Consider the following 57,671-nt stretch of genomic DNA (forward strand, 5'->3'; position numbering starts at 1 on the left):
TCGATCAAATAGAAATGCCCTTTAAAAACAACCGTTTATGGGGTTCCCCTTTCTTCATAAAAAATGAAGCTTTTTTCATTAATTCAATTGTCAGTCACAAATTCGACCGTAGATAAGATGATGTTCAAGTCGAGCATCAAAAATATGACGCTTTTTTCTGCGCATTTTTTTGACGCGGCATCATCATTTTATCCACCGTCATAAAATTGGCAGCCAGAATCCTGACACTCAGGGGCACCATCATTTAAATTGTAGTGACACGGTAATTAATGAATCACAACTTTTATCGTTAACTGTTTTCCTCTGTTGATTTATTGATACTGGTTAACCAGCTCAAAACAAACAGGGAAAAGATAAGAGAGGTAGAAAAGTATAAAAGAGCGTGACTTACTCTAATTGTAGGTGACGGTTACAGAAATAGTGTCGCTGTATGAGCCACTACTTTCAAAGCCGTTCACCTGTGGAATAATTGCGACATCGGTAGCTTCGCTGTCTCCGCCAGTACCAGTGCCATTAGCTTGCTGTACTGTTTGCGGTGAGCTTAGAGACAAACTGTTCGCCTGATCGCCAACATTAATGTTGTAGGCTATCTGATTTCCAGACTCATCAATTAAAAAACCGTTATTTGCTGATGAGTAGGTGGTGTCAGCGACGCTTTGCCCGGTATTACACCATACAGACAAAGTTCCGGCAGTTTGTGCCGAGGCGTTGCTCAGGTCAAGTGAGGTTGCATTATCAGATGTTGCATTGGATACCTTACACTCCGCTGCGATTTCTCCACCAATATCAAAAGACGTTTGTGCTGTATCTTCTAATGATATTTTGGCGTTCGCTTGCAGGGCGGCAATGGTAACAATAGCAACTAATGCGCTTCCACTTGCATATTTCATACTCGTTATCTCTGAATTATGTCCGTGTCGGAGCAATGCTCCACACAGATGCTGACAGGTGAATTAACATATGTTTAATCACCTAAAACCTTCACACTCAAAGACTATATCGGCAAAAATCTGGGTTCTCAAGCCACTAATTTACATTTTTTCCAACTTTTCTTCTGTCTTGCTTTTTCCTCTTTGTTTTCCAGGTTAAAAATTGTCATTTCATCAGCAACCACTGGTTGCAAATAGTCGCTGATGAAATGACAAAGATTGGTCAAAATCTTTGTCATTCAAACTTATTCGTAAGAAACCGTGATACTGATAGTATCTGAGTAGCTACCTTCGTATTCAAAGCCCGTTACCTGAGGTCTGATAGATACGGTACGAGCGATTGAAAGCCCTTCCGTGTCTGAACCAGCGCCTTGGGTAATTGTTTGAGCAGTGGACAGGTCAACGCCGGTTTGCGTATCAGAGATGTCTAGTAAGTAGGCGATATCTTCACCTGTGTGAGTATCGTTCTTTAATACACCACCATTAAGTGATTCATAAGTGGTGTTAGCTGTGCTTTGTCCGGTGTTACACCAGATTTCAACGGAAGCAACATTTTGTGCTTCAGTTGATGCCAGGTTCAAAGAAGTAGCGCCTGAAACAGTCGTGTTGTTAACCTTACACTCTGGCAGGATAGTGCCGCTGATCTCAAATGACGTTTCGTTAGTGTCATCAACCGAAATCGCTGCGCTAGCGTTTGCGTGAAAAGCTGCAGTCACTGAAAGTAAAGCAATGGTTTTGATGAATTTTTTCATTGTTGTATTCCCCAAAAGGTTGTTATTGCAGCCCGGCTGTCTCTTGCTCGTTCTCCTGAAAACTGAGAGACCCGTGGATTTCCGTCCTTATCTCGCGATAAGTTTGGCAGGTTATAAAGCGTTCGAGATTTACTAAGCATGCGCTATGCCAAAATGTGAATTTACTTTTGAAAGTTTTTGTTTTGAGCAGGGCGGGTGTTTTAAGTTGTTGAATATTAACAATAAAAAGTAGGCGTTAGACTTTAGTTGTAGGAGTTGTTGGTGGTCGTAAAAATTACCGCCTGAGCAAATGTGAATTTGGATTTTCAATTTTTTGACGGTGAAGGATTGCCGTTTTTTTATGAGGGTGTCAGTGGCAAAGAGGCAGAAATTGCCTCAGTTGGTTAAAAAAACAACTGAGTAAGAGGAGGGCTGTTACCTCAGCTGGTCAAAAAACCAACTGAGTAAGGGTGTGGCTGTTGCCGGGGGCAATGCTCAGGGGGGTAGTGATTGCCGCTTCTACGCAAACAAATTGTTTGAACTCGGCATCTGGAATGTTTGCAATCGAGCTAACGAGCTGCGCGCCGGGATTCCACACTACCAAACTGTCGTGACCGTCTGTTTTAATCAAGGTCTCAGCATCGGGTTCTACAATGGTCACTTCACCAGCTCGGGTTTCATGGATTCTATCGGTTTCACCCTCAAACACATAAACAGCCGGCGCTTCAAAGCGATCAAAATTGCGTGTCTTATCTCGGTATGCCCCGGAAATACCAGTTAATTGGGTGTTATCCAGATTTTCGATTTTAAAATAGGTGTGCAATGCCGCGCTGATATCGAAAGATTTGTTATCAATATTACTTGTAGTCAACGACATGGTCAGTTGTTGTCCAACGATGACCTTAAAGGACAATTGCGCTTTGAAGGGAAACCCCGGCAAGCCATCACACTCCATATTAAACAGCAGTTCAGTTTCATTGTTTTGGTTGTCTGAGATCTCCTCCAGGTTCCACAGTGTACTTCTGGCATAACCATGAGCTGGTAAGCCTTGTTCTTGTGATGGAAACTGGTTTGAAAACCACGGCCAACAGATGGGGGTGCCTCCCCGAATGGCGGTATCACCTTCGAGGCTTGCCATCGGGCTCATCCAGAGGCGCTCACGTGTATCCTGTTTAGGAACAAAGGAATATACATGGGCGCCAAATACCGAAATAGATGCGGTGGCCCATGGATTATCGATACGCACAATAACGTTGTTTGACAGATGAGTGATCTGACAGTGTTTGGATGTGTTTTGCATAAACTGTTAACTATAAACTATCTACGAATGAATAAAAAAAGGCGACCATCGTCGCCTTTTCAATCTGTTGTTGCTGATATGTGCCTCAGCGGAGTCTTCTTATTTGGCGATATGAGCAGCCAGGTCTAACACTTTGTTAGAATAGCCGATTTCATTATCGTACCAGGAAACTAACTTAACAAAGGTATCTGTTAGTGCAATGCCGGCTTTGGCATCAAAAATTGATGTACGAACATCACCAACGAAATCTTGAGAAACAACGGCATCTTCAGTGTAACCTAAGATACCAGCCAGCTCACCTTCAGAAGCTTCTTTTACGGCAGCACAAATTTCATCATAGCTGGCTGCTTTTGCCAGGTTAACCGTTAAATCAACCACAGAAACATCGGCAGTAGGCACGCGGAATGCCATACCCGTCAGTTTACCATTCAGCGCCGGAATAACTTTGCCCACCGCTTTGGCTGCTCCCGTAGAAGAAGGGATGATGTTTTGATAAGCACCACGACCACCGCGCCAGTCTTTCATGGAAGGACCGTCAACGGTTTTTTGTGTCGCAGTTGCAGCGTGAACTGTAGTCATCAGGCCATCAACAATACCGAATTTGTCATTGATAACTTTAGCAAGCGGTGCCAAACAGTTAGTGGTGCATGAAGCATTGGAAACAATATCTTGACCTGCGTATTCGTTGTGGTTAACACCCATAACGAACATTGGCGTGGCATCTTTAGAAGGAGCTGACAGAACCACTTTCTTTGCACCTGCTTTGATGTGCGCACGTGCTGTTTCATCCGTTAAGAACAAGCCAGTAGACTCAACAACGACGTCGGCGGAAATATCACCCCAAGCGAGGTTTGCCGGATCGCGCTCTGCTGTCACCCTGACGGTTTTGCCATTGACAACAAGGTTGCCTTCTACTACTTCAACTGAACCTTTAAAACGGCCATGGGTTGAATCGTACTTCAACATATATGCCATGTACTCGGCGTCGAGCAGGTCGTTTATACCAACTACTTCGATATCGTCTCTTTCACATGCCGCTCTGAATACAAATCTTCCGATTCGGCCAAAACCATTAATACCTATGTTAATTGCCATCAGTTTTCCTCGCGATCCTGTCTAAAATGAAAATAAATTACAGAAATTATGTCGTAATACCGACAATATAGCAAAATAATTTCAATAAATGTTGTTTAATTACGAATTTCTTGGGTGCAAAATAATGACGATTCATTTATTTTAGTACAGTTAAATGACAAAATAGGGTTATCGGTAAAGCAAAAAACCTGCTTTGAATACGTTTGCATCGGCTATCGGGGCTATTTCGGAACCCAATGAGATGTTGCTAAAATGTAAATCTTTAATGAACTAAGATTTGGTGTGTTTTAAGTGCAGGTGTCTGGATAATAGGATGGTTGCCTTTAGAGTTTTGATAAACACATCATTCATCTGTCACTTCAAAATAGGAAGCTAGACCAGCATGAGCTCATCAGTGCTTGAAAAATTAGTCGAAATTCGCGGAATCGAAACCAATTATGTAGATGCGTGGGGTAAACCTGCCACCGTCAGCGATGTCAGTAAGGCAAAATTACTTGAGACCCTGGGGTACTCAGTGAGTGACGAGCAAGCGCTGCAATCTGAGTTAAAGGATTTTGTCGCCAATAACTGGATGCAACCCTTGAATCCTGTGCAGGTAAACCGTATCGGTGAGCCGTTGGTGATCGCGCTGCGCTTGCCTATTGAATTGGTTAACGATGACTACACGCTGCAATTCACCCTGGAAGATGGCTCACAGCTTAAACAAAGCGTTGTTCCAGCTGATGGTGAGTTAATTAATGTTGTGCACATCGATGACGTGGAGTTTCAGGAATACATTATCGACGTAAAACACCAGTTACCTCTGGGTTATCACGATGTGCTGTTGTTAGGTGATGATGGCGATAAAATTGCAGACATGCGTCAAATCATCGCCCCAAAAGCTTGCTTTAAACCACAAAATATCGCCAATAACGAAAAAGTCTGGGGCTTAAGTGTTCAGCTTTATTGTGTGCGCAGTGAAACTAACTGGGGCGTTGGGGACTTCTCTGACTTAACCTATTTAATTGAACAAAGCGGGCGTCAAGGAGCACAGTTCGTTGGCTTAAATCCTATCCATGCTTTATATCCTGCTGATCCTGAGGCCTGCAGTCCCTATGGTCCGTCTTCTCGTCGCTGGTTGAATTTTATCTACATTGACGTTAGCAAGTTGGATGGGTATCAGGACCCATCGGTACAGGAAATTGTTACTGCGCCTGAATTCCAATCGGCCCTGCAGCATGTGCGCAACATTGATTATGTGGATTATGAAGCCGTAGTGCAGCTGAAACTCAAAGTGCTCAAAGCCATTTTTGAAGTGCAGTGGCAAAAGTCGTTAAGTAAAAACACCAAGCTCAATAAAGTGTTCAAAGCTTTTATTGAAGAAGGTGGAGAGAGCCTTGCAATGCTCGCCACTTATGATGCCATCCAGGAGAAACTGGCTAATGAAGGCAAGGCATCTTGGGGCTGGCCAGTATTTCCCTCTGAATTGAGTGAGTTCCACAAACCAGGCGTAGAGAAGTTTAAAAAAGCCAACAACAAAAACGTTAAATTCTACATGTTTTTGCAATGGCAAGCGGCACTGCAATTAGATGCGGCGCAATCTGCCGCTGTGCAGGCTGGAATGAGTATTGGTATTTACCGTGACCTGGCTGTTGGGGTTAGTGAGGGCAGCGCTGAAATCTGGGGTAACCGAGATCTATACGTTACTGATGCAAGTGTTGGGGCACCACCTGATGTGCTAGGGCCTTTAGGACAAAATTGGGGCTTGCCACCAATGGATCCTGAAACGCTATACCAACAAAAATATCAGCCAATTATCGATTTGTTTAGCTCTAACATGAAGTCTGCTGGTGCCTTGCGTATCGATCACGTTATGGCGCTATTGCGCTTGTGGTGGGTGCCTAAAGGTGAAAATGCCAAAGCGGGTGGGTATGTATATTATCCGGTTGATGATTTATTGGGGATTTTGGCGCTAGAAAGTTGCCGCAATGAAAACCTGGTAATTGGTGAAGATTTGGGCACGGTGCCTGATGAAATCCGCATTAAACTAGCGGAAAACGGTGTACATTCTTACCGTGTATTCTTCTTTGAACAGGCGAAAGATGGTGGCTTTTATTCGCCGCACCACTATCCTGTACAATCTATGTCTACCTTGACTACGCATGACATGCCCACTTTGACTGGATTCTGGCATTGTCTGGATCTGGAAAAGGGCAAAGAGCTAGGCTTGTATCCCAGTGAAGAAGTATTACAGGAATTGTATACCAGTCGTCACGATAACAAACAGCAAATATTAGATACGTTACATGGTCATTTCTCCATTCCCGATTGGATGGGACGTCACGTAGAACAGGTAGCCATGGTGAAAGAACTTAACCACGGCATGCAATACCACATGGCCAAAGGCAGCAGCGCATTGCTGAGCCTGCAATTAGAAGACTGGCTGGAGATGGACAAGCCGGTGAACATTCCGGGCACTTTTAAAGAGTATCCAAACTGGAAACGGAAATTAACCAGAAATCTCGAGCAGATATTTTCTGATCCGGTATTAAATAGTCTAGCCTTAGGGTTAACAGAAACCAGGAAAAAAGCATCTGACAATAATTAGAGATGCGGCTTGGCGAAGAGGCCAATAAATATCCACAATGAGCAAAGCGGGTAGATGAATGCAATCAGTACAAAAACTTGAAATAGCCAACTGCGGTTCTCCTTTTGAGGTTCTCGGTTTAAAGGAAGACGATAAAGGGCAAACTTTGACCGTTTGGAAGCCTGGTGCCAGTGCCGTCAGTGTGACTGATCTACGCACTGGAAAATCCTTAGGTAAAATGAAAGCGGAAGGTACTAAGGGATTATTCAAAGCTGAGTTAGAAAGTGCTGAAGCATTGGTTTACTCGCTGGAAATTACAACTGCTGAAGGGGATTATTCGCAGATAGACCCTTACCAATTTCAGGAACAAGCTTACCACGCAGTGCACTTCGTTGATCATCAACCGGAGAACGTCTACAACCAGTTGGGTGCGCAAGTTATTGAATTGGATGTGGGATTAGATAAACCGGTTTCAGGTACTCGATTTGCCGTTTATGCGCCTAACGCCTCATCCGTCGCCTTAGTCGGGGATTTTAACTGGTGGAATGGCTCTTCACACCCAATGCAACGCACCAGCATGGGCTACTGGGTCTTGTTTGTACCGGGAGTTGATGCGGGTGTTAAGTATAAGTTCCAGGTCAAAGACAGTCATGGCAATGATTTGCCACATAAAGCTGACCCGGTTGGCTTTCAGGCTGAACAATATCCTTCTCATGCATCCGTTGTTTATGATCACGATGCCTATCAATGGCAAGATGATGCCTGGATGAAGCGCGACATGGGCAATGTATACGAAAAGCCCATGAGTGTTTACGAAGTGCATTTAGGATCCTGGCGCAAGAACACCGATGAAAATGGCCAGCTGACTTATCTATCTTACAAGGAGCTTTCAGAAAAGCTGATCCCTTATGTCAAAGAGATGGGTTATACCCATTTGGAAGTGTTGCCTGTGCATGAGCATCCGTTTGATGGTTCCTGGGGGTATCAACCCGTTGGTATGTTCGCACCCACCAGTCGCTTTGGCGATCCGGATGATTTTAAGTATTTCGTGGATCAATGTCACCAAAATGATATTGCCATTATTATCGATTGGGTGCCTGCGCACTTTCCGGAAGACGGTCATGGCCTGGCCAGATTTGATGGTACCCATGTATACGAATACGAAGATCCACGCAAAGGCTGGCATCCGGATTGGAATTCTTGCATCTATGATTTTGGTAAGGATACGGTGCGTCAATTCCTGGTGGCAAATGCCTTGTACTGGGTAGATAAGTTTCATATCGATGGCTTACGCGTTGATGCGGTCGCGTCCATGTTGTATCTCGATTATTCGAGAAATGATGGTGAGTGGATACCGAATGTGGATGGTGGCAATAAAAATTATGAAGCCATCAGCTTGTTGCAATGGATGAACCGTGAAGTGTATCAAAAGCATCCTCATGCCATCACAATTGCTGAAGAGTCTACTTCCTTCCCCAAAGTATCACGACCTATCTATGACGGTGGTTTAGGCTTTGGTTTTAAGTGGAACATGGGCTGGATGCACGACACCTTACATTATATTGCTAAAGATCCTGCCTATCGCCGCTACCATCACAATGAAATCACTTTCAGTATGGTTTACGCCTTTGATGAAAACTTTGTCTTACCCATTTCTCATGATGAGGTAGTGCATGGCAAAGGTTCGTTATTGAGAAAAATGCCCGGTGATGAATGGCAACAGGCTGCGAATCTGCGCCTTTATGCTGCTTTTATGTATGCGCATCCGGGTAAGAAGCTCAATTTTATGGGCAACGAAATAGCTCAATCTGCTGAATGGAATCACGACTCTTCCATTAATTGGCACTTACTCGATTACGATAAGCACAAAGGTATTCAGAGCCTGTATCGGGATCTAAATCACCTCTACAAAGACGAACCTGCCTTACACGAGCAAGATTGTCATCATGAAGGCTTTGAGTGGATAGACCATCACAATTCTGAACAGAGCATTTTATCTTTCGTCAGAAAGTCAAAAGAAGGCAAAGAAAAAGTTTATGTTGTAAGTAATTTCACGCCGATTCCCAGAGAGCATTTCAGGCTGGGAGTGTTGGACGCAGGAGAGTATGAACTACTGTTATCTTCTGACGATGAAAGCTACTGGGGTAGCGGTTTTGACTGTGTCAAAAAGGTCAAATCCGAAGCGCAACCACACAACGATAGAGAATTTTCTATATCCTTGTCATTACCGCCGCTGGCAACCTTGTATGTCAGGTTTAAATCCTCCTGATGTCGGTAATTGAATGGCGAGTTGAAGAGGGTTGTCCTCTGCCCATGGGGGCGACACTTAAAGCTGGAGGTTGTAACTTCGCCTTGCACGCACCTGAAGCACAGGCAGTGCACTTGTGTTTATTCGATGCTGATGAAGTTCTGGTAGCCGAGATTGCACTGCCTAAAAAATCCGGTAAGGTATGGCATGGTTTTGTGCCGGGCATCAAAGAAGGGCAGCTTTACGGATATCGACTTCACGGTGAAGAGCAGCCCAAGTTAGGTTTGTGCTTCAACCCAGATAAGTTGCTAATAGATCCCTATGCCAGACGATTAAACCGCCCTTTGTTCTGGAATAAACAACAATATCAAGGCGACAGCCAGGCAATGATGCCTAAGTGCGTGGTTATCGAGGATGATTTTGATTGGCAAGGAGATGCTAAACCCGGTCATCAACTGGCAGACGTAGTATTATATGAAACTCATGTTAAAGGCTTAACTCAGCTACATCCTGGTGTACCTAAAGATTTGCGTGGCACTTATCTGGGCGCATGTAGTCGCCCTGTGATAAAGCACCTGAAAGAACTCGGCATAACAGCCGTGCAGTTTTTACCGGTTATGACCTCAATGCCCGAACCTTTTATCACAGAAAAAGGACTCACTAATTATTGGGGCTATAACACCATTAACTATTTTGCACCTGATGCAAGATATGCCATTGACGATCCTGTCTCAGAATTTAAAACCATGGTTAAAACCTTCCATCAGGCGGGCATCGAAGTCATCCTGGATGTGGTCTACAACCATACCGCCGAAAGTGGTGAGGGAGGGCCAACACTGTCGTTTAAAGGCATCGATAATTCAGCCTTTTATCTGTTTGATATTAACGAACACGGGGCAGTGGATTTTAGTCAATACAGCAATAATTCAGGATGCGGTAATAGTGTTGATGTTTCTCACCCTTATGCGATGCGTTTGGTCATGGACTCCTTGCGTTATTGGGTGGCTGAAATGGGAGTTGATGGCTTTCGTTTTGATTTAGCGGCAAGTCTTGGACGAGATCCCCATGAGTTTTCTGCTTCATCCGGTTTCTTCCGGGCTTTGCGCCAGGACCCCTTGTTACAGCATGTTAAGCTGATTGCTGAGCCATGGGATATTGGACACGGTGGTTACAGGCTCGGTCACTTTCCCAGTAACTGGCAAGAGTGCAATGACAAATATCGCGACAACGTCAGAGCGTTCTGGCGTGGTGATAAAGGCTTAACCAGTGAATTCGCTACGCGATTGTTGGGCTCTCGCGATATCTTCAAAAAGGGCCATCGCTCAATTCACTCTTCGGTGAACTTTGTCTCCTACCACGATGGCTTTACGTTGCACGATTTAGTGACTTATCGCGAAAAACACAATGAGGCAAATGGCGAACAGAATCGCGATGGTCACGGCCATAATGTTTCTGAAAATTATGGCGTAGAGGGGGAAACCCGAAAACCAGCCGTTGTGGAGTTACGAGAACGACAAAAGCGCAATATGTTTGCCACGCTACTGTTGTCTCAGGGCATTCCGCACTTGCTAGGTGGTGATGAACTGAGCCGCACGCAGCAGGGCAATAACAACGCTTATTGTCAGGACAATGAGATTAGCTGGTATAACTGGAAATTAAACGAGCGTAAAAAAGATTTCCTGGCCTTTTGTCAACACGTGGTGGCATTGCGTTCAAATAGCGTGTTATTGCGTAACCTCAATCTGGAAGATGATAGCTATTGCAACCGCCATAATGTGATCAGTGTTGGTTGGTATCGACCTGATGGCCGACGTAAAGTGGAAGATGATTGGCACGATGCCGACAATCAGGCTTTTGCTGTTGAGTTATTGGGGGACGATCAGTCAGATGAGCATTGGTTGTTGTTGTTCAATGCCAGTGATCATGATGTCAGCTATTGTCTGCCAGAAATTCCCACAAATACCGGCTGGCGACTGCAACTGGATACGCGCTACAGTAAACTCAAGGATATGCCGGAAATTTCGGTTACCGGACAATTTTTGCAGTCTGATAAGAGCATCAGTGTTTTCCGCAAGCGAAGAAAATAGCTCCAACCGGTTGTGTCACGTACCTGCCACTGAAACTTTACAGCACTTTATGTCAACCACTGGCTGCAAATGCAGCTAGTAATGGTTATAATGCAACGCCATACACCGCCTCTTTCAATAGCACCTTTTTAAGAACACGTTCATCATCGGGTGCATCTAATTATTAGGAATGTTCAGAATATGTCTGATTCGCTTTGTAATATTGGGTTTATTGGCTTGGGTGTCATGGGGAAAAACCTGACACTGAATCTCGCTGATCACGGTTTTAAAATCGCTTGTTTTGATTTAGACAGCAGCAAAATTGACGACCTTATCGCTACAGATAAGCAAGAAAATCCGGATGGTGAATCTCGCATTGTTGGTTGTTATTCCTATACTGAGTTATTACAAAAGCTGACCGCACCTCATCTTATTATTTTGTCAGTGCCCGCTGGCGAACCGGTTGACCATGTTTGCCATCATTTAATTGATGCTGGTATCGAGGCGGATGATATCGTCATCGATACAGGTAACAGTCTGTGGACAGATTCGGTTGCCAGAGAGCAAAAGTACAAAGGTAAATTTATCTTTTTCTCCACCGCAGTTTCTGGCGGTGAGGTGGGGGCCCGGTTTGGCCCGTCCTTGATGCCTTCAGGTGATCCCTACGCCTGGACCCGAATTGAGCCTGTGTTTACCGCGATTGCCGCTAAAGTTGATCCAAACACAGGTAAGCCCATCGAATCCAATATACCAGGCAAGCCGGTCAAAGGCGGCGAGTCCTGTGCTACCTACATTGGCCCAATTGGCGCAGGCCACTATGTGAAAATGGTACACAACGGCATTGAATATGCCGATATGCAATTAATTTGCGAAGCCTATGATCTAATGCGTACCGGTCTTGGGATGAGCACCGCCGAGATTGCAGATACCTTTCGCCAATGGAATGACGGCATACTCAATAGTTATCTGATTGAGATCAGCGCGGAAGTGCTTTCTAAAGTAGATGATGACACTCAAATGCCTCTTGTAGATTTGATCATGGACAAGGCCGGGCAAAAGGGTACAGGCCTTTGGACGGCAGTAAGCGCATTACAAGTAGGTGCACCTACACAAACCATCGCTCAAGCAGTATTTGCCAGAAGCCTTTCAAGCCTTAAAGCCGAGCGTGTGGCGGCGTCAAAAATTCTTTCCGGGCCACAGACTGTGACCGTCGCAGAATCGGACAAGCTGGAAGCCATTGATGCACTGAGAGATGCGCTGTATTGCTCCAAAATTTGTTCTTATGCACAGGGGTTCCAACTGATGGCAATGGCTGCTAAAGAGCACGGTTGGAAATTGGATTTTGCTGAGATAGCTAAAATTTGGCGAGCGGGTTGCATCATTCGCGCGGTCTTTTTGCAGTCTATTACTAATGCTTACGAACGTGATGATGAACTGGCAAACCTGTTGTTAGACCCGTTTTTTGCCGAGCAATTGACCAACCTGCAAGGTAGCTGGCGTAAAACCATCGCTGAGGCAACCTTGATGGGCATCCCTTGTGCAGCCATGTCTTCTGCTTTAAATTATTTTGATTCTTATCGACGAGAGACGTTGCCTGCCAACTTATTGCAAGGTCAAAGAGATTATTTCGGTGCTCATACCTATGAGCGCGTCGACAGTGTCCCAGGCAAGAAATTTCATACGGAATGGAGTATGCCTGGACAGCCCCAAATAAAAATTAAGCGTTAGGTTTTGAATTATGAAACTGACAGAACAACAATGGCGAGAAAAGCTTACTCCCGAGGAGTACCGGGTTTGTCGTGAAAAAGGTACAGAGAGACCTTTTACAGGGGAACTTTTGAGTGTCAACGATAAAGGTGAGTACCTTTGCAAGTGTTGTGGGAATTTGTTGTTTCTGTCAGATCATAAATTTGATGCTGGATGCGGTTGGCCATCGTTCTATGAAGAGGCCAAAGAGGGCAATGTTGGTTATCACGAAGACTTAAGTCATGGGATGCAGCGCATTGAGATTGTCTGTAACCATTGTGATGCTCACTTAGGGCATGTGTTCCCGGATGGTCCGGCACCAACAGGTAAAAGGTACTGTTTGAATTCGGTTTCGCTGTCGTTTAAGCCAGAAGATTCCTGATATTTTCTACTTGTACAGATATATATACATTCAAGTTATAATTTAGAAGAAAAATTATTTTTGTAATTCTCTTTCAATATCATTCCTCCATTTGCTGTCACTAACGAAAGTTTAGTAAACGAATGGTTTGTGCTCTGGCGCAACAAATTTCCCGGAACGAATGTCGCTGATATAGTCATCGGCAATGTCTTCAAGCTTGCCTGGGTTTTTACCAACTTGTCTCACCAGTGCTTCAATTTGAGCCAAATCCAGCTCTGTAACGTCATACCTTTTAGCGATGTACGCCCAAACATAAGCGCGAGGGAAGCGCTCTTGTTTCAGAAAAATCGTCGATAAACTATAGAAAATTTCCGGGTCAACCGTGTCACCAGATTCGTAAAGTTCCAAGGCGTGATACAGTAAATTTACGGTGCGGTCCAGATCCCTTTTTACATAGTACTCAGCTAATTTAACTTGTAAGTCGGGTTTCTCCAGTGCTCCCGTTGCCTCCAGTGCCAGAAAGTCCAGTAGTGACTCCTCGCGGCCAAATCTGGACCAATGGTAGTGCAGCAGGTAGGGATCTTTTGACTCTTCAGTGTCTCTCGCCAACTGAGCTAACTGGCGGCGCGCGGTGATCACGCCTTTCATTCTGTCGGTTTTCTTTTCTTTTTGTTTTATGTGCTCAATTTGCGCCGCCTTACTAATACAGACTTTGTAATCTTCAAACTGGAGCAGCAGCTTGTACTTAAGCTGATCGGAGGGTTGCTGTAGGTTGGCATAGCGTGAACGGATAATTTCCGCCTTTTCCTGGCGACAGTGGGCATCAGAATTGAGGTCGTTACACATTTGCGGGTAGTCACGGCATATTTGCGATATGGTTTTCTCGCCAAAAAACATGTCGCCACAACCAGAGAGGAACAAAACCGTTGAAACTAAGAAAAATAAACGCATTGAAGATGATACCTTTGGTGGAAAATTACCAACAAAAACCAGCAATTTCCGTTCTGAACCCTTATTCCTGAAAATTTAACACAATTTTGTGCAAAGCATACCTTCCCATAAAATAGCCGCCCTTCAAGTTATAAGCAATGTTAAACCGGAAGAAATCGGTTATAGCGATTTTTTCATGACCACGAGGTAAATGACTAAAATGAATCAACAGTTAGAGCAGGCGTTATTAGATAGTTGGCAGGAACGTCAGGAATACGCGGAACAAATGTTGCCTTTAATGGGCAAGTTGTATCGTGATTTTGCTGTTGAAATAACCGTTTTCGGAAAGCCGCTGATGGGCGCCAGTGTCATAGACATAATTAAGGCGCATCGCAGCGTTCGTTTACACAAAGAAGAAAAATTAAAAGTCAGATACAGTTTTGCTGTACTGGAAGCTTTGTCAGAAATGACGTTGGCGCCGGCAAAGATTGACATTGGCAAGCTTGCTTATGGTTTCTTCCACGAGGAAAGAGCGGCTGGTCTTGAAATGAAAGACTATCTGACTCGCGAGTTGGAAGGTGTTGCCGGTTGCGTAGACAATCACGCACCGCAAGACGTAGTGCTCTACGGTTTCGGTCGAATCGGTCGCATCATGGCCAGATTGCTAATCGAAAGACAAGGTAAGAATAATAAGTTGCGTTTGCGTGCTATTGTTGTGCGCGGCGGTAAAGACGGCGACCTCGAAAAGCGTGCCAGCTTATTGCGTCGTGATTCTGTGCACGGCCCATTCAATGGCAGCATTACCGTTGATCACGAGCGCAATGCGCTTAAAGCCAACGGTTCATTTATCCAGGTGATCTATGCCAATAGCCCGGAAGAAGTAGATTATGAGCAATACGGTATCAAAAACGCATTAGTGGTAGATAATACCGGTGTTTGGCGTGACAGAGACGGTTTGTCTAAGCATTTGGAATCTAAAGGGGTTGCTAAAGTACTGCTTACTGCTCCGGGTAAAGGTGATATTAAAAACATTGTTTACGGGGTAAACCACGACGATATCGAAGCCGCTGATCAAATCATGTCTGCCGCTTCATGCACTACCAATGCGATTACTCCGGTACTTAAAGCGTTGGACGAAAAATACGGAATTCGCAATGGTCATGTGGAAACTGTGCATTCTTACACTAATGACCAGAACTTGATTGATAACTTCCACAAAGCGGATCGCCGTGGTCGCAGTGCTTCTTTGAACATGGTTATCACCGAGACTGGCGCAGCCAAAGCCGTATCTAAAGCCTATCCTAAACTGGCAGGGAAACTAACGGGTAACGCTATTCGTGTGCCAACTCCCAACGTTTCATTGGCGATTTTGAATTTGAATCTGGAAAAACCAACCAGCAAAGAAGAAATCAATGAGTATCTGAAAGAAGCGGCTTTGCGCTCTGATCTGCAAGATCAAATTGACTACACAGCGTCCACTGAAATCGTATCCACGGATTTAGTGGGTTCGCGCGCTGCATCTGTTGTCGATTCACAAGCGACGATTACTTCTGATGATCGCGTAACCTTGTACGTTTGGTATGACAACGAGTTTGGTTACACTTGCCAGGTAGTGCGTGTTGCACAAAAAATGGCAGGTTTGTCTTTCGAGAACGTACCTAACTGGTAATCACAGAGCAAATTTACAGTGCTTGAAATAAAAACCCGGCTTGCCGGGTTTTTTGTTATTTATCATTCTAGATTTGGTACTTTACCTGGATGAAATTAAGCAAACCTTTACGTTGGGCGCTGGAAGCGCTGGTCTTTCTACTTGTCATCTATGGCATCTCGCGTTGGCAGTCGCGAGAAATGTTGCCCTCTGATGGCAGTGAAATGGCAACCCCCATGACACTCGTCACCCTTGAAGGTGATACGCAGTCTCTGTTTGACCCCGGCCAACGAACCCTTGTGTATTTCTGGGCACCCTGGTGCCGGGTTTGTGCTCTGAGTATCGGTAGTTTGCAAAATGTCGAAAATGACAAGTTACGAGTGGTTACGGTAGCGATGGATTTTGATTCAATAGAGGCTGTGACTGTGTTTGTCCAAAACCACCAGGTTACGGCTCCTGTAATGTTGGGTAATCGGCAACTCAGTAAAGAATTCCAGATACAAGGCTATCCTAGTTATTACCTGCTAGATGAGCAGGGCAGTATTGTGGCTAAGAGCATCGGGCTTAATACCTCCATTGGTATTAAGCTAAATGATTGGTTATCCCGGATATAAACTTTTGTGCTGCAGTTATAGCCCGGTTTTACTTGGGCTTGCAGGGGCTTTTGTGCTAGATTATTCCGCGTTTAAATTCCGGGAATAATTATAATGAGAATTAGTGCCAACTTTGACAGTGGCAACATCAAGGTGATTCGACAAAATGCACCTGATGATATCGAACTTCAGTTGAACAAAGACAATAATTCTGAATTCGCCCAGTGGTTTCATTTTTGTCTGGAAACCATGCCGTTTCAGGCCCACACACTTAAACTTACCGGGTTAAAAGACTCTGCTTACCCTGATGCTTGGGATGGTTATCAAGCGGTGGCTTCCTACGATAGAGAAACCTGGTTTCGAGTGGATTCCGAATTTGATGAAGGCACCCTTACCATTGAGTTTACTCCCGAAAATCAATTCACCTGGTTTGCCTACTTTGCTCCTTACAGCTACGACCGACACCTGGATTTGGTCGCCTGGGCACAAGCGCAATCCAGTTGCAGTGCGGCTTTTTTAGGCCATACCCTGGATGGTCGCGATATGACAATGCTGACCATTGGTGAGGAAGATGAAGGAAAACTCAAAGTCTGGATAACTGCGAGACAGCACCCCGGCGAAACCATGGCCGAATGGTTTGTGGAAGGTATGTTAGAGCGACTGCTCAACGAGGACGACGCAATGTGTCAGGCACTGTTAGAGCGCTGCGTATTTTACGTTATCCCCAATATGAACCCGGATGGTTCTGCGCGAGGACATCTGCGCACCAATGCCAATGGTGTTAATCTAAACCGCGTTTGGCACGACCCACAGGAAGACAATGAGCCAGAAGTGTTTTATGTGCTTAATAAAATGCGCGAAACGGGTGTCGATCTTTACCTTGATATTCACGGAGATGAAGCAATTCCCTATAACTTCATCGCAGGCTGTGAAGGCAACCCCGGATTTGACGAACGTATGGAACAACTGGAGGCGAAGTTTAGCGAAACTTTGCTGGCGGTAACGCCAGAGTTTCAGGTGGAGCAGGGCTATCCCAAAGATGCACCGGGTGAAGCCAACATGACAGTCGCATCCAATGCTGTGGGCAGTTACTTCGATTGCCTGGCATTGACTGTTGAAATGCCATTTAAAGACAATGATAAATTGCCCGATCCGCTATATGGCTGGAGCCCGGAACGCAGTAAGCGTTTTGGCGAAGACATGTTAACGGCGATTTTCAATATCAAACAACAATTAAGATAAATCTAATTACATAACTATAAAAACGGAACAATAAGTAAGAGGGCAAACCTTTGGAAGCATTTGGAAATTTTTTACTGCTGCTGGACAGCTATCTCGGGAGTTCATTCTGGTTCCCGTATGTATTACTAGGAACGGGTTTGTTTTTTACCCTCTATCTCAAGTTTCCTCAGATACGTTACTTTAAACATGCCATTAAAGTCGTTTCAGGTAAGTATGATCGAAAAGGAGATGAGGGGGATACCTCTCACTTTCAGGCGTTGACCACTGCCTTATCAGGTACAGTAGGCACCGGTAATATCAGTGGTGTTGCCCTGGCCATTTTCCTTGGGGGGCCTGCGGCACTATTGTGGATGTGGGTAACCGCATTTTTGGGTATGACCACTAAATTTGTTGAGGTCACTTTATCCCACAAGTATCGCGTCAAAACTGAAGATGGCACCATGGCGGGTGGTCCAATGTACTTTATGGACCGTCGTCTGAACATGAAGTGGCTGGCGGTGGGGTTTGCCATTGCTACGGTAATCAGCTCCTTTGGCACGGGTTCTTTGCCTCAGATCAATGGTATCTCCACCAGTATGGAAGCTACCTTTGGTATTGAGCCTATTTTAACGGGTGCTGTATTGGCAGTGTTGCTGGCGCTGGTTATCTTGGGCGGAATTAAACGTATCGCCGCTGTAACTTCAAAGATCGTGCCCTTCATGGCTGGCCTTTATATTGTGGGTGCTTTAGCCGTAATTTTTTACAACATCGAAAACATCGGTCCTTCATTTGTCTCTATTTTCGAATATGCCTTCACGGGCTCTGCTGCAGTGGGGGGGTTCTTGGGGGCGAGTTTCGCTTACGCCTTTAACCGTGGTGTGAACAGAGGTTTGTTCTCCAACGAAGCAGGTCAAGGTTCGGCTCCCATTGCTCACGCTTCTGCTAAAGCGCACGAGCCTGTATCCGAAGGTATGGTTTCCATTTTGGAACCTTTCATCGATACCATCATTATATGTACATTAACCGGTTTGGTAATTTTGTCTTCGGGTGTCTGGAACGAGAAGTTTGAGAACCAGTTTGACCGTACTGATATGGTGATTTTGTCGGGGCAATACGAGCAGAATAACGAGTCTAATAAACTCGAATTGTACAAGTATCTAAATCAAGACGGTGAACATTCTGTTGAATCATACACTGGTAAGATTGAAGTGGTGTCAGGCAAAGCGTTAGGTAAAGACTTTACCATCATAAACGCGCGCTCTATTGCCGAAGATGTCCGCTTTACGTTAAGTAGCAATGACGACCCCTTCACAGGCACATTGGAAGTGGTAGATGGTAAGTTTGTGAAAGAAAATATTGTGGTAACCGGTAAATCCTTGATCCACTCGGCAACCCTGACCACAAAAGCCTTTACACGCGGCTTTTTTGGGGAGTCTGGTCAGTACATTGTGTCTATTGGCTTATTGCTCTTTGCCTTCTCTACTGCAATTTCCTGGTCTTATTACGGTGACAGGGCGATGACCTATCTCTTAGGGCCGCGCTCTATCATGCCATATCGAGTATTTTACGTAGCGGGATTCTTCTGGGCTTCCTTCTCAGATACCACGCTGATTTGGTATCTGTCCTACGTGGCTATTGTCGTGATGACCTTGCCTAACCTGTTTGGTATTTTGATGTTGCGTAAAGAGATGCGCGAAACTGTTGATAAATATTGGCAGGACTTTGAAAAAGAACAGCAATCAAAATGATTCAAAGCGCGGCACCGACCGCGCCTTTTTATATCCCCGTTTTTGATAAACTTAAGCAAATCAATTTGGAGTAGTGTTAGTTAATGTCTATTGTGAATTGCATGTCATGCAACAAAAAGATATCCAGTCGTGCACAGTCTTGCCCTCACTGCGGCTTTTCTAAAAGTGGTATGTCTGAAGATGACACAGAACGCAAATTGCGTCACAAGCAGTATTTAAAAATTCAATCAATTAATACCCAGGCCGCGGCAGCGGTTATCCTTTTTGTTGCCGGTTTTGCCTACATGTATTGGGGGGGGATTGACCCTTCTGAAACAGAATGGTACATCGCCATGTCAATTTCGAGTGTTGGTTTTTTCTGGTATATCATCAATCGTATTCGTATGGTGATAGCCAAGCGCGCCAACCGTTAGAGTAAATAAATAGATGACACCAGAGAGCCTCTTACAGGCAATGACGCCTGAAATTTATGAGCGACTTCGTCAGTCAGTAGAGACAGGTAAGTGGCTCGACGGTGAGCCCTTGAGCGTGCAGCAGAAAGAAACCTGCATGCAAGCCATTATTATGTACCAGTCCAGAATACTGGCCAGTAAAGAGCACATGACAGTTAATGAGCACGGTGAAATCGTGCATTTATCGAAACGTGAATTAAAAGAACAATTCAATCCTCAGCAAGATATTGCCCGGTTCAGCCAAGATGATTTTTAGTAAACTTTTCCAACCTAAATACAAGCACAAAGACCCACTCATTCGCATTCAGGCCATAGATACGCTAAGTGCTGAAGAATCGCAACACAAGTCGGTACTACACGAGTTGGCCTTCAATGACAGCGATAGCCGAGTGAGTGTTGCTGCCCTAAACAAACTCAACAATTTTGATCTTTGGTGGAAGATGATGGAAATTGCCAAAGATGAACGCATTGCCAAACACGCGCGAAGGAAAGTTGAAGGGGCTTTGTTGGGCAGCAACGACGTGGCGATTTCACCGCAGGCCAGAACAGCGTTTATTAAAGAGTGCAAAAATAATTCTCTCCTTGAAGTGCTATTGCAAAAGCAGGCCATTGACGAATCTGATACGGCTTTGTATTTAGCTGTAATCAAGCGACTGAACAAGCCGCAATTGACCCTAAGAACAATGCTTAATACCGCTAATAAAGCGCTGCAACAATCGCTGTTTGAGGACGTTAAGGATGAAAGTGAGCTGTTGAGGATCGCTAAAAAGTCAAAAGACGAAGCGTTGACCAAACAGGCGCAACAGCGGATTGAGGCAATACAAGCAGAAAGAGAAAAACCAAAACAATTAGAAAAAGACAGTACCTTGGTGTTGTCAAAATTGTTGGCTCTGACAGAAGAGCAAGAATACGAAAAGTTTGCTCGGACGCGTGAGGAACTACAGCAAAAATTTGCAGTGCTAAAAGGGGATTTTGAAATACTCGATCCAGAGTTAGCAGAGTCGTTTATTCAAAAATACGCTGATATTGAACAAAAGCTCGAAAACAAAGCGCAACGTCTGCAAGGTGAATGGGACGAAGAGCAGGCGCTGGCTCGCACCAGTGCCGCGTTGAAAGAAGCAACAGAGCGTTGTGAGCAAGTCCTTTCCGTGGTAGAGCAGGCATTAAGTGGTCATGCTGCACAGATTACTCTCGGTGAGCTTGAGTCTTTCAACGAGAAAATCAGTCTGGCAGAACAAGACCTTGATAAGATGCTGGCGGCTAATTTAAGTGATGCTGAACGCCGCGGTATTGAAAAGCTGATCAATCAACTATTGAGCAGTCGCACCAGTCTGGATGCCTTGCCTGCTTTGCAACAGGCGTTAGTACAGGCCGAGGAGCTGTTAACCCAATTTCAGAAGCTCAATACACCCAATGACATCAGTCAAATCGACGCTGCTCAGGCTCACCTGGATGAAACAGCTTCCCGCTGGAAGGATTTATCTTCCGCTTACCCTTCTATCTGGCCCAAAGCGTTGCAAAATCGTTGGAAGGAAAGCGCTTCTCAATGGCGTAAAGCCATTAAAGAGTTGCGTAATACGCTGCATGACAAGGTGTCGCGTATACGCGGACGACTCAATGGCATTAGCCGCACAATAGAGCAGGGAAGGTTTAAACAGGCGCTGCGCCACTATGAGCAAGTAAAAGCTGAGTTTTTACTATTACCTGAAAATCAACAAGCGAAAATGTCGCGCCAGTTTGAAAAGGTTAAAGAGCAAATCGAAAACCTGAAGGATTGGCAGGCTTATGTTGCGACCCCTAAAAAGCCTGAACTGTTGAAAGAAATTGAGCAACTGGTACTAAACCCAATTGAGCCTGAAGACCAGGCTGAGCGAGTGAAAGCGCTGCGTAAAGAATGGAATTCTCTCGGGGTTGTTGATACTGAAACCGATGAATTGCTGAACAAAGCCTTTGATCTGGCTTGTGAGGAAGCTTTTAAGCCTTGTCGTGAATTTTATGCCGCTCAGGAACAAGAACGTTTGCAAAACCTCAATGCCAAAAAAGCGTTGCTACAGGCGTTAGCAGATGCACCTCAAGAAAATGTCCCGGAGTTAAGTAAAACTCTGAGAGAATTTCAGGCTGACTGGAAAAGCATTGGGGCGGTAGATTACAAAGAGCTAGATTCTTTAAACCAAGAGTACAAGCAAACCGTTGAGCCAATAAAACAGCGAGTAAACCAATTCTACCAGGATAACGCGGAAGTTAAACAAGGTCTGTTGCAAAAGGCCGAGGCTCTATTGCAGGTTGAGGACTGGAAAGAGGCTACTAATAGCGCCAAAAAGCTTCAGGAGCAGTGGAAGAAAATTGAATTTGCCGGGCAGCGACTGGAGAATAAATTGTGGGCTGATTTCCGCAGCATCAATGACAAGATTTTCGCTAAAAGAGAAACCGCAATCAACGCAGAAAATGATGCTGCGACCCAGCGGATAGCAGATTTACACGAGCAATTGAAAGCAACCGCAGGCGCGATTTTAGATAGCGCTAAAAAGTCAGAAATCACTGAATTCATTGAACTGCAACTGAGTCCGGCTTTACAAGAGCTGCAAGCCTTGCCACGTAAGCTTAACGCAGATGCTTTCCAATTTGCGCAACAATTAAAAGCAAAACTGGAAGAGAAGTTGTTGTATCTCGGTGATACTCAGCGCCATGAGCAATATCAGGCGGTGTTTGATGTAATGCAACAATGGCAACACTCAAACGCTCCCGACGTAGCTGCTGAACTACCTAATTATTGGCGTCAGGCGTTTCATACTGCGAACGTAACAGAGCACGATTTAGGGCATTTTGACCGCCATCAGCTGACCCTTTTATTGGAGTTGTTGTTGGATAAAAACTCACCTTCTGAGGACGCTGAGCAGCGCAAGCAAATGCAGTTGCAATTGATGACTCTGAAGCTCCAGGATGGTGTAAATCTCGATCCGGATGAGATCCTGCGCAGCTGGATCACTCTCGGAAGTCTTAGTAAAGCTGACGAGGTTTTATTAGAGCGTATTAAGGCTTTATTTTTAAATTAGCCAGGCTCTAACAAGATAGTTGCCCGGGATGCATCTGCAGTGAATACCGGGCAATAAACTATTGACTTAACTCACCTTTGATATCGCTACTCATAACTTTTCGAGCAATATCAAAATCCAGCCCCTGACTCAGTAGATAGTGTAATTTTGCTAATGCAGCCTCCGGTGTCATATCCATTCCAGAAACGACACCCACTTGCTGTAATGATTTCCCTGTTGCGTAACCTTCCATGTTCACTTTGCCATGCATGCATTGGGTGCAATTAACCACCATAATCTGTTGCTCACAGGCGTTTCTCAGTTCGTTTAAAATGCCTTCGCTTTGAGGAGCATTGCCAACTCCATAGCTCAACAATATCAGTGCTTTTACCGGCTGCATCAGCGTATTTCTGATGACCTTGTCACTAATGCCTGGATAGAGGGTAATTACGCCTACTGGCTGCGGTGCAACTTCGTTTATTTTTAAACAATTGCCTTTTGGCAAAGACACACTGCCTGCGACCAGCTCAATATTTATTCCCGCTTGCAACAATACAGGATAGTTAGGCGAGGTAAATGCATCAAAGCCATCGGCATCGGTTTTACGGCTGCGATTACCCCGCAATAGTTTATTGTTGAAGAACAGTGAGACTTCTGGAATGGGGTAGTTAGCGGCTATATACAGGGCATTCAACAGATTGGTTTGTCCGTCTGAGCGCAACTCTGCCAATGGGATCTGTGAGCCTGTAACAATAACGGGCTTGTCCAGCTCATCCATCATAAAAGACAGAGCTGAAGCCGTAAAAGCCATAGTGTCAGTGCCGTGCAGGATAATGAAACCATCAAACTGTTGGTAATTTGCCTCAATATCTTTGGCAATCTGCATCCAATGAGAGGGATCCATATCAGATGAGTCGATGAGGGAATCGTATTCGTGAATGACGAATTCGGGCATTTCTGGTCGATAGAATTCTGGCATTTTCTCCACAGTTGCGGCTAAAAAGCCTTTGACTGGAACATATCCCTTATCTGATGGGCGCATGCCAATCGTACCGCCTGTGTAGGCGACATATATTTTCTTCTTTTGCATTTTTGTGCGGTTTTATGGCCTTGTGAATTTGTGCACAGTATGACATTTAAAGAGGGGGAAAAAAAAGATTTATGCGGGCTCAGAAGTTATATTTCGCGGGATACAGACATAAAAAACCGGGCGTCACTGCCCGGTGAAAGAGAATTGATAATACGTTAACGCTGTCTATATTATCACCAGTTGGTGTATTTATTAAACATTTTTTACAGCATTAGCGTATTTTTTTCTTTTTGCTTGATTGTGAGTGCCTTTTGTCCTTTTTTAGACTTAAAAATCACACATCATGCACAATGCATAAATACCACGAGGATCGTTCAACTTGGCGATATCTTCGTAATCGGCAACCAGTTCTTGCACCATCTGCATCAATCGGTGATCGCTGTCTACCTGGATGGCTTTACCGATAATAGAGGAAGCGCCACCGAAGAATTCCTTCCAGAAAAGTTCTTCAGGTGAAAGTGTTCGCTCAACGTATTGAGTGTCGTAGCTGTCCATTTCTGCAAGCGCTGCCGCAGCTTTTACGGCATCGTTCAGGTAACCCAGTTTATCTACCAGACCGAGCTGCTGTGCAGTTTCACCTATCCAGACTCTGCCTTGTGCCACTTCATCCACCCGCTCAGGTGTCATGTTTCGGGCGTCAGCGACCAGCGTAATAAACTGATCATAGCCATGTTCAATACTGCGCTGGAAAATATTTCCGATTTGAGGGTTGAGGGTTCTGGCTGCGGAAAAAGCACCAGTGAATTCCGTGGTGCCAACCCCATCACTATTGATACCAAGCCAAGCAAGGGTGTCCTCATAGGTCATAAACATGCCGAAGATACCAATTGAACCTGTAATAGTGGAAGGAGCCGCCCAGATTTCGTCGGCATTGGCGGATATCCAATAGCCACCAGATGCCGCCATTGAACTCATCGATGCTACTACAGGTTTACCAGCCTCTTGCAGTAATTTGACTTCTTGGCGGATGATCTCAGAAGCAAACGCACTACCTCCCGGAGAATCTACCTGTAATACCACTGCTTTGATGTTGTCATCTTCCCTGGCTTTACGCAGCAATCTAGCGGTGCTGTCTCCACCAATGGTACCTGCTTTTTGTGAGCCGTCTAAGATTGTGCCTTTGGCCACCACGATACCCACTTTGTCGGTACCGTTATTCATCAGCATCGGATTGGGTTTAACCAGTTGCAGATAGTCACCAAAACTGATGTTGTTATAGCCTCTTTTCGATGCATCTTTATCAGCAACTTGAGTAATTTCCAGTAGTACTTCTTCGCGAGTTTTAAGTGCATCAACCCAATTATTGTCTAAAGCGTACTGAGCAAAGTTACCATTTGCCTGTTCAAACTTTTCCATAAAGGCGTCGATGCGCTCATCGAAGTTTTCAACACTAAAACCTCTGGCCTCGGCCACATCGGCTTTATACTGATCCCAAAGGCTTGTTAACCACGCCTGATTCGCTTCTTTTGCTTCTTCTGACATGTCATCACGTAGCACGGGTTCAACCGCTGACTTGAAGGTGCCCACTCTGAACACGTGAGTTTTTGCTTTAAGCTTTTCTAACGCTGACTTGAAATAGGTCTGATAGCGTCCGAAGCCATCCAGAAACATGAAGCCCATGGGGTTGAGATATACGTGATCTGCGTGGCTGGCCAGGTAATATTGGCCCTGTGAATAGTAATCGCCAACAGCATAAACAGGTTTACCTGAACCTTTAAAATCTTCAATAGCCAAAGCGATTTGTTTGAGCTTATCCATCCCTGCGCTACCAAGACCATGAAGATCCAGTACCATGGCACTAATACGGCTGTCTTCTCTGGCATTTTCGATGGTCAGCAAGACGTCTTGCAACAACACTTCGGGATTGTCATCCCGCTGGTCGAAAGCTTCACGCATAAACTCGTCGAATGGATCCACGCTTTGTTTTTGAATGACCACATCACCATACAGGTTTAAAACAAACGCGGAGTTCTTTGGTACGCTGATCTTGTCATCTTGGGACATTATTGCGGCAATGATAAATACCACGATCCCGATGAAAACAAGGTTAAACACCAAATTGCGTAGAAAATTTAATAGCGACCAAATCCCTTTGAAAAACGATTTTGTCCAACTCTTATCTGCAGACATAATTCTCTCATATTCTAACAACTGTCTATAATCGTACCTAAACTCAGGCCAATAACACAGCCAGAAATGTAATTTTTTATGTTGTGTACAGAAGCAAAATCGTTACACTGAGAATAAAAACAGGTAAGACCAGTTAGTTATGAATAAAAATCCTCATTACCCTCACTTATTTGAACCGCTTGATCTGGGGTTCACGACATTAAAAAATCGTACTTTAATGGGCTCAATGCACATTGGCCTCGAAGAAGAGAAAGGCGGCCATGAAAAAATGGCAGCTTTTTACGCAGAGAGAGCCGCGGGCGGTGTTGGCTTGATTGTGACTGGCGGTATCGCACCTAATTATCAAGGGTGGGTTATGCCCTTTGCCGCTCGCATGACCAAAAAGAGTCACGCTAAAAAGCACCAGCAAATTACCCAAGCGGTGCATGAGCAGGGCGGTAAAATATGCATGCAAATACTCCATACCGGACGTTACGCTTATCATCCTTTTGCCGTGGCGCCCTCAGCGCTGAAAGCGCCTATTAACCAGTTTAAGCCTAAAGCGTTGTCCGCACGCGGTGTTAGACAAACCATTAAAGATTATGGCAAAAGCGCCTTGATGGCTAAACATGCGGGCTATGATGGGGTAGAGGTCATGGGCTCTGAAGGGTATCTGATAAATCAGTTTCTGTGTCCCAGAACCAATCACAGAGATGATGAATGGGGTGGTTCTTTCGAGAATCGCGCACGCTTCGCAGTGGAGACAGTTAAATCCGTGCGTGAGCATGTGGGCACTGACTTTATCATTATTTTCAGATTGTCTATGTTAGATTTGGTGGAAGGCGGCAGTAATTGGCAGGAAGTGGTGGCCTTAGCCAAAATGATAGAGGAAGCGGGTGCTACTATTATCAATACTGGCATAGGTTGGCATGAAGCGCGTGTACCGACAATTTCCACGTCCGTGCCAAGAGCCGCGTTTACCTGGGTTACAGAACGTCTGAAAGGGGAAGTCTCTATTCCCTTGATCACCACTAACCGCATTAATACCCCTGAAGTGGCGGAAGAGATTCTGGCCAGCGGTCAGGCAGACATGGTGTCCATGGCGCGTCCATTTTTAGCTGATTCCGATTTTGTGAAAAAGGCACAAGAGGGCAAGGCGGATCGCATAAACACCTGTATTGCCTGTAATCAGGCCTGTCTGGACCATGTTTTTCAACGCAAAAGAGCCTCGTGTCTGGTAAATCCGCGCGCGGGATATGAAACAGAGCTCAATTTCCCGTTAACCAATCACAAGAAAAAGATTGCTGTTGTAGGTGCCGGTCCAGCTGGTTTGGCATTTTCCTGCTATGCAGCAGAGCGTGGTCACGAAGTACATCTGTTTGATCAGGCGAGCATTATTGGTGGGCAGTTCAACTACGCAAAACGCATTCCTGGCAAAGAAGAGTTTTATGAGACATTGCGTTATTTCGATAATCGTTTAAAAGATGCCGGGGTGCATGTGCACCTTAATAGTCCTCAAACAGCCGAAAGCATTGCCAAAGGCGGTTTCAATGAAGTGGTGTTGGCCACGGGAATTCGACCCAGGCAGCTGGCCATCGAGGGAATTGAGCATGAGAAAGTCATGACCTATCTGGATGTGTTACGCGACAATAAACCCGTCGGGCAAAAAGTGGCTATCATTGGGGCTGGCGGTATCGGTTTTGATGTTGCCGAGTTTATTGCTGAGGAGCACTCGCTTACCGTTGATCCGGAAAAATGGCTGAAAAATTGGGGCATAGATAAGGACTACAAGGAACGTGGGGCACTCACTGAACCCGAGCATCCCCCATGTGAGAAGGAAATTTATTTGTTGCAACGCAAAACCTCGAAAGTAGGTAAGGGGCTGGGCAAAACCACAGGCTGGATCCATCGAACGTCACTACAACAAAAAGGCGTTAAGATGATGCCCGGTGTGACTTATGACCGAATAGATGACACCGGGTTGCACATAACTATCGACGAAAAGCCAATGCTTTTGGCGGTTGATACAGTAATTGTCTGTGCGGGACAAGAGCCATACAAAGCTTTCCATGAAGAGTTAGCCCAGCTGTCTGACGCTACCGTGCATATTATTGGTGGTGCAGATGTTGCCGCAGAACTTGATGCCAAGCGCGCTATTCGTCAGGGAGCAGAGCTCGCTGCTGTCATCTAGATGACGAGCAAGGCACGTTTGCGTGCCTTGCTCAATGTATCGTTTAGCAACTGTGTCTAATCGGAAACAGTTCACAAATCACTAAATTTCCTTTTGAAAAGTGAAGCAACAATTGCCACACTGTTGTCACGCTCAATCTGGCAAAACAATGTTTTGTCTGTAAGGAATCTATTCTATGAAGATTAAAATTACAGCTACTGAACGGCGCTCCTCTCGCGCGTTTGTTGCTTTTTCGCTGGCTGCTTCGGTTTTGTTAGCAACGGGTCAGGCACAGGCCAATCGGTTTGGTATCGATGGTGGTGAGACTGCCACAGGTTTACAGGGCATGACCTGTGCTCAATCTAATTGTCACTCTTCCGGACAGGATTTCAAGTCTTCTCTGGCTTTTTCCGGAGACACGGAGGTCACGCCAGGCAGTGTAAATGATGTCAGTTTAGTCTTGAGTTTTAGTGCTCCCTCAAGCGTTACCTCGGCTGTTGCCGGATTTCAGGCGGAGTTATCCGATAGTAACGCCTTTTTGATCGCAGGGGATGCACAGCTGGTGGATGACGGCAAATTGAGTCACATGACGCCGCAATCCGCCTCCAGCAATACCGCTACTTTCTCGTTTCAATGGCAGGCACCTGAAGTGGAGGGCAGTGTAACCCTTTATGCTTGTTCTCAACCAGCGAATAACGATTTCTTGCAAACTGGCGATGACTCTTCTCCTGCCTGTATTGAGCAGGTGATTAGCGTGGCAGAAGAGGATGTGATTGATCCAGTAGAGCCAAGTAATTTTGTGGCTTACGATTATGATGGTGACGGATTAGCTGATGTTGGTGTGCGCAGACCTTCCAATTTTTATCAATACATAAGTAATTCATCCGATGCTGAAATCCAGCGTCACGTATTCGGTCAAAACAGTGCTGACATCCCGGTTTCAGGAGATTTTGACGGTGATGGTATCGCGGATATTGCTGTGAGAAGGCCGTCCACTTTCTTTTGGTACATTAAGAACAGTTCCGATGGTGAGATTCAACGGATTCAATTCGGTCGTAACGCCGATGATATTCCCGTCCCAGCAGATTATGACGGTGACGGTATCACGGACGTTGCCGTTCGACGTGCGTCCAACCAAATGTGGTACATATTGAATTCCAGTGATGGCGAGATCCAACGTATTAATTTTGGGTTGCAGGAAACTGATATTCCTGTGCCTGCAGATTACGATGGCGATGGTATTGATGATGTGGCGGTCAGAAGACCATCCAACTTTACCTGGTATATTCTGCGTTCCTCAGATGGTGAGATAGACCGTATTGTATTTGGCAGAGATCAAGATGATATTCCGGTTCCTGCTGATTATGATGGTGATGGTAAAGCCGATGTGGCAGTGCGTCGTGCTTCAAATCAATTTTTCTACATACTGAATAGTTCAGACAGTGAAATTCAGCGCATTAACTTTGGTAAACAGTCCGAAGACGTGCCTATTGTTGCGGATTACGATGGCGACGGTAAAGCCGATGTCGCCGTGAGAAGGCCCTCTACCCAATTCCAATACATACTGCGCAGTAGTGATGAATTGATAGAGCGCATTCAGTTCGGTCGTCAATCCACTGATGTGCCTCTAGCTGGCCCGGTGCTAACACGCATGGAGATGGTGGAGCAGGCGAATACCGCCGGTAAAAGATTAGCTGTTGTTGAAGAAGAATGGGCTGATATGGATTTTATCCAGCAAGAACCACAATAACTTGCTAACCAGACGTAATGGCTGATGTCGCATCAGCCATTACTTATCTTTAATCCCAATGTTCGAAATACTCATCCAGGTCGCTGATTTGCTTTTCAACGTTTTCAGCACCTGGAGTACCGAGATACAAGAATCCCATAATTTCATCTTGTTCTTCTAAATATAGCGCTGACTTCAGGTTTTCGTCTTGGGCGTACGCACCAGTGCGCCAAATTCCTTGAAAGCCCTGTGCCACTGCGGCCATTTGCATTGCGCTCATGGCGCTCGCTGCAGCAGCTACCTGTTCAACCCAAGGTACTTTGGGATGCTCTTTGTACTTCATGATGGTAATAATCACCATGGGAGCTCTGAGCGGTAGTTCGGGGGCTCTTTCGATATCCCTGTCACTCATGTCACTGGCGATAGCTGCTTGCTCAAGTAGATCACCGAGTTTTTTCCTGCCATTACCTTCACAAACAATGAATTGCCAAGGTTTTAGTGAGGCATGATCAGGGGCCCTGAGGGCGGCTCTTTTAATATTGGCAAGTGCCTCACCACAAGGCGCAGGTTCTTTCAGGCGAGGTTGCGACTGTCGGTTCACAAGTAATTCTATTGCATCCATGTGCAAATACCTTTGGTTATCAGCCAATTTACGGTGATTTATAACCAAACATTGAGGCATTTACAAACGCTAATGTCAAAAACTATGGGTGAAACAGCGGCTGATATGGTTTGAGCATTTTACCTTTTAAGGTACTAAACTGTATCTGCACAACATTCCATCTGATGGAGTTGCTAGAATATGAGCAATGACAAGTCCAAAGCGAAAAATAATGCTAACTCTGACAACAAGGTGTCGGGAGGATTTATGGGATTTTTCAAACGCCACAAGACTAAGGTCAACAATAAGCCAACCGTTTCAGATACGTTAGTTCAATTTGCGGAAGAAGATTCGAAGCGCATAGCTGTGCTTATCAAAAATTGGTTAGAAGCCGATGAGAAAGCCAGAAACAAGCTTATTAAGGGTAATAAGTCTCGCAGATAATAACGGGCAGAAGTGACGAAACAATTCTGGGCCCGCAGGCCCAGACAGCAATTTATCAGGCGCTTTCAGAAGCAGACATTAAATCAATTTCTGAATCGCTGTTATCACGTTCGATGTACATTTTGATCAATTCAGCAGGTTTGAATCCGCACGCCATAGACATTGCCAGGAATTGGTTCATGCTAGGTGAACCTACGTTTTTTTCCCAGTTCTCATAAGTTTTACGTGTTTTAACGCCAGCAAATTCTGCCATTTGAACTGTAGTCTTACCCGCTCTTAAGCGCATGATGCGTAAATCAGTACCTGTAATAATCATCTTTTAACACCCCATCTATTAAAGATTAAATTGGAATCATGGAATTCATTCTTTCAGTGATGTAATGGTAAAAAATATTTTGTGGGACGAGATTAACATGCCTAAAAAAGACCTCTGAAATTTAATAAGTGTATGAAATAAAAAAGAAAAAAGTTTGAATTTTTTTTGAAGCGTTTACATTTTTTAGGCCTTCAGGGGCATTAATGGCCCGGATACCATTAAAATTGCGGTTATTGGGAATGATAACTTCTCTCATTCTCTTCTGGAGAGCAGTGTGATGTGCTTGTTCTTAAACATAACAAAGTACATATTTGTCACATTCTGCAGTGAGAGTCGCTGAAAATAATATTCGTGGAATATTAAGAGTGAAATTTATACCTGGTTTATAGCCAATGTCTTACACCTAAGTAAATGATTTTCTTATACATACAGTGTCAATATGGAGATGTGCCGCCACAGTTTAGTCTGATCGAATGGAAGAAAAATTTGAGTCTTTGAGGGTAAAGTTCAGGCACCTGCAAAAGGTGCCTGAGGATTGAATATACTAGTATTCGGCGTTGCCAGGCGTTCTGGGGAAAGGAATGACATCTCTGACATTTTGCATACCAGTGACATAAGCTACCAGTCTTTCAAATCCAAGGCCAAATCCAGAGTGAGGCACTGAGCCGTAGCGTCTTAAATCGCGGTACCAGCTATAGTCTTCTTTTACCAGATCCATTTCTTCCATACGTTGGTCGAGCACGTCCAGGCGCTCCTCACGTTGCGAGCCACCGATGATTTCTCCAATTCCCGGGGCGAGTACATCCATGGCTGCCACCGTCTTACCATCGGGATTCATGCGCATGTAAAAGGCTTTGATATCTTTAGGGTAATTCTGCATGATGATGGGAGCTCCCACATGCTCTTCAGCCAGATATCTCTCATGTTCAGAGGCAAGGTCAATTCCCCATTCCACAGGGAACTCGAATTTTTTGCCACAGTTTTTCAAAATTTCAATGGCATCGGTGTAGTCCATGCGCACGAAGTCTTGTTCTATGACCTTTTCCAGACGGCTAACCGCTTCTTTGTTGATACGTTGTGCGAAGAATGCCATATCATCAGCACGTTCTTCTAATACGGCTTTGAATACATATTTCAACATGTCTTCTGACAGCTGCGCAATATCAGCAAGGTCGGCAAAGGCTACTTCCGGCTCAATCATCCAGAATTCAGCCAGATGTCTACTGGTATTGGAGTTTTCAGCTCTGAAAGTCGGACCAAAGGTATATACCTTAGAAAGTGCACAGCAGTAAGTTTCTACATTTAACTGACCTGATACAGTCAGAAATGCCTCATTGCCGAAAAAGTCTTGTGAATAGTCGACATCGCCTTTGTCGTTGCGTGGTAAATTCATCATGTCCAGCGTTGAAACTCTGAACATTTCACCTGCGCCTTCAGTGTCACTGGCAGTAATAATTGGCGTACTGATCCAGTAGTAACCACGTTCGTGGAAGAATCGGTGAATTGCTTGGGATAAACAGTTTCTCACACGTGTTACGGCACCAATAACATTGGTTCTGGCTCGCAGGTGCGCGTGCTCGCGCAAAAATTCGATGCTGTGACGTTTGGCGGCCATTGGATAAGTGTCGGGGTTTTCCACCCAACCCAATACTTCAACCGCTGTGGCTTCGATTTCCAGTGCTTGTCCGGCACCCTCAGATTCTTTGAGTACACCAGAAACGGAAACAGAGCAACCTGCTGTAAGTTTTTGCACATCAGCGTAATTATTCAGGGTATTTAATGCGATGACCTGAACTGGGTCAAAGCAGCTGCCATCATGCACTGCAACAAAGGATAAACCAGCTTTGGAATCGCGACGTGTGCGAACCCAACCTTTCACGACAATTGTGTCTCCTGCATTGTACTTTCCACTAAGTACATCTACGACGGCGGCGTGTGCCATTCAAATCTCCAATCAAGAATTTAGTTAAGTCACTTTGATAGCGACAAGAGGTTTTCAGGGTTACACAGAGTAACCGGATATCGTATGTTACTTTTTGTGTGCTGATAGACAAGCGTAAAACGCTAAAAAGTTAGATTTTTAGCGTTAATTAGCCAGAAGAGAAGGGTTCATTAATTTACTACTGCTATTTTGCTCAGAGTGTTTTATGTAATGAGAGGTAATTTGTTCTATTTTCCCCTCGTTTTTTAAACTATCAATGGCCTTATTAATTGGCGTCAGTAAGTGGGCATGTTCTTCTCTTAGGCGAAAGTGTAGGTCTCCTTGCGAATGCTGCGCGCCAAAGGCGATGCTGATCCCAATTTGTTCTGCCCAATAACTAGCGGGCAGATCGCCCATAATGACCGCTTTTACGCGACCGATCTGCAATGCTTTAATCAGCTGATGTTCAGAATTAAAATCGATGCGTTCAAACATTGTATCATTGTTGTAAAGGTAGCCCCTGACCGTGCCTATTTGCTGGTGATGCATCTGCTCCAGTGTGCTGAATAGATGTTGATTTTCAGGCAGGGTAACCAGGAACTCGCGAATTTCTATTAAGCCTTCACTGATCACGAATCCCTCGGGTATTTTATGATCGGCAAACCAACTGGGGCTGGTAACATCAAAATCCAATTCACCTTTCTCCAACGCCATAAGGGTTCTTTTGGGAGGGAGTTCAGTGGGTACGCCGAGAATATTGGCTTCGGCCAGAACGGCACTGACTAATTCAGCCACAATACCCGGGTGTTCCGCATCCGGAATGAAATAGGGATACCAAGCACTGGAGCCGGAAATATCAAACTTTAAGGTGGCTATTGGTTTGGTCGCGCCTCGGTAATCGTCAGCGGCACATGGGAAGATTGCGACGAACAAACTTAAAACCATCCAAATTGTTAGCTTATTGCTCATCATGAAGTAGTGCTGACTCAATTGATTGATGGACGTACCGAAAGTTGTTTAAGGGAGGAATTATCAATATTCAGTCAGGGAAAACAATACTACTTTTGGTTAAAAAGAGTGCAGGCCAAAATTGGTTTGTAGTAGATGCTTGCCACATTAAGGAGAATATAGTCCTGGTTTGGCTTTATCTGTTCAGCGTGAGTTGTTTTGTGAAATGAATTTTATGCTCGGTAATTGCATTACCTTTGGTGAAACCAGTAATGTCGTAACCATTGCTCAGCAGCATGGTCAGCATAGGCTTGAATTGATTCATGGACTTCACTTCAATGGTGTCGAATTTATTTTCAAGGCACCATTTTTCTTGAGCTTGCAACAATGTTTTAGCAATGCCTCTACCGCGATACTGCGGTGTGACAGCCCCTAACCAGCTGTAAAAGGTATGTTTATCCTGAGGGTAACCCAGTTTAAAGGCTACGAGTTCATTATTCTCAATGTAGCCTAAGCAAAGGTAATTGTTGCCCACTCGCGCTTGTAATTCATCGATAGTGGAGGTTTGTCGCATTTCCGGAATACTGTTTTTCAGGTCAAGTGCAGCCTGAAGGGAGATTTCAGTCACCATAATGCTGAAAGGGTTTTACCTGCGTCCTTTATTTTGTAAATTAGCGGCACCGTTTGTGGCTTGCACTCTTCCCTGGCGTTGTTGCTGTACATGTGCCATTTCGTGAGGTAGGTGCTGTGCCTGACCGGAACTGAGGTGAATATTACTGCCCTGGGTGTAGGCTTGGGCTTGCATTCGTTGCGGTTGGGCAGAGTTTGTCTGTACTCTGACATCGGCCATATTGTGACCCGACGCTTGTTCCACGCCCCTTTTCAAATTAGCTGGGATACCAGTGTTGTTGTTTCGACCATTCATAATTACGCCTCCAATATCTGTTTCAGTGTAGCACGCAGAAAATACAAAGACTATTTTTGCAAGGTGGGGCTGTAGTGGCGCTTAAGCCACGCACTCAATCCGTCAAGACCCGGGAACAAGACCCGCTCTGTAATGTTAGATTGATCCAGTTTGTCCCTCACTTCCCATTTGATTTCTTTGGGGATGACTATGGCAACGTTATCGATAGCGTGTTTTTCCAGCAGGTCGTCTAATAACAGATGCGCGCCTGAAGCTACAGAAAAAAGTGCGTGTTGGTTTACAATGCGTGCGTCAGTGGATGGTGGTTCATAAAAAATGAAGAACTCCTCTTTACTCATTAAATCGAATTCGTCCAGGTCTTTTACCAATGATTCCAGCATTTCCAATGTGAAGACATTTCCTCCTTCGTTGTCCAGACAATCTCGCATTTTTTTGGGAAACTGTTTATAGGCATCGTGATAATTTACCTTCCAGATAATGCCATCCTGATCGGCATAATCAATATCGGCAGTGGCAAAGTGCATTGCTACCAAGGGGGAGTAGGTCCAGTCTAACATCCGGGTTGGCAAACCGTGATGTTGGGCAATCGTCAACCAGTGCCAGATGGCATTGGTCGTATCGAAATTATCATGGCCGTATTTTCTGAAGTTGCGCAACAGATGTTTTTCCAAAGGTTGGAACTCACCGCCCAAGCGCATCAGTGAGGTCTTTAAATCAAACTTTTCAGAGGGTTGGCCGCGAAACGCGTAAGGACTTCGATAACGCGAGATTTCATCATTCCATGAACCCGCAAAAAGCAGTTCGTGAAGGTGGCTCCAGGATTTAGCGATGATGGTTTGCAACTGAATATTCTCCATACACAAAGACCGCTGTTAAAAAACGCGCAAAAAAAAGCCCGGTAAACCGGGCTTAATGTTGTTAAAGAACTTTGACCAGGGCTTCTGCAAGGTCGTCTACATTGCTTTGCGATATACCGGCAATATTGACACGGCTGGAATCTACAAAATACACCGCACTATCAGCGCGCATTTTCTTTACTTGCTCTGGTGAGATGCACAGGAAGGAAAACATGCCTTTTTGAGAATTTACAAAATCAAAATCCATGCTGGCACCTTTATCTTTAAGTTTTTGCACCAGCATGGCTCTGAGTGATTTCATACGCGTGCGCATGTCGGTCACCTCAGATTGCCACAATGCTTTGAGTTGCTCATCATTAAGGATGATATCAACAATGGCAGCTCCCCATGAAGGAGGCATAGAGTAATTCGCTCTGGCCACGCTCTGAATTTGAGTTTGTAAGCTCTGACGAGTCGCCTTGCTGTTGGTCACTACACAAGCCATACCCGTTCTTTCGCGATAAAGGCCGAAATTTTTAGAACAGGATGCAGATAAAATCATCTCTGGCAAATTTTCTGACAGCAGTCTGATGCCATAAGCGTCTTCGTCGAGACCATCACCAAATCCTTGATAGGCCACATCAATAAAAGGGATGAAGCCTGTTTTTTGTGCTGCTTCTAATACGGCTTGCCATTGTGTTTGACTCAGGTCTTGTCCTGTGGGGTTATGGCAGCAACCATGTAACAGCACGATGTCGTCTTTTTTAACGGAGTTAAGGGTTTCCATCATGGCGTCAAAACGAATACCGCGACTTTCTTTGTCGAAGTAAGGGTATTTTTCAATACGCAAACCCGCAGTTTCGAAAATAGGAATGTGGTTAGCCCACGTAGGGTCACTCACCCAAACTGTGGCGTTAGGGTTGCCTCGTGCAATTAGTTCAGCAAGCAGACGCAAAGCACCCGTACCACCCGGTGTTTGCACCGCAGTGATGCGATCTTCAGTAACAGCTGGGTGACTTGCACCAAACAAAAGTGCTTTCATTCCAGTCAGAAAACCTGCTACACCTTGCGGGGCAATGTAAGTTTTGGTGGTTTCTGAGTCGAGAAGTAATCGCTGCGCCTTGGTTACCGACTCCAGAATCGGAGTATTGCCATTTTCGTCTTTGTAAACACCCACACCTAAATCAATCTTTTTAGGATTAGTGTCTTCTTTGAACGCTGCTGATAATCCCAAAATTGGGTCTGCGGGTAAGGCGGGTAATACTTCGAACATGTTTTTCCTCAGTCACTAATGGTAATCGCACCTGATTCGTGGTGCCCAATGGCCGCTATTATGAACATTTTGGCGGCGCATTACGAGTACTTGAGCGCCTTTAGTGGCTGAAAAAACGATTTTTAAAACGCTAACTTCCATAAATTGAAAACTGCTGTTTAATATCTCCAGTAATTTCCGCCTTTTCATTAAATGTACGCTCGTACCAAAAGGCTTCGCTATTGTCATCAATCCAAAAAATAGTAGAGGTTCTGGTACCATAACCTTGGGTATTAATGAAAATGGAAGACAACTGTTTTTCCCAGATTTCCGGTACACCGGTTTTAGGCAGCAGATGATCTTCTGCTTTGTCCTCATTGCGCATTAATTCGAGCAAGATCTCCGGTTCAACTTGATTCATCTGTTCACAATAGTGTTTCAGCGCCTGAACACCCTTGTTAATCTTTGGCCAGGGACTGTTTAAATTGGCATTGGACAATCCGTAAAAACCGTTATCAAGAAACTGTAATGAGTCTTCGTGGTTATTGTATACCGCTAAGTCGTGCCATTTTCCGAAGAGTAGATTGTAACCATTGAACCTGGATCGAGACTGATGCAGCTGCTGTACGTAACTTGCTCTTAATTCCGATTTGGATAGATAGTCCAGTACCAGCTGGCCTCGACTTTGGGCATTGTCTTGATTCAGGTGTGGGGCGCGTATATTGGTCAAGGCACTAACGTAGCCCTGTTTCGTTACACCCATCCAGGTGCCGCCAGCCTCTAAATCCTTGCCGCCCAGCAATTGCGGAAAATCTGGCCAGTAGCCACTTTCAAGGGTGGGGCGTTGATAAAACTCATCCCGATTAGCGGCAATGATAAGCGGAAATTTGGGATGCTGTTTTACAGCGATAAACAAAATGCACATTATTTAACTCAAAACGGGTGACAAGGTGAATTGAATGAGACAGAATTTTGCAATCAAATCATTCAATATCCAAACAGATATCGTGCGCAGTTTACAAATTCCCGCTATTCCCGCAAGTCATACACCGCGGAAAAACCCAATAACCTGGTGGTTGGGGGTGCTCTTTCTGAAAGTGATGGGCTGGCGTTTCCGTGGTCAGTTGCCTGAACAAAGACAATATATTATGGCAATTGCCCCCCATACCAGTAATTGGGATTTTGTTATCAGTCTGGCGGCTTATTTTTGCTTGCGCGTAAAAATGGGCTTTATGATGAAAGCCTCTATTTTTATCTGGCCCTTTGCAGGTTTACTCAAAGGGCTAGGGGGAATCCCGGTGGATCGTTCCAAACGCCATGGGGTTGTGGAACAAATGGTGGCGCGTTTTAAATCTCAACCGGATCTCATAGTTGCCCTGGCGCCAGAGGGGACTCGTCGTCGTGTAGACAAATGGAAAACGGGATTTCTGCAAATGGCCCATCAGGCACAAATCCCGGTATTTCTTGTGGGATTAGACTACAAGGCCAAAGAGTTGGTATTCGGCCCTGCAATTGATATTTCTGAAGATATTGAGGAAGGGTTACAGCGAGCCCAAGCTTTTTTCGCGCAAATGCGTCCTAAATTCCCACAGCTAAGCAGTGTTTCTGGCGAACGTTAGATTCTGATCTAACTAATATCAACCTGAAAAAGCATTGCCGCGCTTTTTGTGATAGTTTCGCAGTAATTGCTAGACGAGCACTGCTGTGCTCGGTGTTTTTCCACTATTCAGTATTTTAAACATGTCAGATATTCTAAATAACAAAGGATTCAATACGCGATTAGTGCATGCCGATCGTTTAATTAATCATCCCCAAGACGGTGCTGTACATCAGGCCACCAATAATTCCGTGCTGTTCGATTATCCCGATATTCAGGATCTGGTGGATATCTTTCAGGGGAAAGTTGCGGGTCATGCCTATTCCAGGCAATCTTCTGCTTCAATCGATGCACTGCAAAATATGCTTACAAGTATTGAAGGTGGCGTAGGTTCACTGACCTTTGCTTCTGGTATGGCGGCAATTACCACTACCTTTTTAGCCTTGTTACAGCAAGGTGATCACCTGATCATGAGTCAGTTTGTTTTTGGCAATACCAACAGCTTTATTGGTACTTTGCGCCGCTATGGTATCGAAGTCAGTGTTGTTGATGTGACAGACGTGAACAATGTTGCCGAAGCTATCAAGGAAAACACCAGAGCCGTGTATCTGGAAACCATTGCCAACCCTGTTACTCAGGTGGCTGATTTGTTGCCTATTGGCGAATTATGTGAACAGCACAAGCTGGTGTATATGGTAGATAATACCATGACGCCTGCATATATTTTCGATGCTAAAGCGGTGAAAGCTTCACTCCTGGTGGGCTCTTTAACCAAGTATTACGCTGGCCATGGCCAGGTGTTAGGCGGCATTGTGGTGGATACCGGACTGTATGACTGGCAAGCTTATCCGGGCATTCAAGAGGGGTTCCGCGGCCTACCTGTGGCACAGCAAGGTTTAATGCAAATAAAGAAAAAGGGCTTGCGGGATATGGGAGGTTGTTTGACCTCTGACTCGGCCCATGCAATTTCCGTTGGTATGGAAACGCTGGCATTGCGAATGGACCGAAGCTGTGACAATGCACTGCAGTTAGCTCAATATTTAGAGCGGCATCCCAAAATTGCGGCGGTATATTATCCCGGTTTAAAAGCGCATCCACAGCACGATAAAGCCAGTCATTATTTCAGTCAGTACGGCGGTATCCTGAGTTTCGATCTGCATGAATCGGTAGATTGTTTTGCCTTCATGAACAAGTTGCAACTGGTGCTAAATGCGACACATTTAGGCGATACCCGAACTTTAGCCATTCCGGTTGCCCATACCATCTATTACGAAATGGGGGCAGAAGTCAGAGCGGATATGGGAATTAGTGACAATATGATCCGCATGTCCATCGGAATTGAAGACATTCAGGATCTTCTGGCTGACTTTGAGCAGGCGTTGGCCTGACAGTAAAATTCAACACTGGTGAGCTATTGCTCGCCAGTGTCATTGTTATCTCGAATGACTTAATGCCGTGTCTTGCAACAATCACAAATCACCACTTTTAACTCTGCGCTAAGCACTTCGCCAAAACTCTGTTTAAAACTGCTGATTAAATGGCATTATACAAGTCCAGTTTAAGCATTTAGCAGAAAAGTTACTATGTCAGAATATCGACAAAATCTCGACCAATTAGATCAAACCTTAATTGCTCAGCTTCGTGTGGATGGCAGAGCTTCGGTGGCAAAGTTATCAGATATTCTTGGCGTGTCTCGTGGCACCGTGCAAAATCGCTTGGATAAGTTGATAGATTCTGGGGCCATATTGGGGTTCACTATTCGGGTAAACAGCGATGTGGATCAAGATTTGGTCAAAGCAGTAATGATGGTGTCTGTATCCGGACGTTCCACCAGTCCTGTTGTGCAACGACTCAGAGGCATCCCCAATGTGTTAAAAATACATACTACCAATGGCGCTTGGGATTTAGTGCTGGACATACAAGCCAGTTCACTTGCGGAGTTTGACTCAGTACTACACAAAGTAAGAGATATTTCTGGCGTGCTAAATAGCGAAACCAGTATTTTGCTCAATAGCCTGTAGTGGGGTGACGACGCACCCCGTAAAAAAGCTGTTTTAAGCGACGGTAGAAACTATCGAGTCATCATCATAAGAAGACTCAGAAGGAATATACTTGTCGGCTGACCAGTCGTTTTCCCATGTCTCACCGTCTAGCAGGTAACGAAAACGAAATTCTTTGCCCGCTTCCAGGTCCACAGTTTGAGTGAAACCACCGTTTTTCAGCTTCTTCATGGGGGCGGCTTTGGCATCCCAGCTATTGAATTCGCCCATTAGTTGCACCGAATCGGCGCTTTTTGCTTCTTCTTGGGTCAATTTAAAGGTGACTTTGCAAACAGGTTTAGATTTTAAAAATTTTTTTGTCAGTGCCATGATGTGTGTCCTACGTTAAAGTTGTAATTAAATTACATTAATAGCTTGTTTATACCGCAATAACGCACAAAAATCACTATTTTGTGTAATTTGGTAACTAAATTTGTGGTAAAGCAACAGTATACTGAGCAAATTTTGCAATTGTATTGCCAACTATCTGTTTAGCTATACTAAAATGCAGGGGTCAGACCTCGGAGAAGTTGTGAAGGGCAGAGTGCTATCTGCTCTGCCATGAGATTGGAACGGGATCACATAAGCCAGGCATAGCTAAATTTTAAGAACAAACTGCGATTATCCCTTTCCAGGCTATCAATGCGATCATCTTGGAAAGCGCGATCGGCGTATCCGGCAAAAAATACCGTTTGCGGATTTATTTTGTAGCTGTAGATGAGCTGTGTTGCTATATCTGTATAGCGTTCATCCGGATAATTGTCTGGATTTCTTGCCGGTTGATTATCCAGATTGTGCTCGATCTTGGTATAGATCAGACTGAGTTTGATGGAGTTGCGTACATCAAGATTGTATTTCAGTCTTAAATCGGCTTGATGAGCAGTGAATACCTCAGCCCCGTCCGCCTCGAGCTTTTCGTACAGGTAATTGAGCTCTGCGCGCAAGTGGGCGTTGATGCTGTATTCAAAACCGGGGATCCAGGTAAATCGGTCGGCCAATCGGTTATTGGCGAAATCGATTTGCTTTCCAACCACAAATTCGTTTTCAAGAAACACCCCCGATGCCGGTTGAATATTGCCGTAGAGAAAACAGAAATTGCGATCAAATAGTGTGGTATTACCGTCTATCTCCAATTTAGACGCGTCCAGTCGAATGCCGACATGCTCATTTAAAACGCAACCTATTTCGGCAAAAGATTGCATAGGCCCTGAGAAGTTAAAAATAGCTTCAACTTCTCGTTCAATCAGTTCACCTGCATCATTGTGAGTAATATCCCAATCCCCCCGCAGTTCTGAACGGGTCCACCAGTCATCCTCTTCGCCATACCAGAGTAGGCCACCACCCACGACTGCCTTGTTGTAGTCAGTACGACTCTCAAAGCCTAAATCTGCGCGGTGATCCTTACCGATATCACGGTAGTTAGCATACATAAACCAGTCCCTCTCTTCATGGTTGTAGCCAACATAAAAAGCGCTATCATTTAAACCGTTTGTGTCTTGGGTGCGCAGCACCTGCTCGTTGGTAATGCAGTTGCCAAAGCTGCAGCTGATATTTTCACTGCGACAATCATCTTCATCACAAAAGTCATTGCTGAGCCATTCAGGATATTGAGTATCACTGAGCACAAACTGTGCTTTGAGAGTATCTTGAGGTGTAATGCGATAGGTAGTATCTATTGAACCTGTGTAGTTATGGTAGTTATCGGATGTTCTGAAGGTGCCCAGAATACCGATTGATAAATCAGCGTTGGCATCATAGCGGTATCTTACTGCAGCATTGTTACTGTCTTGATCTAACTCTGCCACTGATGAGCGTAGGTTTCCCGGAACCAGAAATGTGGTGTTGTTGTCATCGGCTGCAAACAGGCCAAAAGTATGTTTGCCGGACTTGCCCGTAAGCTTTGCACCTATGTCAGGGGCACCAATATTTCGGGTATAGACTAAATCAAACAAACTATTAAACATATCCTGGTTTTCCAGGAAAAAGGGCCTTTTTTCCGGGAAAAACAGGGTGAAATTATTGTTTACACCCAATTGGGCGGAATCGGCTTCCACTTGGGAAAAATCCGGGTTAATGGTGGCGTTTAAGAAAACATCTGAGCTTATACCCCATTTAATATCTAAACCCGGCTCTATATTTGACTCGCCACTCCAGTCATCAAAAGTGTAATCAACGCCGTTTAGACCGGTGTTTTCCTGTAGCTCTCGGTTCTGACCGTAGCCCAAAACCAAGGTGGGCACTATGGCGAAGGATTTTCCCTGCTGCATACCTTCAAAACCGCTCATCTCTACCATTTGACAGGCCCAGCAGTCATTATTGCGATCTATGTGAAGATTGGATATGCGCTGTCTTTCGTTACGTGGGTAAAAGCGCAGGAATTCAACCGCCCAGGTTTGCTTTCCCTCGGAGGGGTTAAAGTTAAAGTTGCGTAAAGGGATTGCCATTTCCACGGTATAACCCTGTTCATGAATACGTCCCTGAGAATCCCATATACCATCCCAGGCATCACTTTCACTGTTGCGAATGACGTTTTCAATGCTATCCAGCTGCACCCCCAGTGGGTTGACAAAGAACTGAAAAACCAGGCGATGGTCGTTATATGGATCGAGTTTTATACCGACTAAATCGTCCCGCCAAACTCTGTCCCTGTCGTTGTAAAATGCCCGGATATCCTCAGGGGCAGGATCAAAAGCTTCAAAGGCCACAAAAAGGGTATCACCATTTTCAAAATAGCGAACCGTAGTCTTAACATCCGGAGTTATGTTCTCTTGTGGCCAGGTGATGTTATTAAGCTCAATAGTAGCCGCGTGTTTCCAGGCGGGTTCATCTAGTTGCCCATCAATCTCAATAGCGTCGCTGATTTTAGGTACATCCGGTGGGTTAGCTATGGCAGCTTGAGAGAAAAAAAATAACAACAAAGTCCAGAAAAGTCGTTGCATTAGCATCCTTAAAACCGATTAAAACTTGCGATGTTCCGCATTAACTATAGGCGATAAATTTAGAATGGCTGAGATTAGCGGATGAATACGTGGTGTAAACTCGTTTTTGCCATTGTTCTGATGGTATGTGATTTTAAATCGTAAGAATATGTAAATGTATCGTCAATGTGCAGGCGAGGTTAGTTATTTAGTTACGTAATTGTGGCTTGCATTTATGGTTAGGGGTTGAAAGATGATTGTGGTGCGACGCAATTTTACTAACGTCATAGAAAACAAATAAGAGCACAATAAACAAAAAACGCCCCTTTTGGAGCGCCTTTGAAAAACCCGAAGAAAACGCTTAGTAACGTTTTCTTTGACCACCACCATTGTGGGTGCGTGGCTTCGGTGGACGAGCTTCATTCACAACAACAGCTCGACCGCCAACTTCTTTGCCATTCAGGCCTTCAATTGCGCTTTCGCCATCTTCTTTTGATTCAAACTCTACAAATCCAAATCCTTTTGAGCGATTGGTTTCTCTTTCCATAATAATCTTAGCAGATAAAACATTACCGAAAGGGGCAAACGCTTCTTCCAACTCGGCATCAGTCAACCGGTAGGACAAGTTACCAACGTATAATTTCATGATTTCTTCTCTTTGACTGTTGTAGTAATACGCCAGAAGGGTCCAACAATCAAAGCCACCTTATGCCGCGAGTGATGCCTCAATGCTTCACCCTATCCCGTATCGCAGTGTGCGGCAGGGACGGGTAAAATGCAATACTATTTTTGTGAAATAATTATTAACTAAAAAAGACAGCAAAGCCTTGAATTATCTGGCTCTAACTGGAAGGTAGATAAAAAAATGTGATGCCAGTAACTGAGATGAATCACTTTTTTTGCAGGGTAAAGATACTCACCCTGTTGTCTTCGTCGATTGCTCAAAAAATGTGCCAGTTTTTTATCTTTTAGCTGAATCTGAATCAAATGTTTCTCCGTGGTGCAACATTTACGTCACACTTTTCTATTAATTTCAGCTGCTCAATCCACAAGGCATTAACAAATAGACAGCTCAAGAAAGTGATATGCACGACATCAAACCATTTGGATTAATACGTATGACTTCACTCGTGGTGCTCCTGGTGGTACTGAGTGTTTGGCTGGTGCTGCTGGTTCACCTGAATGCGAACAGCACGGTTAACAATATTGATTATAACGATGTGGTAAGTGAAATTTTTTCCATTGCCTTTATCTTACTCTTATTGGGGATAAATATGCGCCTGGAGTCAGATAAGGCTGAGTCAAAGCTTATGTTTGTCGGCTTTTGTTGCATGTTAGTGGGTGATGGCCACGACTTGTTAGATGAATTTGTGAATATTCATCCTGATTGGCTGGCATTAGTTTTTGAAAACATCGCTACCAACCTTGGCATCGTTATTGTGGCCATAGCGGTATTTCTTTGGTCCGGGCGCTACAAAGAACAGTTGAGTTTGCTCAAAAGGCAAAAAGAAATACTGACTGATGCCAGTAATACCGATCCTCTGACCAAATTGTATAACCGACGATTTTTAACCAATGAATTTATTCAAAAAATGCTGACCGGCAATGATGATAAAACTCGAACTCTACTAATGTTGGATTTGGACCGATTTAAAGGGGTAAACGACAATTATGGCCATGCGACTGGGGACCGGCTTATTGTATTGATTGCGGAGGTCATTAAACGCGAGATACGCGAGCAAGATTATGCTTTTCGCTATGGCGGTGAGGAATTTCTCGTGGTGTTAAATTGCAATCGCGAAATTGCTTTTAAAGTTGCAGAGCGTATTCGCGTCGATTTTAAAAAGGCGAGTTTTCAAATAAACGGAGAAGAACTGAAAAAGTCTGCCAGTATCGGATTATTTGAGCTTCCCTCAGGAATGGGCTTTGAACAAGGACTTGAAATTACCGATAAAGCCCTATACCGCGCCAAGCAAAACGGCCGAAATTGCATCGTAGAAGGGACCACCTCTGTAGGCTAGCCCCGCCATGTCTTAATGTTCTTTATAGTTGTCTCGATATTTGTCTACCCACATCGCTGTTGCTCCGCAGATAGCGACGGGCATTACCACAAAATTAACGATGGGTATCATGGAGAAAAACGTCACAGTGATACCGAACATAAAAGCATTGGGTTTGTCTTTTGCCAATTGCAAGCGCATCTTTTTAAAGGGCACTTTGTGGTTATCAAATGGATAATCGCAATACTGCACTGCCATCATCCATGCCGTAAACAGGAACCAAATTATCTGACCAATCAGCGGCAACAAAAAAAACATCAGCAAAAACAAAATAGCTCTGGGCAGGTAATAACCTAGCTTTACTACTTCGCGAGCCAGGGTTCTGGGAATGTCTTTTATTAAGTCGGTAAAGCCATCGTCTGAAATTGGCTGTCCGGTTAGCATCAGCTCAATACGTTCCGACAATAAACCGTTGAAAGGCGCGGCAATCCAGTTAGCTAATGTGCCAAAAATAAAGGCAGAAAACAGTAGAATAATTAACACCGCTAGCGGCCAGATGATGTAGGCCAAGCCTTCTTTTAGCCAGTCCAGCCAAGACGGAACCCAGTCAGTCACTTCTTGCACTAATGGGTCAATTTGTCCGAATAAATAATAAAAGGCGGCACCAAATAACAGCACATTAATAATCAGTGGGACAATGACGAACAACCTGACACCAGGTCTTGAGATTAAGTCAAAGCCCTGAAAAAAATAATCTAATCCTGATTTATTTGCCATTTTACCTACTTTATTGCTGGTGAAGGGGAATGATAACAACAGCGTGGCCGGAATAAAACCAGCCGCTATTAGGGAATTGTTACAGATATTGAGAAGTGGTAGATTACTCTGATAGCGCTTAAAACAACAAAAACAATATAACGTGCCGACCTTTTTTAGCCACATGGGCCAATACCACAATGCGACTTAAGAAAATTCGACTCGCCGGATTTAAGTCCTTTGTTGACCCAACCAATATTCCGTTTCCCGACGATATGACCGCTATCGTCGGGCCCAATGGCTGTGGCAAATCCAATGTTATTGACGCTGTGCGTTGGGTGCTTGGTGAGAGTTCCGCCAAGAATCTGCGTGGTGACGCCATGACAGATGTAATTTTTAATGGTTCTTCTTCCCGAAAACCAGTATCTCAATGCAGTGTTGAACTGGTGTTTGACAATAGCAGTCAGCGCATACAAGGTGAATACGCCGCATTCAACGAAATCTCGGTGAAGCGAGTGGTAACTCGAGATGCGCAATCAAATTACTATCTGAACAGCACTCGTTGTCGTCGTCGAGATGTCACTGATTTATTTTTAGGAACCGGGCTTGGTCCACGCAGCTATGCCATCATAGAGCAGGGCATGATTTCTCGCTTGATCGAATCGAAACCGCAAGAGTTGCGGGTTTTCATCGAAGAAGCGGCTGGAGTTTCCAAATACAAGGAGCGCCGTCGGGAAACAGAAAATCGCATTCGTCATACCCGAGATAACCTCGACCGCTTGGGCGACGTGCGTACAGAGTTGGGTCAGCAACTGGATAAATTGCAACGTCAGGCATCGGCGGCCAAACGTTATACAGAGCTAAAGGCCAAAGAACGCACTTATAAAGGCCAGTTGGCAGCGATTCGCTGGTTAAAACACGGCGATAAAATCGCACAACTGGAACAGCAGGTAAACCTTCAGGAATCAGATATTGAGGCCTTTATTGCCAAACAGCGGGGCGATGAAAAGGAAATCACCGGTCTTAAAGAACAGCAGCAAGAGGTAAAGCAGCAGATTGCTGACCTACAGCATCAGTTTTATCTGGTAGGCAATGAAATAACCCGACTTGAGCAAAACAAAATTTTTCGTATTCAGCGGGAGAGCCAGTTAAACGAAGAAATTGGCGCCGGGGAATCACTGGCTGAAGAATTTTCACTGCGCCTGGAAGAGTTGCAAGAACAATCTGTGCTGGTGGAAGAGCAACTAGAGCTATTAGAGCCCGAAGCGGAAATCATGAGTGAAGCATTGTTAGACGCTGAGGAAAACCTCAACCGTTTACAAGAGCAATGGCTGGATAAGCAAAAAGAGTGGCGCAGCACTGATCAGCAATTTACCCACTTAAAACAACAAGCACAAAATCGGCACAGCAAAATCCAGGGGTTGTTGCAGATTCAATTGCGCACTGAGCAGCGTATCAATGAACTTCGACAGGAGTTAAACGAAGGCATTTCTCCTGATGTGGAAAATGAATTGCAAGAAGCACAACTGAGAAGCGAACAGCTGCAGCAGGCACAAGATGAAACTCAGGATAGCTATTCATCCCTTTGTTCAGAGCGACTCGCTCTGCAAGAGGAACACAAAAGCCTGAGTGAAGAGAGGGAGCTGCAATATAAACAGCTGCACAAATTGGAATCGCAACTAGAGAATCTCAAGCACAGGCTAGAAAAACAATTCAAAGCAGAAGGGGATGAGCAGGAATGGTTGTCACAACAGGACAGCAGCACCCCGTTTTGGGACTACATCCAGGTTGAGACCGAATGGCAATATGCCGTCGAGACCGCCATGCAACTCTTCTCTGATGCCTGGTTGATGGAAAATATTGGGCCGAATACGCTACCTGATGGTTTGAAAGTTTTTAGTCGGGAGCAGATGTCCAAAGAAAAATTACCGGGCACTTTAGCTGAACAATGTTTGAGTGAAAAAGTGCCTCAATGGCTAAACACTGTGTTAGTGGCCCAAGATGAAGCAGATGCAAAATCTAAGTTGCAAGGAGTGCAGCCAGGACAGACTGTGATCACTGCCACTGGCCATTGGTATGGTAGCGACTGGTGTATCGCAGGTTTGAATCGTCGTCATCAAAGTCCACTGGAGCAAAAAGCGCAGATCAATGAGTTGCAACATCAAATTGAACAGCACAATGTACTGGTTAATAACCTCGATGAGCAATATCAGCAGCAGCGCAGCCAGCTAGAAGATAAAAGCGCTCGCATTCGCGAAACCGAAATGGCATTGCAGTCCAATAAACTAGAGCTGCAGCATCTAATGCAGCAAATCAAGCTATTGCAAAATCAGCAATTACAACAGCAACAAAAACAAAGTCGTTTACATCAGGAGCTGGCACAGCAAGAAGAGCAGCTGGAAGAAGAAAAATTGCAACTGGAAGAGCTGGCTTTGGAAGTCGAGGAGCTGGAGGAGCAAATTGAGCAATTGGAAGCCGGGCACGGCGATATCGAAGTACAGCGCTCTCGCTTTGAAGAACAGTTAGAAACAGCCCGGATGGGGGTAGAAAACACCCGTACCAAACAGCACAGTATCGCTCTGAAACTGCAGGATTTACGTTTTCAGGCTGACGCCAATCGCAATAAGTTGCATACAGGGCAAGTGGAGTCCACGCGTAACCAGGAAAAACTGACAAGGCTTAATAAAGAACTAGAAGAGTTAATGGCACCAGGAGAAGGCCAGCAAGACAAGCTGGATGTGTTATTGCAAGAAAAGCAATCCCTGGCGGATTCGCAAACGCAATACAATCAGCAATTACAGCATATTGAGGAGCAATTGGCTGACGCCGAGAAAGGCCAGGTAGGCGTGCAACAGCAAGTGGAAAAAATGCGCGCAGAAGTGCAATCATTGCAGCTTGAAATAGAGCGAAACCGCACCAGAGCAAATACCTTTGTAGAGCAGTTGCAAGAGATGCAGCAGTCCTTAAAACAAATTCTGGAACAACTCCCAGATGAATACGATGAAGAGCAATGGCGTGTGGAGCTGGAAAAAACCACTGCAGCGTTGCAAAAGTTAGGGGCCGTCAATCTAGCCGCAGTGGATGAGTTTGAGGTGCAATCGGAGCGTAAGCAACATTTAGATACACAAAACGCGGATTTGGAAGCGGCTCTTGAAACCCTCGAAAACGCTATCAGGAAAATTGATAAAGAGACCCGAACTCGCTTCAAAGAAACCTTTGACAAGGTTAATGAAGACGTCAAAATGCTGTTCCCTAAAGTGTTTGGCGGTGGTGCAGCATGGTTGGAACTCACTGGCGAAGATCTGTTGGAAACCGGGGTAACCATTATGGCCAGACCTCCCGGCAAGAAAAACAGTACAATTCATCTGCTTTCTGGTGGAGAAAAAGCCCTGACCGCTTTATCATTGGTATTTGCGATTTTTCGATTAAATCCTGCACCTTTTTGCTTGCTGGATGAGGTGGATGCGCCGCTGGATGATGCTAATGTTGGCAGATTTTGTAAGCTGGTTTCCGAAATGTCGAAAACTGTACAGTTTATTTTTATAACCCATAATAAAATTGCGATGGAAATGGCTTATCACCTTACAGGTGTTACCATGGCAGAACCAGGCGTTTCCCGGATTGTTGCTGTGGACGTTGAAGAAGCTGTGGCCATCGCAAATGCATAAACCTGGTAACGTAAAAAATAATAATAAAAGCGTTGAATAACAAAGGGTGACCATTTAAATGGATGATTTCCGACTTGCGCTAATTGGTATAGGTATTTTTGCCATTGCCGGCATTCTCGCCCATGGCATGTGGACAATTAGAAAAAACAACAAGGCGAAACAAGACGCTGAAACTGAGGCTATGAGGCGAGACGAGCCTGATTTTGTGATCAGTGATGATGATCCGCTGCTGTCGGATGAACAGGAGTTTGTTGAACACCCGGCAGATGAGATAAGCGAGGCGGTGCAACCAGAACCGCTTGCGGATAGTGCCGAAGAATATGATCCGTTAGTGGGTGATCAACCACTTTATGCAGCATCGGATGTGGATACCCCCGTTGCCAAGCCATTGCGTCCAGAGCCGTCGGCCACAACACCTGTTAACGAGAGTTACGATGAATACGGCATCGGTGCAGTGCGAGTGGTGGCAGAAAAGCCAGCGACACCCGCACCAGCAAAGGTAGCGGCACCAGCCACAGAAACTAAGGCTGAAACAACGGAAGAATTACCGGAACCGCCTTCCAGTTTGCTGCGCAAAGAAGACAACGGTGAAAGTCAAAGAAAAGTATCGCTTGATGATATCCCCATGATAGATACCTCAATCGATATCGAAGAAACGCCACGTCGCGCCAGTGCATTAAAAAGTGAACATACCCGAACCGAAGTGGTGGGCGGCAACAAAATGGGACGCAGCAGCGAGTCGATAGCGGATAAAGCCAGAAAGCTGGTGGGCCGTAAATCAGATGAGCCGGTTGTTAAGTCGAAGAAGCCAAAGGCAGCGGATAAAGACAAAGATCAGATAGGTCTTGATTTAGAAACTTCGCCAGAGAGAGAGTCGCTTGATGCGACAGACAAAGGTGCCGAGGACGCGCCGCAAAGTGAAGTATTGATCCTCAACGTTAGAGTGCCCGAGGGCAAGGTGATCCATGGTGCAGCTTTATTGCCATCATTACTTACTTTGGGGTTCAAGTTCGGTGAACACAATATGTTTCATCGCCATGCTGCTAGCAATGGTAAAGGCCCCAGGTTGTTCACCTTAGCGAATATGTTCAATCCGGGCACCTTTGACATCGACAATATGGAAAACTTCAATACACGAGGTTTGTCGTTATTCATGACCTTACCCATTGAAGCCGATGCTCACCAGGTATTCAACATGATGCACAATGCTGCCCGAAAGCTGGCTGACGAGTTTGGTGCGCAGGTACTGGATGGCCGCCGTAGCGTATTAACCAAACAAAGTCTGCAACAATATGTTGAGAAAATCAGAGAATTTGAGCGTCGCCGGATGATCCGCCGCGCCTAAACTTATAAAGTTTTAAAGGCAGCGCAATGCTGCCTCTTTTCCCTATAAATTACATGATGACAAGGTAAGCCCCGAATATGTCTGGTAACGACAGTCTTTTTAATGAACTGCAAAGCCTTAAAACGCAGCTTAACGAATACAATTACCAATATTACGTGCTGGATATGCCCACCGTCCCCGACGCTGAATATGATCGTTTAATGCGTCGCTTGCAGGAAATTGAAGCACAACATCCAGACTGGTTATCGTCTGATTCGCCATCGCAAAAAGTAGGGGGCGCACCGCTAGAGGCTTTTACCCAGGTGACCCATGAGTTACCGATGCTCTCTCTGGACAATGCCTTTAATGAAGAAGAATTATTTGCCTTCGAGAAGCGCTTGAAGGACAGACTCAAGCGTGACATCAGCATTGATTACAGCTGTGAACCGAAATTGGATGGTTTAGCGGTAAGTATCTTGTATGAAGATGGCAAGTTTGTCAGAGCTGCCACCCGAGGGGACGGTCGTGTAGGAGAAGACATCACATCCAATGTGCGAACCATCAAAAATGTGCCCTTGAGTTTGCGCGGTGAAGATTTCCCAGCAAGAATGGAAGTGCGTGGTGAGGTGTTTATGTCGCTGACAGGATTTGCGGCACTGAACAAAGCCCAAAAAGACAATGATAAAAAGGTCTTTGCCAATCCGCGTAATGCCGCCGCAGGTAGCTTACGCCAGCTAGACTCTCGAATTACTGCCGCAAGACCATTGATGTTTTACGCCTACTCAGTGGGGATCGTCGAAGGCGAGCGTCAGCCATTGGCGGGTGAGCATGCAGGGCGTCTCAAGCAATTATCTCAATGGGGGCTGCCGCTGAGCCCTGAGGTGAGTGTGGCATCCGGTGCCAAAGGCTGTCTTGAGTACTATCAAGCTTTGGCGCAAAAACGAGCCACGTTGCCCTATGAGATAGATGGTGTGGTGTTTAAAGTTAACGATATCGCGCTACAACAAGAGTTGGGCTTTGTGGCGAAAGCGCCACGCTGGGCGATTGCCCACAAATTCCCCGCCCAGGAAGAAATGACCAAATTGCTAGACGTGGAATTTCAGGTGGGACGAACCGGCGCTATCACACCTGTGGCCAGGCTTGAACCTGTTTTTGTTGGCGGTGTAACCGTATCTAATGCAACGCTGCACAATCAAGATGAAATAAATCGCCTGCAGGTAAAAGTGGGGGATACAGTAATTATCCGTCGCGCTGGGGATGTGATCCCACAAATCGTCTCCGTGGTTCAGGAGCACCGCCCGCAAGACGCTAAAGAAGTGGTGTTTCCGTTAACCTGTCCGGAATGCGACTCCCATGTAGAGCGATTGGATGAGGAGGCGGTACTGCGCTGCACCGGTGGCTTGATTTGTCCGGCGCAATTAAAAGAGTCCCTCAAGCACTTTGCCTCGCGCAAAGCACTGGATGTGGATGGATTAGGCGATAAATTAGTAGAGCAACTAGTGGATATGGGGGCGGTAAATACTCCCGCTGACTTCTTCCGCCTGGAAGTGATCACATTATCCTCCATGGAGCGAATGGGCGAGAAATCTGCCAATAACATCATCAACGCCTTGGAAAAATCCAAACAAACGAGCTTACCCCGTTTTCTCTATGCTTTAGGGATCCGGGAAGTGGGGGAAGCGACCGCTGCGAATTTGGCGAATCATTTCAAAACCATTGAAGCCATTATGCAAGCAACAATGGAGCAGCTGGTGGAAGTAAATGACGTCGGTGAAGTTGTTGCATCTCATGTATTGCACTTTTTCAAAGAGGAACATAATCAAGCGGTGATCAGCGAGTTGCGGGAGCTTGGTGTTAAGTGGCCAGAGATTGAAGAAAAGTCTCAAGATGCCCAACCTCTGGTGAATAAAACCTTTGTGCTCACGGGCACATTAACCGCGATGGGCAGAAATGAAGCCAAAGCAGTGCTGCAAAACCTGGGAGCAAAGGTATCTGGCAGTGTCAGTGCCAAAACCGATTATTTAATTGCTGGTGACAAAGCCGGCTCAAAGCTCACTAAAGCGCAGGATTTAGGGGTAGCAGTGATGACAGAAGAAGACATGTTGGCATTATTTGCAAAGCATAGCGCTGAATAAGCCGCAACGTTATATGACAATGACGGAAAAAGGTTATCTTTTTCTCAGGTATTAATTTCGATAAGAGTGAATATTATGGAATGGAACTTTATCAGTGCAAGCTTAATCAATCTTGCATTAAATGTGTGTTACACCATCATTACCTTGTTTATTGCCGTTGTGGCTTTACTAATCATTGATAGTAAATTGCTTAAAAACGTCAATATTCAGGAGGAATTAAAGAACAATAACTTGTCTGTCGCTATTTTCGCTTCTTCAATTATGATTTTCGTGGCCTTAATCATAAGCTTTGGCTTTAAATCATAGTGCCGAAACAGCCATGATTAAGCCTGGAGATTCCCTGCAACTACTGGTTTTTTTAGTGGCAGCTTTCATTGCTATTATTCTGGATGCTGAAAAAAAAGAAATAGATAACCCTCTTCAAAAGAGAATGGAAGCGGCGTCTTCTCTTCTCCAGTTGGTAAAGGAACACCAAGATGGTTATGTTGTCTTTGCAGCTGATGGAGCGCAGCTAACTCAGACCGAAATGCAAATCCGGGCGTCTCGGAAAGCGAGCCACTGGGCCTATTACTGGGAAGGCGAATGGGTAAACAATGACTTTGGTCGCGGAGACTTTATTCCCGGTACTATTTCGGAAGAAGGGACTGATGGTCGTCAGTATTTCGTCAATAGCTTCCTGTTGGGGATTCATCCTTTTTCAGTGGATAACCTGGCGTTACCTCTATATGCCATCGCTCAGCGAAAAATCTATCAGCTGGATTCTCGGCAATATGGGAAGACTGAAGTTTGGCAAAACTCGGCCGAAGCATTTATCAATTTGCGCGGTGATTGTGAAGATCACGCCATTGTGCTCGCCGACTGGCTTATTTCAGAAGGTGTGGACGCAAAAGTTGTTGTCGGTCATGTGCCTCAAGGCGGGCATGCTTGGGTGGTCGCGACCATTGAAGGGCAAGATTATATTTTGGAAGCGACATCTAAACGAGTTGGCTTATCTTGGCGACACTATCCACTTGCTTCCTTAAATACAGATTATGTACCTGAGTTTATGTTCAATCGCGATACTTTTTGGGTTAACACTGATAAGCAAAATATTACTGAATACACAGGTCAACACTGGCGAAAGATGTCGACTTTTTATCGTTACCCTGAAAGCGAACTTATCCGCCCTTTTCCTTCATATTAAATTCTGTTTTTCGCGTCAATTACTTCTGACTTACTGTTATTTTTCGTATGTATCTAAATACCTAATATTACCTGCCGATACACTGGATGAGGAAGGTAGTGTTTTCTCCACTTTATATCTTTGCCCGTTGTGAGGACGAGCAACGATTCTTTAAATAATTTTCTGCGGTTTGCGCCTGCGGCTAAGTAGTAAGTTGCGCCTTCGGCGCTGTTGTATATTGCGTCAGCAACTGTGTGGTAAGTTGCGTCTGTTGTAAGCCCGGAAACATGCAATTGGTTAACAGGAGACCAATGTGACCTTGTTCGTGAATACGAACGTGTCAGCCTTGATTGCTCGAAACACCCTGTTTGATGCGGGTTCTGCATTGGATGTTTCTTACGAAAGGCTGTCATCGGGCTTGCGTATAAATAGAGCTGCGGATGATGCCGCAGGATTACAGGTGATCACTAAGTTTGAGGCTCAACGTGATGGCCTGCAGCAAAGTGTGCGCAACGCTAATGACGCAATCTCTATGACCGAAGTTGCAGAAGGTTCACTAAAAGAAGTCACCGATTCTCTGCAGCGCATCAGGCAGTTAGCTATCCAATCTCAAAGCGGAATTAACGGTTCTGCAGAGCGCACCGCCATACAGCAAGAGATTACTGCGTTGACGTCAGAAATGAGTCGGGTGGTGTCGGATACCAACTTTGCTGGCAATGCGGTATTGTCTGGTGATTATTCGGCGGCTTTTCAGATTGGGGCGTTTGCGGGGCAATCCATATCTATTAACCTTTCACGTACTGGTGGATTTGGCCCTTCCGGTATTGGTGTTGGCAATGTAGATGTTACCACCTTCGGTGGTGCTTCTTCCGCCCTTGCGGCAATAGATGGTGCCGTTTCTGCAATCGGCACAGAACGGGCAAAGTTAGGTGCACTTACTAATCGTTTTCAATCTACCATACGCAATCTCACCGAAGTTTCCGCAAACCTTGCTTCTTCCATGAGTCGAATACAGGATGCCGATTACGCCTCTGAAGCCTCTGAATTAACCCGTAATCAAATTATTCAACAAGCTACCATCGCTGTGCTCGGGCAGGCCAATAGTGCGCCTCAAACTGCGTTATCTTTGCTATTGTAATTACCGCTACAGCGTGATTTCTCCCATCAGATACTTTCTGGTGTAGCCTGAAACTATCACATTGTTTTCTTTCACCTCACAATACAGCGTGCCACCGCGTTGTGAAGCTTGATGGGCTACGAGTTTGCTTTTGCCCAGCTGTTCCGCCCACCATGGCGCCAGACTGGCGTGAATCGAGCCGGTTACCGGGTCCTCGTCGCCACCATTGGCTGGCCAGAAATAACGGGAAACAAAGTCATAGTTTTTTGCAGGCGCCGAAATCACTAAATCTAACGGTGCTAATTGTTTGACTTGTTCTAAATCAGGTTGGCACTTATAGATGGCTTGTTCATTGTCATAAATGGCGTGCCAGGCCTGCACACTGCGCAGTATTTTAACGGGGGGCTCAGGAAGTGCTTGTAGTAGAGTTTGTGGTATGGCTTCTGGTGCTTCAAGAGTCCGAATCGGGAAGGTCATGCTAATTTTGCCATCTGGTTTTTTCTCAATAACCAAGTCGCCGACACTGCTGGTTTTGATTCGCAAGCTGTTCAGTGTTGGTTTTGCATCGAAAATCACTGAGCTTGCTGCAAGGGTGGCATGACCACAAAAGTCGATTTCAGTTAAAGGAGAGAACCAGCGTATCGCATACTCTGCTTCATTGTGTTGCACCAAAAAGGCGGTTTCTGCTAGATTGTTTTCACTGGCGATTTTTTGCATTAGCTCATCGCTATACCATTCATTGCGGATCACCACTGCCGCGGGATTACCGGCAAACAGTTGTTCCGTAAAGGCATCGACGATATGTATGCTTTGGCTCATCAAGTCGCTCCGAGGTATTGGTATTCGTTAAATATTACAAATTTTCGCAAACTAAAACAGATATTTAGTGTAACGTTCCTGGTCTTCAAATACAGTACAAGGAGGGCAAATGCTAATGAGCGATCCAATTGCCATGGTGGCTGAAATCTGGCAGCAAGCCAGACAACATCCTCTTCTCAAACAAAAAAGTGCCATTTGTATTTCCACGATAGATTCTGAAGGTTTTCCCGATGCGCGCTTCGTGGATTTAAAACAGGTTAACTCCCAAGGATTTACCATTTGTAGCGGTTATCAGTCGGAAAAAGGAAGGGCGATAATCGAATGTGACAAAGTGGCACTCACCGCTTGGTGGGAGCCGGTGGGCTATCAGATCAGAATACAGGGAACGGCCACAAAAATCAGTGATGCCTTAGCGGAGCAATATTGGCAAAGCCGTAATCACAGCGCACAAATCATCTCCAGTACTTTTCAGCAAAGCGAACTAGCGGATTCTGTAGATGCTGTTAAACAGCAATTTCTCGCCGCTCAAGCACTACAGCAAGGTAAATCAATCCCAAGGCCAAAAAGTTGGGGAGGATACTGCGTTGAGCCCAAGCGAATCGAACTGTTGAAATTTGAGGATTCGCGCTTGCATTTAAGGCACAACTTCACAAAACTGTCTGGCCAATGGCAATGCCAAGTTTTACAACCCTGAAAGAGAGTAACTATGAATACTGTGCCGGATGTGCAAGAACCCGAACAAGCCACAGCGCAAAAGCTTGAATTAAGTGACGACAAACAGATATTGGACGTGGAGCTTATCCATCGCTTTTTAAGCCAACACACTTATTGGGCTAAAGGAATTTCGTTAGAAAGGGTGGTGGTGTCGTTAGAAAACTCTTTGTGCATTGGTGCCTATTTGGGTAAACAACAAGTGGGGTTTGTCAGGGTGATCACCGACTATGCAACTTACGCCAATATTAAAGACGTGTTTGTGGTACCAGAATACCGAGGTAATGGTATCTCCAGAGAGTTAATGCGCTTTACCTTGGCTCATCCTCACCTGCAGGGCTTGCGACGTATTACCTTGACTTCTACAGACGCCCGTGGCCTGTATGAAAAGTTCGGCTTTAAGGCATTGCAGAAACCC

The 57,671-nt window shown here is 45.1% G+C and carries 48 protein-coding genes and 1 riboswitch (1 of these 49 running past the window's edge); of the genes, 27 read left to right on the forward strand and 21 right to left on the reverse strand.

What is annotated here, in order from left to right:
• Positions 1 to 392 precede the first annotated feature (392 nt).
• From ACXAGP_RS06290 to gap, 4 genes are all read right to left on the reverse strand, one after another.
• Positions 393 to 890: a spore coat protein U domain-containing protein gene (locus ACXAGP_RS06290; RefSeq protein ID WP_475260257.1), complete on the reverse strand. Its 498-nt coding sequence runs from the start codon at positions 888 to 890 to the stop codon at positions 393 to 395.
• Positions 891 to 1,174: 284 nt separating this feature from the next.
• Positions 1,175 to 1,681, reverse strand: coding sequence for a hypothetical protein (locus tag ACXAGP_RS06295; protein ID WP_475260258.1), 507 nt, complete (start codon positions 1,679 to 1,681; stop codon positions 1,175 to 1,177).
• 23 nt (positions 1,682 to 1,704) lie between these two features.
• Positions 1,705 to 1,799, reverse strand: a riboswitch (cyclic di-GMP riboswitch).
• Between the two features lie 309 nt (positions 1,800 to 2,108).
• Positions 2,109 to 2,960 (reverse strand): D-hexose-6-phosphate mutarotase, encoded by an 852-nt coding sequence (locus tag ACXAGP_RS06300; protein ID WP_475260260.1) that lies wholly within the window; start codon positions 2,958 to 2,960, stop codon positions 2,109 to 2,111.
• 99 nt (positions 2,961 to 3,059) lie between these two features.
• Positions 3,060 to 4,055, reverse strand: coding sequence for a type I glyceraldehyde-3-phosphate dehydrogenase (gene gap, locus ACXAGP_RS06305; protein ID WP_475260262.1), 996 nt, complete (start codon positions 4,053 to 4,055; stop codon positions 3,060 to 3,062).
• Between the two features lie 382 nt (positions 4,056 to 4,437).
• Between gap and malQ the strand changes: the two genes are divergently transcribed.
• The 5 genes from malQ (at position 4,438) to msrB (ending at position 13,063) form a co-directional block, all read left to right on the forward strand.
• Complete coding sequence (gene malQ / locus ACXAGP_RS06310; protein WP_475260263.1) at positions 4,438 to 6,642, forward strand: 4-alpha-glucanotransferase; 2,205 nt, start codon at positions 4,438 to 4,440, stop codon at positions 6,640 to 6,642.
• A 58-nt stretch (positions 6,643 to 6,700) separates the two neighbouring features.
• Positions 6,701 to 8,890 carry a 1,4-alpha-glucan branching protein GlgB gene (glgB, locus tag ACXAGP_RS06315; RefSeq protein WP_475260264.1) on the forward strand — a complete coding sequence of 730 codons (2,190 nt, stop codon included), beginning with the start codon at positions 6,701 to 6,703 and terminating at the stop codon, positions 8,888 to 8,890.
• A complete protein-coding gene (glgX, locus tag ACXAGP_RS06320) occupies positions 8,890 to 10,956 on the forward strand; it encodes a glycogen debranching protein GlgX (RefSeq protein WP_475260266.1) in 2,067 nt (688 codons plus the stop codon). Before glgB ends, glgX begins: the two co-directional genes overlap by 1 nt.
• Before the next feature lie 180 nt (positions 10,957 to 11,136).
• A complete protein-coding gene (gndA, locus tag ACXAGP_RS06325) occupies positions 11,137 to 12,663 on the forward strand; it encodes an NADP-dependent phosphogluconate dehydrogenase (RefSeq protein WP_475260267.1) in 1,527 nt (508 codons plus the stop codon).
• A gap of 10 nt (positions 12,664 to 12,673) precedes the next feature.
• The gene (msrB, locus tag ACXAGP_RS06330; RefSeq protein WP_475260268.1) at positions 12,674 to 13,063 is read left to right on the forward strand and encodes a peptide-methionine (R)-S-oxide reductase MsrB; all 390 of its coding nucleotides are present in this window, start codon (positions 12,674 to 12,676) and stop codon (positions 13,061 to 13,063) included.
• A gap of 111 nt (positions 13,064 to 13,174) precedes the next feature.
• Here msrB and ACXAGP_RS06335 read toward each other — a convergent pair whose 3' ends face one another.
• Positions 13,175 to 13,993, reverse strand: a complete 819-nt coding sequence (locus ACXAGP_RS06335) for a DUF2989 domain-containing protein (protein ID WP_475260269.1) — start codon at positions 13,991 to 13,993, stop codon at positions 13,175 to 13,177.
• 199 nt (positions 13,994 to 14,192) lie between these two features.
• On the opposite strand from ACXAGP_RS06335, the gene ACXAGP_RS06340 reads away from it, so the two are divergent.
• The 7 genes from ACXAGP_RS06340 to ACXAGP_RS06370 all read left to right on the forward strand — a co-directional run bounded on the left by ACXAGP_RS06340 (position 14,193) and on the right by ACXAGP_RS06370 (position 22,687).
• On the forward strand, positions 14,193 to 15,641 hold the full coding sequence (locus ACXAGP_RS06340; protein WP_475260940.1) for a glyceraldehyde-3-phosphate dehydrogenase: 1,449 nt from the start codon (positions 14,193 to 14,195) through the stop codon (positions 15,639 to 15,641).
• Positions 15,642 to 15,730: 89 nt separating this feature from the next.
• Positions 15,731 to 16,234, forward strand: a complete 504-nt coding sequence (locus tag ACXAGP_RS06345; protein WP_475260271.1) for a TlpA disulfide reductase family protein — start codon at positions 15,731 to 15,733, stop codon at positions 16,232 to 16,234.
• A 93-nt stretch (positions 16,235 to 16,327) separates the two neighbouring features.
• Entirely contained in the window at positions 16,328 to 17,455 is a 1,128-nt protein-coding gene (locus ACXAGP_RS06350; RefSeq protein WP_475260273.1) for a M14 family metallopeptidase, read from the forward strand.
• A 50-nt stretch (positions 17,456 to 17,505) separates the two neighbouring features.
• On the forward strand, positions 17,506 to 19,182 hold the full coding sequence (locus ACXAGP_RS06355) for an alanine/glycine:cation symporter family protein (RefSeq protein WP_475260274.1): 1,677 nt from the start codon (positions 17,506 to 17,508) through the stop codon (positions 19,180 to 19,182).
• A gap of 83 nt (positions 19,183 to 19,265) precedes the next feature.
• Complete coding sequence (locus ACXAGP_RS06360) at positions 19,266 to 19,595, forward strand: hypothetical protein (protein ID WP_475260275.1); 330 nt, start codon at positions 19,266 to 19,268, stop codon at positions 19,593 to 19,595.
• A gap of 13 nt (positions 19,596 to 19,608) precedes the next feature.
• Positions 19,609 to 19,890: a YeaC family protein gene (locus ACXAGP_RS06365; RefSeq protein ID WP_475260276.1), complete on the forward strand. Its 282-nt coding sequence runs from the start codon at positions 19,609 to 19,611 to the stop codon at positions 19,888 to 19,890.
• Entirely contained in the window at positions 19,880 to 22,687 is a 2,808-nt protein-coding gene (locus tag ACXAGP_RS06370; RefSeq protein ID WP_475260277.1) for a DUF349 domain-containing protein, read from the forward strand. Before ACXAGP_RS06365 ends, ACXAGP_RS06370 begins: the two co-directional genes overlap by 11 nt.
• 58 nt (positions 22,688 to 22,745) lie before the next feature.
• On the opposite strand, the gene ansA is transcribed toward ACXAGP_RS06370, so the two are convergent.
• Entirely contained in the window at positions 22,746 to 23,756 is a 1,011-nt protein-coding gene (gene ansA, locus ACXAGP_RS06375) for an asparaginase (RefSeq protein WP_475260278.1), read from the reverse strand.
• Between the two features lie 267 nt (positions 23,757 to 24,023).
• Complete coding sequence (sppA, locus tag ACXAGP_RS06380) at positions 24,024 to 25,886, reverse strand: signal peptide peptidase SppA (RefSeq protein ID WP_475260279.1); 1,863 nt, start codon at positions 25,884 to 25,886, stop codon at positions 24,024 to 24,026.
• A gap of 139 nt (positions 25,887 to 26,025) precedes the next feature.
• Between sppA and ACXAGP_RS06385 the strand changes: the two genes are divergently transcribed.
• Together ACXAGP_RS06385 and ACXAGP_RS06390 are read left to right on the forward strand one after the other, a co-directional pair.
• Positions 26,026 to 28,056: an oxidoreductase gene (locus ACXAGP_RS06385; RefSeq protein WP_475260280.1), complete on the forward strand. Its 2,031-nt coding sequence runs from the start codon at positions 26,026 to 26,028 to the stop codon at positions 28,054 to 28,056.
• Between the two features lie 175 nt (positions 28,057 to 28,231).
• Positions 28,232 to 29,785: an FG-GAP-like repeat-containing protein gene (locus tag ACXAGP_RS06390; protein ID WP_475260282.1), complete on the forward strand. Its 1,554-nt coding sequence runs from the start codon at positions 28,232 to 28,234 to the stop codon at positions 29,783 to 29,785.
• A gap of 49 nt (positions 29,786 to 29,834) precedes the next feature.
• Here the strand turns inward: ACXAGP_RS06390 and ACXAGP_RS06395 are convergent, their stop codons facing one another.
• Positions 29,835 to 30,386: an NAD(P)H nitroreductase gene (locus tag ACXAGP_RS06395; protein WP_475260284.1), complete on the reverse strand. Its 552-nt coding sequence runs from the start codon at positions 30,384 to 30,386 to the stop codon at positions 29,835 to 29,837.
• Between the two features lie 180 nt (positions 30,387 to 30,566).
• On the opposite strand from ACXAGP_RS06395, the gene ACXAGP_RS06400 reads away from it, so the two are divergent.
• Positions 30,567 to 30,809: a hypothetical protein gene (locus ACXAGP_RS06400; protein ID WP_475260285.1), complete on the forward strand. Its 243-nt coding sequence runs from the start codon at positions 30,567 to 30,569 to the stop codon at positions 30,807 to 30,809.
• A gap of 55 nt (positions 30,810 to 30,864) precedes the next feature.
• On the opposite strand, the gene ACXAGP_RS06405 is transcribed toward ACXAGP_RS06400, so the two are convergent.
• The 8 genes from ACXAGP_RS06405 to ACXAGP_RS06440 form a co-directional block, all read right to left on the reverse strand.
• Positions 30,865 to 31,125, reverse strand: coding sequence for a helix-turn-helix transcriptional regulator (locus tag ACXAGP_RS06405; RefSeq protein ID WP_338292008.1), 261 nt, complete (start codon positions 31,123 to 31,125; stop codon positions 30,865 to 30,867).
• Positions 31,126 to 31,669: 544 nt separating this feature from the next.
• The gene (gene asnS, locus ACXAGP_RS06410; RefSeq protein WP_475260287.1) at positions 31,670 to 33,067 is read right to left on the reverse strand and encodes an asparagine--tRNA ligase; all 1,398 of its coding nucleotides are present in this window, start codon (positions 33,065 to 33,067) and stop codon (positions 31,670 to 31,672) included.
• Positions 33,068 to 33,211: 144 nt separating this feature from the next.
• A complete protein-coding gene (locus ACXAGP_RS06415; RefSeq protein ID WP_475260288.1) occupies positions 33,212 to 34,018 on the reverse strand; it encodes a substrate-binding periplasmic protein in 807 nt (268 codons plus the stop codon).
• A gap of 172 nt (positions 34,019 to 34,190) precedes the next feature.
• Positions 34,191 to 34,625, reverse strand: a complete 435-nt coding sequence (locus ACXAGP_RS06420) for a GNAT family N-acetyltransferase (protein ID WP_475260289.1) — start codon at positions 34,623 to 34,625, stop codon at positions 34,191 to 34,193.
• A gap of 15 nt (positions 34,626 to 34,640) precedes the next feature.
• On the reverse strand, positions 34,641 to 34,919 hold the full coding sequence (locus ACXAGP_RS06425; RefSeq protein ID WP_475260291.1) for an eCIS core domain-containing protein: 279 nt from the start codon (positions 34,917 to 34,919) through the stop codon (positions 34,641 to 34,643).
• Between the two features lie 50 nt (positions 34,920 to 34,969).
• Positions 34,970 to 35,776 carry an FRG domain-containing protein gene (locus ACXAGP_RS06430; protein WP_475260293.1) on the reverse strand — a complete coding sequence of 269 codons (807 nt, stop codon included), beginning with the start codon at positions 35,774 to 35,776 and terminating at the stop codon, positions 34,970 to 34,972.
• A 61-nt stretch (positions 35,777 to 35,837) separates the two neighbouring features.
• Positions 35,838 to 37,028, reverse strand: coding sequence for an amino acid aminotransferase (locus ACXAGP_RS06435; protein ID WP_475260294.1), 1,191 nt, complete (start codon positions 37,026 to 37,028; stop codon positions 35,838 to 35,840).
• Positions 37,029 to 37,158: 130 nt separating this feature from the next.
• On the reverse strand, positions 37,159 to 37,932 hold the full coding sequence (locus ACXAGP_RS06440) for an NRDE family protein (RefSeq protein ID WP_475260295.1): 774 nt from the start codon (positions 37,930 to 37,932) through the stop codon (positions 37,159 to 37,161).
• 34 nt (positions 37,933 to 37,966) lie between these two features.
• Here ACXAGP_RS06440 and ACXAGP_RS06445 point away from each other — a divergent pair, with 34 nt between their 5' ends.
• From ACXAGP_RS06445 to ACXAGP_RS06455, 3 genes are all read left to right on the forward strand, one after another.
• Positions 37,967 to 38,626, forward strand: coding sequence for a 1-acyl-sn-glycerol-3-phosphate acyltransferase (locus ACXAGP_RS06445; protein ID WP_475260296.1), 660 nt, complete (start codon positions 37,967 to 37,969; stop codon positions 38,624 to 38,626).
• A 121-nt stretch (positions 38,627 to 38,747) separates the two neighbouring features.
• Positions 38,748 to 39,992: a cystathionine gamma-synthase family protein gene (locus tag ACXAGP_RS06450; protein ID WP_475260297.1), complete on the forward strand. Its 1,245-nt coding sequence runs from the start codon at positions 38,748 to 38,750 to the stop codon at positions 39,990 to 39,992.
• 195 nt (positions 39,993 to 40,187) lie between these two features.
• Positions 40,188 to 40,625 carry an Lrp/AsnC family transcriptional regulator gene (locus ACXAGP_RS06455; RefSeq protein ID WP_475260298.1) on the forward strand — a complete coding sequence of 146 codons (438 nt, stop codon included), beginning with the start codon at positions 40,188 to 40,190 and terminating at the stop codon, positions 40,623 to 40,625.
• A gap of 33 nt (positions 40,626 to 40,658) precedes the next feature.
• On the opposite strand, the gene ACXAGP_RS06460 is transcribed toward ACXAGP_RS06455, so the two are convergent.
• The 3 genes from ACXAGP_RS06460 to ACXAGP_RS06470 form a co-directional block, all read right to left on the reverse strand.
• Positions 40,659 to 40,973, reverse strand: coding sequence for an isoamylase early set domain-containing protein (locus tag ACXAGP_RS06460; RefSeq protein WP_475260300.1), 315 nt, complete (start codon positions 40,971 to 40,973; stop codon positions 40,659 to 40,661).
• Between the two features lie 248 nt (positions 40,974 to 41,221).
• Positions 41,222 to 43,582, reverse strand: coding sequence for a carbohydrate binding family 9 domain-containing protein (locus ACXAGP_RS06465; RefSeq protein WP_475260301.1), 2,361 nt, complete (start codon positions 43,580 to 43,582; stop codon positions 41,222 to 41,224).
• Positions 43,583 to 43,922: 340 nt separating this feature from the next.
• The gene (locus ACXAGP_RS06470) at positions 43,923 to 44,207 is read right to left on the reverse strand and encodes an RNA recognition motif domain-containing protein (protein WP_338292025.1); all 285 of its coding nucleotides are present in this window, start codon (positions 44,205 to 44,207) and stop codon (positions 43,923 to 43,925) included.
• A gap of 439 nt (positions 44,208 to 44,646) precedes the next feature.
• On the opposite strand from ACXAGP_RS06470, the gene ACXAGP_RS06475 reads away from it, so the two are divergent.
• Positions 44,647 to 45,582 (forward strand): GGDEF domain-containing protein, encoded by a 936-nt coding sequence (locus ACXAGP_RS06475; protein ID WP_475260303.1) that lies wholly within the window; start codon positions 44,647 to 44,649, stop codon positions 45,580 to 45,582.
• A gap of 12 nt (positions 45,583 to 45,594) precedes the next feature.
• On the opposite strand, the gene cysZ is transcribed toward ACXAGP_RS06475, so the two are convergent.
• A complete protein-coding gene (gene cysZ / locus ACXAGP_RS06480; protein WP_475260304.1) occupies positions 45,595 to 46,338 on the reverse strand; it encodes a sulfate transporter CysZ in 744 nt (247 codons plus the stop codon).
• 179 nt (positions 46,339 to 46,517) lie between these two features.
• Here cysZ and smc point away from each other — a divergent pair, with 179 nt between their 5' ends.
• The 6 genes from smc (at position 46,518) to ACXAGP_RS06510 (ending at position 55,744) form a co-directional block, all read left to right on the forward strand.
• The gene (smc, locus tag ACXAGP_RS06485; protein ID WP_475260305.1) at positions 46,518 to 49,985 is read left to right on the forward strand and encodes a chromosome segregation protein SMC; all 3,468 of its coding nucleotides are present in this window, start codon (positions 46,518 to 46,520) and stop codon (positions 49,983 to 49,985) included.
• Positions 49,986 to 50,043: 58 nt separating this feature from the next.
• The gene (zipA, locus tag ACXAGP_RS06490) at positions 50,044 to 51,330 is read left to right on the forward strand and encodes a cell division protein ZipA (protein WP_475260306.1); all 1,287 of its coding nucleotides are present in this window, start codon (positions 50,044 to 50,046) and stop codon (positions 51,328 to 51,330) included.
• 77 nt (positions 51,331 to 51,407) lie between these two features.
• On the forward strand, positions 51,408 to 53,444 hold the full coding sequence (gene ligA / locus ACXAGP_RS06495) for an NAD-dependent DNA ligase LigA (protein WP_475260307.1): 2,037 nt from the start codon (positions 51,408 to 51,410) through the stop codon (positions 53,442 to 53,444).
• Between the two features lie 75 nt (positions 53,445 to 53,519).
• Positions 53,520 to 53,750: a DUF350 domain-containing protein gene (locus ACXAGP_RS06500; protein ID WP_475260308.1), complete on the forward strand. Its 231-nt coding sequence runs from the start codon at positions 53,520 to 53,522 to the stop codon at positions 53,748 to 53,750.
• A gap of 13 nt (positions 53,751 to 53,763) precedes the next feature.
• The gene (locus ACXAGP_RS06505; protein WP_475260309.1) at positions 53,764 to 54,627 is read left to right on the forward strand and encodes a hypothetical protein; all 864 of its coding nucleotides are present in this window, start codon (positions 53,764 to 53,766) and stop codon (positions 54,625 to 54,627) included.
• A 292-nt stretch (positions 54,628 to 54,919) separates the two neighbouring features.
• Positions 54,920 to 55,744 carry a flagellin N-terminal helical domain-containing protein gene (locus tag ACXAGP_RS06510; RefSeq protein ID WP_475260311.1) on the forward strand — a complete coding sequence of 275 codons (825 nt, stop codon included), beginning with the start codon at positions 54,920 to 54,922 and terminating at the stop codon, positions 55,742 to 55,744.
• A gap of 6 nt (positions 55,745 to 55,750) precedes the next feature.
• Here ACXAGP_RS06510 and ACXAGP_RS06515 read toward each other — a convergent pair whose 3' ends face one another.
• Positions 55,751 to 56,542 carry a PhzF family phenazine biosynthesis protein gene (locus ACXAGP_RS06515; protein WP_475260312.1) on the reverse strand — a complete coding sequence of 264 codons (792 nt, stop codon included), beginning with the start codon at positions 56,540 to 56,542 and terminating at the stop codon, positions 55,751 to 55,753.
• Between the two features lie 115 nt (positions 56,543 to 56,657).
• Here ACXAGP_RS06515 and ACXAGP_RS06520 point away from each other — a divergent pair, with 115 nt between their 5' ends.
• Both ACXAGP_RS06520 and ACXAGP_RS06525 read left to right on the forward strand, forming a co-directional pair.
• Positions 56,658 to 57,236 carry a pyridoxine/pyridoxamine 5'-phosphate oxidase gene (locus ACXAGP_RS06520; RefSeq protein ID WP_475260313.1) on the forward strand — a complete coding sequence of 193 codons (579 nt, stop codon included), beginning with the start codon at positions 56,658 to 56,660 and terminating at the stop codon, positions 57,234 to 57,236.
• A 12-nt stretch (positions 57,237 to 57,248) separates the two neighbouring features.
• Positions 57,249 to 57,671 carry the 5' portion of a GNAT family N-acetyltransferase gene (locus ACXAGP_RS06525; protein ID WP_475260315.1) on the forward strand. 54 nt of this gene lie beyond the right edge of the window, so only the first 423 of its 477 coding nucleotides appear in the window; it begins with the start codon at positions 57,249 to 57,251; its stop codon lies off the right edge, out of view.

Source organism: Planctobacterium sp. AWM4_229 (assembly GCF_056160305.1).

Coding starts and splice junctions, on each gene's coding strand:
- ACXAGP_RS06290 (WP_475260257.1), bottom strand. CDS start 890: ATGAAATATGCAAGTGGAAGCGCATTAGTTGCTATTGTTACCATTGCC.
- ACXAGP_RS06295 (WP_475260258.1), bottom strand. CDS start 1,681: ATGAAAAAATTCATCAAAACCATTGCTTTACTTTCAGTGACTGCAGCT.
- ACXAGP_RS06300 (WP_475260260.1), bottom strand. CDS start 2,960: ATGCAAAACACATCCAAACACTGTCAGATCACTCATCTGTCAAACAAC.
- gap (WP_475260262.1), bottom strand. CDS start 4,055: ATGGCAATTAACATAGGTATTAATGGTTTTGGCCGAATCGGAAGATTT.
- malQ (WP_475260263.1), top strand. CDS start 4,438: ATGAGCTCATCAGTGCTTGAAAAATTAGTCGAAATTCGCGGAATCGAA.
- glgB (WP_475260264.1), top strand. CDS start 6,701: ATGCAATCAGTACAAAAACTTGAAATAGCCAACTGCGGTTCTCCTTTT.
- glgX (WP_475260266.1), top strand. CDS start 8,890: ATGTCGGTAATTGAATGGCGAGTTGAAGAGGGTTGTCCTCTGCCCATG.
- gndA (WP_475260267.1), top strand. CDS start 11,137: ATGTCTGATTCGCTTTGTAATATTGGGTTTATTGGCTTGGGTGTCATG.
- msrB (WP_475260268.1), top strand. CDS start 12,674: ATGAAACTGACAGAACAACAATGGCGAGAAAAGCTTACTCCCGAGGAG.
- ACXAGP_RS06335 (WP_475260269.1), bottom strand. CDS start 13,993: ATGCGTTTATTTTTCTTAGTTTCAACGGTTTTGTTCCTCTCTGGTTGT.
- ACXAGP_RS06340 (WP_475260940.1), top strand. CDS start 14,193: ATGAATCAACAGTTAGAGCAGGCGTTATTAGATAGTTGGCAGGAACGT.
- ACXAGP_RS06345 (WP_475260271.1), top strand. CDS start 15,731: ATGAAATTAAGCAAACCTTTACGTTGGGCGCTGGAAGCGCTGGTCTTT.
- ACXAGP_RS06350 (WP_475260273.1), top strand. CDS start 16,328: ATGAGAATTAGTGCCAACTTTGACAGTGGCAACATCAAGGTGATTCGA.
- ACXAGP_RS06360 (WP_475260275.1), top strand. CDS start 19,266: ATGTCTATTGTGAATTGCATGTCATGCAACAAAAAGATATCCAGTCGT.
- ACXAGP_RS06365 (WP_475260276.1), top strand. CDS start 19,609: ATGACACCAGAGAGCCTCTTACAGGCAATGACGCCTGAAATTTATGAG.
- ACXAGP_RS06370 (WP_475260277.1), top strand. CDS start 19,880: ATGATTTTTAGTAAACTTTTCCAACCTAAATACAAGCACAAAGACCCA.
- ansA (WP_475260278.1), bottom strand. CDS start 23,756: ATGCAAAAGAAGAAAATATATGTCGCCTACACAGGCGGTACGATTGGC.
- sppA (WP_475260279.1), bottom strand. CDS start 25,886: ATGTCTGCAGATAAGAGTTGGACAAAATCGTTTTTCAAAGGGATTTGG.
- ACXAGP_RS06385 (WP_475260280.1), top strand. CDS start 26,026: ATGAATAAAAATCCTCATTACCCTCACTTATTTGAACCGCTTGATCTG.
- ACXAGP_RS06390 (WP_475260282.1), top strand. CDS start 28,232: ATGAAGATTAAAATTACAGCTACTGAACGGCGCTCCTCTCGCGCGTTT.
- ACXAGP_RS06395 (WP_475260284.1), bottom strand. CDS start 30,386: ATGGATGCAATAGAATTACTTGTGAACCGACAGTCGCAACCTCGCCTG.
- ACXAGP_RS06400 (WP_475260285.1), top strand. CDS start 30,567: ATGAGCAATGACAAGTCCAAAGCGAAAAATAATGCTAACTCTGACAAC.
- ACXAGP_RS06405 (WP_338292008.1), bottom strand. CDS start 31,125: ATGATTATTACAGGTACTGATTTACGCATCATGCGCTTAAGAGCGGGT.
- asnS (WP_475260287.1), bottom strand. CDS start 33,067: ATGGCACACGCCGCCGTCGTAGATGTACTTAGTGGAAAGTACAATGCA.
- ACXAGP_RS06415 (WP_475260288.1), bottom strand. CDS start 34,018: ATGATGAGCAATAAGCTAACAATTTGGATGGTTTTAAGTTTGTTCGTC.
- ACXAGP_RS06420 (WP_475260289.1), bottom strand. CDS start 34,625: ATGGTGACTGAAATCTCCCTTCAGGCTGCACTTGACCTGAAAAACAGT.
- ACXAGP_RS06425 (WP_475260291.1), bottom strand. CDS start 34,919: ATGAATGGTCGAAACAACAACACTGGTATCCCAGCTAATTTGAAAAGG.
- ACXAGP_RS06430 (WP_475260293.1), bottom strand. CDS start 35,776: ATGGAGAATATTCAGTTGCAAACCATCATCGCTAAATCCTGGAGCCAC.
- ACXAGP_RS06435 (WP_475260294.1), bottom strand. CDS start 37,028: ATGTTCGAAGTATTACCCGCCTTACCCGCAGACCCAATTTTGGGATTA.
- ACXAGP_RS06440 (WP_475260295.1), bottom strand. CDS start 37,932: ATGTGCATTTTGTTTATCGCTGTAAAACAGCATCCCAAATTTCCGCTT.
- ACXAGP_RS06445 (WP_475260296.1), top strand. CDS start 37,967: ATGAGACAGAATTTTGCAATCAAATCATTCAATATCCAAACAGATATC.
- ACXAGP_RS06450 (WP_475260297.1), top strand. CDS start 38,748: ATGTCAGATATTCTAAATAACAAAGGATTCAATACGCGATTAGTGCAT.
- ACXAGP_RS06455 (WP_475260298.1), top strand. CDS start 40,188: ATGTCAGAATATCGACAAAATCTCGACCAATTAGATCAAACCTTAATT.
- ACXAGP_RS06460 (WP_475260300.1), bottom strand. CDS start 40,973: ATGGCACTGACAAAAAAATTTTTAAAATCTAAACCTGTTTGCAAAGTC.
- ACXAGP_RS06465 (WP_475260301.1), bottom strand. CDS start 43,582: ATGCAACGACTTTTCTGGACTTTGTTGTTATTTTTTTTCTCTCAAGCT.
- ACXAGP_RS06470 (WP_338292025.1), bottom strand. CDS start 44,207: ATGAAATTATACGTTGGTAACTTGTCCTACCGGTTGACTGATGCCGAG.
- ACXAGP_RS06475 (WP_475260303.1), top strand. CDS start 44,647: ATGCACGACATCAAACCATTTGGATTAATACGTATGACTTCACTCGTG.
- cysZ (WP_475260304.1), bottom strand. CDS start 46,338: ATGGCAAATAAATCAGGATTAGATTATTTTTTTCAGGGCTTTGACTTA.
- smc (WP_475260305.1), top strand. CDS start 46,518: ATGCGACTTAAGAAAATTCGACTCGCCGGATTTAAGTCCTTTGTTGAC.
- zipA (WP_475260306.1), top strand. CDS start 50,044: ATGGATGATTTCCGACTTGCGCTAATTGGTATAGGTATTTTTGCCATT.
- ligA (WP_475260307.1), top strand. CDS start 51,408: ATGTCTGGTAACGACAGTCTTTTTAATGAACTGCAAAGCCTTAAAACG.
- ACXAGP_RS06500 (WP_475260308.1), top strand. CDS start 53,520: ATGGAATGGAACTTTATCAGTGCAAGCTTAATCAATCTTGCATTAAAT.
- ACXAGP_RS06505 (WP_475260309.1), top strand. CDS start 53,764: ATGATTAAGCCTGGAGATTCCCTGCAACTACTGGTTTTTTTAGTGGCA.
- ACXAGP_RS06515 (WP_475260312.1), bottom strand. CDS start 56,542: ATGAGCCAAAGCATACATATCGTCGATGCCTTTACGGAACAACTGTTT.
- ACXAGP_RS06520 (WP_475260313.1), top strand. CDS start 56,658: ATGAGCGATCCAATTGCCATGGTGGCTGAAATCTGGCAGCAAGCCAGA.